Origin of the sequence: Methylobacter sp., assembly GCF_023227905.1 — a bacterium.
Lineage (GTDB): Bacteria > Pseudomonadota > Gammaproteobacteria > Methylococcales > Methylomonadaceae > Methylobacter_A.
In genome coordinates this window covers 1-56,769 of sequence record NZ_JALOCF010000009.1, presented here as the reverse complement: position 1 = coordinate 56,769, position 56,769 = coordinate 1, and the positions used below count along the sequence as shown (strand labels likewise).

58 protein-coding genes and 1 pseudogene (1 of these 59 only partly in view) are annotated in these 56,769 nt (G+C 49.2%); 26 read left to right on the top strand and 33 right to left on the bottom strand.

From position 1 onward, the window contains the following. The 3 genes from M0R47_RS05785 to M0R47_RS05775 all read left to right on the top strand — a co-directional run. A protein-coding gene (locus M0R47_RS05785; RefSeq protein ID WP_292551644.1) for a multicopper oxidase domain-containing protein crosses the window boundary here: on the top strand, positions 1-539 show its 3' end. The gene continues 2,020 nt to the left of window position 1, outside the view; only the last 539 of its 2,559 coding nucleotides appear in the window; its start codon lies beyond the left edge, outside the window; its stop codon occupies positions 537-539. Positions 540-560: 21 nt separating this feature from the next. Then, positions 561-1,508, top strand: a complete 948-nt coding sequence (locus M0R47_RS05780) for an SCO family protein (RefSeq protein ID WP_292551641.1) — start codon at positions 561-563, stop codon at positions 1,506-1,508. Between the two features lie 427 nt (positions 1,509-1,935). Continuing rightward, positions 1,936-2,592, top strand: coding sequence for a response regulator transcription factor (locus tag M0R47_RS05775; protein WP_292551638.1), 657 nt, complete (start codon positions 1,936-1,938; stop codon positions 2,590-2,592). A gap of 44 nt (positions 2,593-2,636) precedes the next feature. Here M0R47_RS05775 and M0R47_RS05770 read toward each other — a convergent pair whose 3' ends face one another. From M0R47_RS05770 to M0R47_RS05740, 7 genes are all read right to left on the bottom strand, one after another. After that, positions 2,637-2,828 (bottom strand): hypothetical protein, encoded by a 192-nt coding sequence (locus M0R47_RS05770; RefSeq protein ID WP_292551635.1) that lies wholly within the window; start codon positions 2,826-2,828, stop codon positions 2,637-2,639. Positions 2,829-3,121: 293 nt separating this feature from the next. Continuing rightward, the gene (locus tag M0R47_RS05765) at positions 3,122-8,353 is read right to left on the bottom strand and encodes a hypothetical protein (protein ID WP_292551632.1); all 5,232 of its coding nucleotides are present in this window, start codon (positions 8,351-8,353) and stop codon (positions 3,122-3,124) included. 774 nt (positions 8,354-9,127) lie between these two features. Then, positions 9,128-10,207, bottom strand: coding sequence for an ACR3 family arsenite efflux transporter (gene arsB / locus M0R47_RS05760; protein WP_292551629.1), 1,080 nt, complete (start codon positions 10,205-10,207; stop codon positions 9,128-9,130). Positions 10,208-10,226: 19 nt separating this feature from the next. Continuing rightward, a complete protein-coding gene (locus M0R47_RS05755; RefSeq protein ID WP_292551626.1) occupies positions 10,227-10,706 on the bottom strand; it encodes an arsenate reductase ArsC in 480 nt (159 codons plus the stop codon). A gap of 56 nt (positions 10,707-10,762) precedes the next feature. Beyond that, on the bottom strand, positions 10,763-11,116 hold the full coding sequence (locus M0R47_RS05750; RefSeq protein WP_292551623.1) for a metalloregulator ArsR/SmtB family transcription factor: 354 nt from the start codon (positions 11,114-11,116) through the stop codon (positions 10,763-10,765). A 25-nt stretch (positions 11,117-11,141) separates the two neighbouring features. Next, positions 11,142-11,489 (bottom strand): FUN14 domain-containing protein, encoded by a 348-nt coding sequence (locus M0R47_RS05745; RefSeq protein ID WP_292551620.1) that lies wholly within the window; start codon positions 11,487-11,489, stop codon positions 11,142-11,144. A gap of 440 nt (positions 11,490-11,929) precedes the next feature. Next, positions 11,930-13,396, bottom strand: coding sequence for a helicase HerA-like domain-containing protein (locus M0R47_RS05740; RefSeq protein WP_292551617.1), 1,467 nt, complete (start codon positions 13,394-13,396; stop codon positions 11,930-11,932). A 191-nt stretch (positions 13,397-13,587) separates the two neighbouring features. Here M0R47_RS05740 and M0R47_RS05735 point away from each other — a divergent pair, with 191 nt between their 5' ends. Further along, positions 13,588-13,719 carry a hypothetical protein gene (locus M0R47_RS05735; RefSeq protein WP_292551614.1) on the top strand — a complete coding sequence of 44 codons (132 nt, stop codon included), beginning with the start codon at positions 13,588-13,590 and terminating at the stop codon, positions 13,717-13,719. 253 nt (positions 13,720-13,972) lie between these two features. Here the strand turns inward: M0R47_RS05735 and purM are convergent, their stop codons facing one another. Continuing rightward, positions 13,973-14,992 (bottom strand): phosphoribosylformylglycinamidine cyclo-ligase, encoded by a 1,020-nt coding sequence (gene purM / locus M0R47_RS05730; protein ID WP_292551611.1) that lies wholly within the window; start codon positions 14,990-14,992, stop codon positions 13,973-13,975. Between the two features lie 317 nt (positions 14,993-15,309). Between purM and M0R47_RS05725 the strand changes: the two genes are divergently transcribed. Further along, the gene (locus M0R47_RS05725; RefSeq protein ID WP_292551608.1) at positions 15,310-15,714 is read left to right on the top strand and encodes a hypothetical protein; all 405 of its coding nucleotides are present in this window, start codon (positions 15,310-15,312) and stop codon (positions 15,712-15,714) included. 102 nt (positions 15,715-15,816) lie between these two features. On the opposite strand, the gene M0R47_RS05720 is transcribed toward M0R47_RS05725, so the two are convergent. From M0R47_RS05720 to ubiA, 5 genes are all read right to left on the bottom strand, one after another. Further along, complete coding sequence (locus tag M0R47_RS05720; protein WP_292551605.1) at positions 15,817-16,284, bottom strand: nucleoside deaminase; 468 nt, start codon at positions 16,282-16,284, stop codon at positions 15,817-15,819. Continuing rightward, complete coding sequence (locus M0R47_RS05715) at positions 16,285-17,349, bottom strand: homoserine O-succinyltransferase (protein WP_292551602.1); 1,065 nt, start codon at positions 17,347-17,349, stop codon at positions 16,285-16,287. A gap of 18 nt (positions 17,350-17,367) precedes the next feature. Then, complete coding sequence (locus tag M0R47_RS05710) at positions 17,368-18,213, bottom strand: ATPase (RefSeq protein WP_292551600.1); 846 nt, start codon at positions 18,211-18,213, stop codon at positions 17,368-17,370. Positions 18,214-18,229: 16 nt separating this feature from the next. Beyond that, positions 18,230-18,529 carry a DUF6763 family protein gene (locus tag M0R47_RS05705; protein WP_292551597.1) on the bottom strand — a complete coding sequence of 100 codons (300 nt, stop codon included), beginning with the start codon at positions 18,527-18,529 and terminating at the stop codon, positions 18,230-18,232. A gap of 288 nt (positions 18,530-18,817) precedes the next feature. Then, positions 18,818-19,696, bottom strand: coding sequence for a 4-hydroxybenzoate octaprenyltransferase (ubiA, locus tag M0R47_RS05700; RefSeq protein ID WP_292551594.1), 879 nt, complete (start codon positions 19,694-19,696; stop codon positions 18,818-18,820). Positions 19,697-19,773: 77 nt separating this feature from the next. Here ubiA and arsC point away from each other — a divergent pair, with 77 nt between their 5' ends. From arsC to M0R47_RS05675, 5 genes are read left to right on the top strand one after another with little or no spacing between them, the layout of a single operon-like run. Beyond that, positions 19,774-20,121 (top strand): arsenate reductase (glutaredoxin), encoded by a 348-nt coding sequence (arsC, locus tag M0R47_RS05695; protein ID WP_292551591.1) that lies wholly within the window; start codon positions 19,774-19,776, stop codon positions 20,119-20,121. A gap of 11 nt (positions 20,122-20,132) precedes the next feature. Beyond that, positions 20,133-20,726: an NAD(P)H:quinone oxidoreductase gene (wrbA, locus tag M0R47_RS05690; RefSeq protein ID WP_292551588.1), complete on the top strand. Its 594-nt coding sequence runs from the start codon at positions 20,133-20,135 to the stop codon at positions 20,724-20,726. Continuing rightward, entirely contained in the window at positions 20,723-21,076 is a 354-nt protein-coding gene (locus M0R47_RS05685) for a DUF2069 domain-containing protein (protein ID WP_292551585.1), read from the top strand. Before wrbA ends, M0R47_RS05685 begins: the two co-directional genes overlap by 4 nt. 2 nt (positions 21,077-21,078) lie before the next feature. Continuing rightward, positions 21,079-21,783, top strand: coding sequence for a DnaA regulatory inactivator Hda (hda, locus tag M0R47_RS05680; protein WP_292551582.1), 705 nt, complete (start codon positions 21,079-21,081; stop codon positions 21,781-21,783). After that, positions 21,764-22,705 carry a 2-dehydropantoate 2-reductase gene (locus M0R47_RS05675; protein WP_292551579.1) on the top strand — a complete coding sequence of 314 codons (942 nt, stop codon included), beginning with the start codon at positions 21,764-21,766 and terminating at the stop codon, positions 22,703-22,705. The genes hda and M0R47_RS05675 overlap by 20 nt, the downstream gene beginning before the upstream one ends. Here the strand turns inward: M0R47_RS05675 and M0R47_RS05670 are convergent. The 3 genes from M0R47_RS05670 to sodB all read right to left on the bottom strand — a co-directional run bounded on the left by M0R47_RS05670 (position 22,693) and on the right by sodB (position 24,540). Then, positions 22,693-23,193, bottom strand: a complete 501-nt coding sequence (locus M0R47_RS05670; RefSeq protein WP_292551576.1) for a DUF3455 domain-containing protein — start codon at positions 23,191-23,193, stop codon at positions 22,693-22,695. The two genes, M0R47_RS05675 and M0R47_RS05670, sit on opposite strands and share 13 nt — an antisense overlap. Positions 23,194-23,198: 5 nt before the next feature. Beyond that, positions 23,199-23,891 (bottom strand): SDR family oxidoreductase, encoded by a 693-nt coding sequence (locus M0R47_RS05665; protein WP_292551573.1) that lies wholly within the window; start codon positions 23,889-23,891, stop codon positions 23,199-23,201. A 67-nt stretch (positions 23,892-23,958) separates the two neighbouring features. Further along, positions 23,959-24,540, bottom strand: a complete 582-nt coding sequence (gene sodB / locus M0R47_RS05660; RefSeq protein WP_292551570.1) for a superoxide dismutase [Fe] — start codon at positions 24,538-24,540, stop codon at positions 23,959-23,961. A 346-nt stretch (positions 24,541-24,886) separates the two neighbouring features. Between sodB and M0R47_RS05655 the strand changes: the two genes are divergently transcribed. Then, a complete protein-coding gene (locus M0R47_RS05655) occupies positions 24,887-25,777 on the top strand; it encodes a phosphate-starvation-inducible PsiE family protein (RefSeq protein WP_292551568.1) in 891 nt (296 codons plus the stop codon). Between the two features lie 87 nt (positions 25,778-25,864). Here the strand turns inward: M0R47_RS05655 and M0R47_RS05650 are convergent, their stop codons facing one another. From M0R47_RS05650 to M0R47_RS05625, 6 genes are all read right to left on the bottom strand, one after another. Then, the gene (locus M0R47_RS05650) at positions 25,865-26,548 is read right to left on the bottom strand and encodes a protein-methionine-sulfoxide reductase heme-binding subunit MsrQ (protein ID WP_292551565.1); all 684 of its coding nucleotides are present in this window, start codon (positions 26,546-26,548) and stop codon (positions 25,865-25,867) included. Further along, entirely contained in the window at positions 26,548-27,507 is a 960-nt protein-coding gene (gene msrP / locus M0R47_RS05645; protein ID WP_292551562.1) for a protein-methionine-sulfoxide reductase catalytic subunit MsrP, read from the bottom strand. The genes M0R47_RS05650 and msrP overlap by 1 nt, the downstream gene beginning before the upstream one ends. Before the next feature lie 47 nt (positions 27,508-27,554). Beyond that, positions 27,555-28,385 (bottom strand): sterol desaturase family protein, encoded by an 831-nt coding sequence (locus M0R47_RS05640; RefSeq protein WP_292551559.1) that lies wholly within the window; start codon positions 28,383-28,385, stop codon positions 27,555-27,557. 28 nt (positions 28,386-28,413) lie between these two features. Further along, a complete protein-coding gene (locus M0R47_RS05635) occupies positions 28,414-28,869 on the bottom strand; it encodes a PAS domain-containing protein (RefSeq protein ID WP_292551556.1) in 456 nt (151 codons plus the stop codon). 41 nt (positions 28,870-28,910) lie between these two features. Continuing rightward, positions 28,911-29,393, bottom strand: a complete 483-nt coding sequence (locus M0R47_RS05630; protein ID WP_292551553.1) for an SRPBCC family protein — start codon at positions 29,391-29,393, stop codon at positions 28,911-28,913. Positions 29,394-29,595: 202 nt separating this feature from the next. Next, entirely contained in the window at positions 29,596-32,487 is a 2,892-nt protein-coding gene (locus M0R47_RS05625; RefSeq protein WP_292551547.1) for a response regulator, read from the bottom strand. A gap of 219 nt (positions 32,488-32,706) precedes the next feature. On the opposite strand from M0R47_RS05625, the gene M0R47_RS05620 reads away from it, so the two are divergent. The 3 genes and pseudogenes from M0R47_RS05620 to M0R47_RS05615 all read left to right on the top strand — a co-directional run bounded on the left by M0R47_RS05620 (position 32,707) and on the right by M0R47_RS05615 (position 34,223). Beyond that, on the top strand, positions 32,707-33,006 hold the full coding sequence (locus M0R47_RS05620; RefSeq protein ID WP_292551544.1) for a hypothetical protein: 300 nt from the start codon (positions 32,707-32,709) through the stop codon (positions 33,004-33,006). 205 nt (positions 33,007-33,211) lie between these two features. Beyond that, positions 33,212-33,475: pseudogene (locus M0R47_RS21870) on the top strand (hypothetical protein); the annotation flags it as partial. Positions 33,476-33,716: 241 nt separating this feature from the next. Next, the gene (locus M0R47_RS05615; protein ID WP_292551541.1) at positions 33,717-34,223 is read left to right on the top strand and encodes a DNA-deoxyinosine glycosylase; all 507 of its coding nucleotides are present in this window, start codon (positions 33,717-33,719) and stop codon (positions 34,221-34,223) included. Positions 34,224-34,259: 36 nt separating this feature from the next. Here the strand turns inward: M0R47_RS05615 and M0R47_RS05610 are convergent, their stop codons facing one another. Next, a complete protein-coding gene (locus tag M0R47_RS05610) occupies positions 34,260-34,490 on the bottom strand; it encodes a sulfurtransferase TusA family protein (RefSeq protein ID WP_292551538.1) in 231 nt (76 codons plus the stop codon). 80 nt (positions 34,491-34,570) lie between these two features. On the opposite strand from M0R47_RS05610, the gene cysG reads away from it, so the two are divergent. After that, the gene (gene cysG, locus M0R47_RS05605; RefSeq protein WP_292551535.1) at positions 34,571-35,965 is read left to right on the top strand and encodes a siroheme synthase CysG; all 1,395 of its coding nucleotides are present in this window, start codon (positions 34,571-34,573) and stop codon (positions 35,963-35,965) included. 216 nt (positions 35,966-36,181) lie between these two features. Beyond that, positions 36,182-36,520, top strand: coding sequence for a cytochrome c (locus tag M0R47_RS05600; protein WP_292551532.1), 339 nt, complete (start codon positions 36,182-36,184; stop codon positions 36,518-36,520). Positions 36,521-36,597: 77 nt separating this feature from the next. Here M0R47_RS05600 and M0R47_RS05595 read toward each other — a convergent pair whose 3' ends face one another. The 3 genes from M0R47_RS05595 to mobA all read right to left on the bottom strand — a co-directional run bounded on the left by M0R47_RS05595 (position 36,598) and on the right by mobA (position 39,365). Further along, a complete protein-coding gene (locus tag M0R47_RS05595; protein WP_292551529.1) occupies positions 36,598-37,209 on the bottom strand; it encodes a hypothetical protein in 612 nt (203 codons plus the stop codon). Between the two features lie 225 nt (positions 37,210-37,434). Continuing rightward, on the bottom strand, positions 37,435-38,649 hold the full coding sequence (locus M0R47_RS05590) for an argininosuccinate synthase (protein WP_292551526.1): 1,215 nt from the start codon (positions 38,647-38,649) through the stop codon (positions 37,435-37,437). Between the two features lie 116 nt (positions 38,650-38,765). Further along, positions 38,766-39,365, bottom strand: coding sequence for a molybdenum cofactor guanylyltransferase MobA (mobA, locus tag M0R47_RS05585; RefSeq protein ID WP_292551522.1), 600 nt, complete (start codon positions 39,363-39,365; stop codon positions 38,766-38,768). A 115-nt stretch (positions 39,366-39,480) separates the two neighbouring features. On the opposite strand from mobA, the gene M0R47_RS05580 reads away from it, so the two are divergent. The 6 genes from M0R47_RS05580 (at position 39,481) to M0R47_RS05555 (ending at position 46,242) form a co-directional block, all read left to right on the top strand. Further along, a complete protein-coding gene (locus M0R47_RS05580; RefSeq protein WP_292551519.1) occupies positions 39,481-39,879 on the top strand; it encodes a hypothetical protein in 399 nt (132 codons plus the stop codon). Between the two features lie 350 nt (positions 39,880-40,229). Continuing rightward, positions 40,230-40,706 carry a formate dehydrogenase subunit gamma gene (locus M0R47_RS05575; protein WP_292551516.1) on the top strand — a complete coding sequence of 159 codons (477 nt, stop codon included), beginning with the start codon at positions 40,230-40,232 and terminating at the stop codon, positions 40,704-40,706. Continuing rightward, on the top strand, positions 40,703-42,256 hold the full coding sequence (locus M0R47_RS05570; protein WP_292551513.1) for an NADH-quinone oxidoreductase subunit NuoF: 1,554 nt from the start codon (positions 40,703-40,705) through the stop codon (positions 42,254-42,256). The genes M0R47_RS05575 and M0R47_RS05570 overlap by 4 nt, the downstream gene beginning before the upstream one ends. Before the next feature lie 21 nt (positions 42,257-42,277). Continuing rightward, entirely contained in the window at positions 42,278-45,127 is a 2,850-nt protein-coding gene (gene fdhF, locus M0R47_RS05565; RefSeq protein WP_292551510.1) for a formate dehydrogenase subunit alpha, read from the top strand. A 47-nt stretch (positions 45,128-45,174) separates the two neighbouring features. After that, on the top strand, positions 45,175-46,023 hold the full coding sequence (gene fdhD, locus M0R47_RS05560; RefSeq protein WP_292551507.1) for a formate dehydrogenase accessory sulfurtransferase FdhD: 849 nt from the start codon (positions 45,175-45,177) through the stop codon (positions 46,021-46,023). Positions 46,024-46,029: 6 nt separating this feature from the next. Then, positions 46,030-46,242, top strand: a complete 213-nt coding sequence (locus M0R47_RS05555) for a formate dehydrogenase subunit delta (RefSeq protein ID WP_292551506.1) — start codon at positions 46,030-46,032, stop codon at positions 46,240-46,242. Positions 46,243-46,400: 158 nt separating this feature from the next. Here the strand turns inward: M0R47_RS05555 and M0R47_RS05550 are convergent, their stop codons facing one another. Then, positions 46,401-46,886, bottom strand: a complete 486-nt coding sequence (locus M0R47_RS05550; protein ID WP_292551503.1) for a C40 family peptidase — start codon at positions 46,884-46,886, stop codon at positions 46,401-46,403. A 236-nt stretch (positions 46,887-47,122) separates the two neighbouring features. Here M0R47_RS05550 and M0R47_RS05545 point away from each other — a divergent pair, with 236 nt between their 5' ends. The 4 genes from M0R47_RS05545 (at position 47,123) to M0R47_RS05530 (ending at position 49,983) form a co-directional block, all read left to right on the top strand. Further along, a complete protein-coding gene (locus M0R47_RS05545) occupies positions 47,123-48,079 on the top strand; it encodes an ABC transporter substrate-binding protein (protein WP_292551501.1) in 957 nt (318 codons plus the stop codon). Position 48,080: 1 nt separating this feature from the next. Continuing rightward, on the top strand, positions 48,081-48,827 hold the full coding sequence (locus tag M0R47_RS05540; protein WP_292551498.1) for an ABC transporter permease: 747 nt from the start codon (positions 48,081-48,083) through the stop codon (positions 48,825-48,827). Continuing rightward, positions 48,824-49,552 carry an ABC transporter ATP-binding protein gene (locus tag M0R47_RS05535; protein WP_292551495.1) on the top strand — a complete coding sequence of 243 codons (729 nt, stop codon included), beginning with the start codon at positions 48,824-48,826 and terminating at the stop codon, positions 49,550-49,552. Before M0R47_RS05540 ends, M0R47_RS05535 begins: the two co-directional genes overlap by 4 nt. A gap of 188 nt (positions 49,553-49,740) precedes the next feature. After that, positions 49,741-49,983 carry a hypothetical protein gene (locus M0R47_RS05530; protein ID WP_292551493.1) on the top strand — a complete coding sequence of 81 codons (243 nt, stop codon included), beginning with the start codon at positions 49,741-49,743 and terminating at the stop codon, positions 49,981-49,983. Positions 49,984-50,081: 98 nt separating this feature from the next. On the opposite strand, the gene flgL is transcribed toward M0R47_RS05530, so the two are convergent. The 6 genes from flgL to flgG all read right to left on the bottom strand — a co-directional run. After that, positions 50,082-51,365 carry a flagellar hook-associated protein FlgL gene (gene flgL, locus M0R47_RS05525; RefSeq protein WP_292551490.1) on the bottom strand — a complete coding sequence of 428 codons (1,284 nt, stop codon included), beginning with the start codon at positions 51,363-51,365 and terminating at the stop codon, positions 50,082-50,084. 11 nt (positions 51,366-51,376) lie between these two features. Next, entirely contained in the window at positions 51,377-53,176 is a 1,800-nt protein-coding gene (gene flgK / locus M0R47_RS05520; RefSeq protein WP_292551487.1) for a flagellar hook-associated protein FlgK, read from the bottom strand. A 43-nt stretch (positions 53,177-53,219) separates the two neighbouring features. Continuing rightward, positions 53,220-54,263 (bottom strand): flagellar assembly peptidoglycan hydrolase FlgJ, encoded by a 1,044-nt coding sequence (gene flgJ / locus M0R47_RS05515; RefSeq protein WP_292551484.1) that lies wholly within the window; start codon positions 54,261-54,263, stop codon positions 53,220-53,222. 57 nt (positions 54,264-54,320) lie between these two features. Next, complete coding sequence (locus tag M0R47_RS05510) at positions 54,321-55,424, bottom strand: flagellar basal body P-ring protein FlgI (RefSeq protein WP_292551481.1); 1,104 nt, start codon at positions 55,422-55,424, stop codon at positions 54,321-54,323. A gap of 17 nt (positions 55,425-55,441) precedes the next feature. After that, positions 55,442-56,110, bottom strand: a complete 669-nt coding sequence (flgH, locus tag M0R47_RS05505) for a flagellar basal body L-ring protein FlgH (RefSeq protein ID WP_292551757.1) — start codon at positions 56,108-56,110, stop codon at positions 55,442-55,444. Positions 56,111-56,161: 51 nt separating this feature from the next. After that, on the bottom strand, positions 56,162-56,769 hold a 608-nt coding region (gene flgG / locus M0R47_RS05500), incomplete at its 5' end, for a flagellar basal-body rod protein FlgG (protein WP_292551478.1).

Genomic DNA, 56,769 nt, shown 5'->3' with positions numbered 1-56,769 from the left:
TGCAAAGAACCTTCGTATTCGGCAGGTCCAATGGCACGGATCTAGTGCCATGGACCATCAAAACCGATGGCGGCGACGGCTTAGCTGCGGATCCGCACCGGGTTTCAGCGGCTCCCGGCACCGGCAAAACCGAGATATGGCATATCAAGCTTAATAATCAAGGTTCGAGCCATCCGGTGCATATTCACTTTGAAGAAGGGCAAATTCTTTACCGTGGCGGCAAGGCGCCGCCGCCTTGGGAAAAATATGCGCGTAAAGATGTGTACCGGATCGGGGGACTGCCGGACAGTACCGCCAGTGTTGATGTTGCTATCCGCTTCAGGGAGTTTGCCGGAACTTATGTCGAACATTGCCACAATACCCAGCATGAGGATAAGGCGATGTTGTTGCGGTGGGATGTTCAGAATCCCGGTCAAACGTTAGCCATACCTACACCCATGCCGGACTGGGATGGTGTTCAATACGATCCCAGCGTTTATTTACCGACCGCTAAAACCGGTGATCTGGATGCAAAGAAATCGTTTGTTTTACCTCAATAGTCAGGGCACAGGAGGACAACGATGACAACGCATAGCGCCCTTGGTTATTTGAAGAGGCTTGTATTCATAGTCGCTATGCTAACGCTTGGAGGCAGCCCGGTTTGGGCCGCTCCCAAGGGGGCCCCTTGGGGAGAAAAATATTTTCCTAATGTCGAATTAGTCAATCAAGATGGCAAAACGGTGCGCTTTTATGATGACATGATCAAAGATAAAGTCGTCGCCATTAACTTTATTTATACGCACTGTGGCGATACTTGCCCGACCGAGACGGCTAGTTTGCGCCAAGTGTACAAGCTGTTGGCTGATCGTATGGGAAAAGATATTTTCTTTTACTCGATCAGTATTGATCCGGAGCACGATACGCCCAAAGTACTTAAAGAATATGCCGAAAGGTTCAAGATTGGTTCCGGTTCCGGCTGGAGCTTTCTGACGGGACCCAAAGCGGATACCACTCTTTTGCGAAAAAAATTGGGCTTATTCAGAGACGGTATCGAAGCCAATAAACTCGGCGAACATAACACCAGTTTTCTCGTAGGCAATGAAAGCACGGGGCAATGGATAAAACGCTCTCCTTTCGACGAACCCAAGGTTTTGGCTTGGCTATTGGGCCGGTCTTTGAGTCATGCCAAGGCGGATCAAAAAGCAGAACTCGCCGGTTATGCACAGGCACAAAAAATACCTAGGATCAGCAAGGGCGAAGACCTGTTCCGCTCCCGCTGCGATTCCTGCCACAGTCTGGGTGCAGCCGATGGCTTGGGGCCTGGGCTGCAAGGGGTGACCCAGCGGCGTGATAGAGCATGGCTGGCTCGCTGGCTAAAAATGCCGGATCGAATGCTGGAGGAAAAAGACCCTGTCGCCACCGAACTTTTTAATCGCTACCGGAAGCTTTCGATGCCGAACCTTAGATTAACCGACGCCGAAATAGAAGCGCTGATCAATTATATGGAAGCCTATGTCCAGACGAACTGACCCATCCAAACGGTCGATGCCGGTTTATCGGCAGCTGTAAGTACAACATTCCAAAAGGATGAGCTATCTGAACCTGCTCGGAGACACTTCGAGCAGGTTTTTTTGCTTGAATAAGCCGGTAAATCACCTCGTCATCATAGCGTTTCGATACCACCCTAGTACTGGTACTTATTTCTTTGACACACGCCCAACGCTACCATAGAACCAGCAGGGTAACTGCCGCCATATAGCTTGTAACTGTCGTAGAACCTATATTGTAGCCGTTTATGACATGGACAAATTTTAGTCCGCCTTGCCTTAAATAACTCTTAATTCCGAACATGGTCATCTTCCCGGCGCACAATTTTGATCAACCAAAATTTGTGTTTTAAAAAGCGCGAGGGCAGCAGCCCGTTAAAAACATTAAGTGATATTTTGGAGGATCAATATGTACAAGATTGCGATAATCGAGAGCGAACCCATTATCAGGGAGGGGCTCTGTATCCTATTATCCAAAGAACCCGGTTTTACTGTCGTTTTTCAAGCTTCCGCCCCTGCCGCGCTTTTTCATCAGGTTTGGCAAACCCCGCCAAAGCTGGTTTTATTGGACATGATGATGCCGAAAAGATACGGCGTAGAAGTCATACAAGAAATAAAAAGGCGCTGGCAGACAACTAAAATCCTGATCTTTACGCTCAAAGATACCGAAGAAAATATTTACGCTGCATTTCGCGCCGGTGCCGACGGTTATATACTCAAAGGCACAACATTGCCGCAATTGGTTGAAGCCATAAAAAATATCGTAGCAGGCCAGTATTACGTTTGCGCGGACATCCTGCCAAAGATTATCCATAGCTATGTTGAAGCGGAAAAAGAACCTATCGACAACAGATTAAGCTGTAACCTGACTTACAGGGAAGCACAGTTGCTGAAACTGATAGCCGCAGGTTACAAGAATAAGGAAATCGCCAATAGTCTTTGTATCAGTATAAAGACAGTAGAAACGCATCGCGCCACATTAATGAAGAAATTTAATGCGCATAATGTAGCGACATTGCTATCGGTTGCGGGTCAGGCAGGCTCCGGATTTTCCCCGCAGACCTGAAAGGATCTTTAAATCCCTCAGCATTGATAGGGCCGTAAAGCGTCTTAGACTGTGAAAGTATTCTGTTTAAGAGACTCAACACGGAGAACACAGACGACTTGCATGGACAGATTTTTGCTCCAGGCAAAATCTGCATTGACCTCCAGGGAGGGAGGAAATGCCGCAAGATTGCCTGGAGCAATCGCGGCCACCACATCCCTGTGGTTTAGCCCGGTAGGGTACGCATTGCGTACCATTTTCAACATTTTCCGCTGAATTAAATTCCAAAAAGGTACGCGATGCGTACCCTACGGTGCTGTTTAAGAGATTAACCACGGAGGACACAGAGAACACGGAGTTTTATATTGCATTAACTCTGTGTTCTCCGTGTTCTTTGTGGTGAATAATTCTTTCAGCCTGATTTGGATAATACTTTCACAGTCTCGTCTGTTACGTATCCCTCAGATCGCCACAGGCCATACCAATGCCCCAGTTCTTTTTAACGGCGAGCCAGCGCATTAACCGGACTTCATCGGCAATGCGCTAGCTTCTACTTTTCTACCCGGAATATCCCCCACAGGCCATTGTCAAACTGGAACGATGCCTGATCCCGGTACAAATAATCGCCCGGCGTGCCGTAATAACCGCCCGCGCCGTTGGTCAACAGCAAATTAAGATGGCTGCCGGCACCTATGCCCGCTTCGCTCCCCTTCCATTCCGACCAGTTATTGACAGCCATCACCGTTGAACCGTTGGCGTAGGGTTCTTCCTGCCAGCCGTGCCCATGTAGCTGAAATACATGGTTGCGCGCGTGACCGCCCGGTTGCAAAACCCGCAAACGAACACTATCGCCGACTTTGGACTTGAAGATCGGGGTTTCCGAAACGCCTTGCAGCGCGTTGCTAAAGTCTTCGTTGCGGGTCAGCTCCAGAGCTGTTTCCGGAGCAAAGCCCATCCTGGTCCACAGCGGTTCGGTTTTGTAGTTGAATGCTTTCTGTCCCGAATCTTCGGGATCTTCAGACTGTGCGGTGTTTGGTACCGGCATTCCATTCTGCTGGAGATTCAGGTCGTCCTGAAAGATCAGCACATGTTCCCTGAATTGAGTGGCTCCGTCAGCCAGCGTCACCGTCGCCGAGGCGCGCGAATCGATGTCTTCGATCCAGGTCGACCCCAACGGCTCAATGATCATCGCGGCGATGGCGCCCTTGCCGGTTTGCTTGATCCGGTCCGACGGCATCAGGTTGATGGCGCCATATTCCACCGGTTCGGCAAACCGGCGTAGCGGGTCCGATGTGGCAGTCGGATCGGTTTTGACAGTCGCCCTGCCGGCATACCATTTGTATTTGACGGTCTGCCCGGGCGCTGCGACAGAAGGTGTTGTTGTCCATAACGACGGGTTAAGTCCGACATTCAGTCCGCCGTTGGTCAGCGCATCAAACTCCAGCAATTGCGGCGTCAGTCCTGTATAGCTGGACGGCAGAATATGGTTGTTGTTGAAGCCTTCCACGATCATCGGCAACGTGCTGTAGCCGTCGGCTTGGGTGCTGCTTAGATCCGCCGGAAGGTGATTGACCAGATCCAGGGTAATGCAGTCCCCCGCCCTGGCGCGAAGAATCAAAGGTTCTACGGGAACGCCCCGTTTCAACCGGTTGGTTTTTTTGTCGAAATCCGTATCGCGAACATACAGGATAGCCCCCGGATCTTCCAGGCCGGCGCTGTAGTTATAAACCAGCGGACCGCCCAGCACATCACGCGCCAGAAAAGCATGCACCTTGAAGCCAACCTGGGGCGCATTGCTCGGGCAGACGCCGCTCATGCTTACGCAATTGGGATCGCTATTTTTGCCTCCGGAGCAAGTCATCGCCGGCAGCGCTGTCCCTTTCGGGTTGCTGGACAATTTAGCCAGGGTCGGCGCCGGGTATTGGCTGGTGAAGGTTCCTTTGCCGTTATAAGCCCGTATGAGTCCCCACAGACCGTTCCAGACATCGTCTGTAGCGGCTCCCGGAAAGTAGGCAAAATCGGCCCAGGGGGTATCTCCTTTGACGGCGTTCACAGCGGGCACTTCAAACTCGAAATGCTCGGAAATGCCCAGCATTTGCGAATTTTTATAGCCGGAGTCTTTCAAGGACGGCTCGAACAGCCACTTGATACCGTGGGCACTGAAGTTATGCCCTTCTTCATGCGCGCCCATCAGAACCCTGATCTGGACCTTATCGCCGGTATACGCTTTCAATAACGGGGTGAACGGATCGCCGGGCATTACATTCTTGGTTAACGGCCAGGAAAAAAACGCCGGCTGAGTGTTCAACTCGTTAATAGCCCGGTCCGTCCGTGATTCGAAGGCGAACGAAAGATCCCCCGGCTTGCCGGTTGTTTGCCCGTTTGTGCCGTTATTGATGCGTTGGGCTATTGGCTCGTTGCGGTAGTTTACCGTCATGGTCCCTGGGTCTTCCGCGGAAATGGCTTCAGGACAGGGCCTTGCGCCGCCGCCCGGACAGGTCGGTGCGACAGCCAGCAGATTATGTAGCCCGTCTTCCATTTTTCCGGGCGGGTTAACCGGTGTGCCATCCGGCCGGTAGGCGAGCGAAAAATCGCCCATTTCCAGCATGAACTCGCGGTAAGGTTTTTCGCCGTTGCCGGGCTCGATGATGGCCTGCCAGCTGGTCGGACCGCCATCATTTCTTCCGCCCAAGACCGCCCCGGTTTCATTATGCTTCCATATCGAACCCGCCGGTTCAATAACCAGACCGGCATAAAGCCCCGGATGCTGGTGTGTTGACGGGCCGAAATGGTCGTGGGTGAAGACCGTGCGCAACGTCCGGTCTTCACCGACATTATTGGTCACATCATCGGCGTACCAACGCTGCACCGTGGTTTGCACGCAGTTGCCCTTGCCTTTTTCAAATCCATCCAATGTACATACGGAGGGTTTGACGGCATTGGCGTCGTCAGGGTCCAGCCATTGCCCTTCGGGAGCGTTCAGCGCAACTTGGCGCTCGTGGATTTCTTCAGGGCTGAAGGTGCCGTCTTCGTAGTTCCAACCGTTGCCGGAACCGTCGGACGAGGTGGCATCGAATTTAACCAGGTGGATATGCTGGCCGATAATGTCGGTCGGCGTCTCGACCTGGAAATCATCCTTTTTATACACATTAGGAACCAGGTTGGTGTGTTCAAAGGTGATGCACTCGCCGCTGTTGGCTCTAAAAAAGAACGGTTCAGGCGGCCTTTTGCCGTCAATCGTATCAGCCACGTCGTCCCATAAGGCCAGAATACGCTGCTGCGGAAAATGCCAGCCAGCCTTGTTCATTTTGACATCCAGTTGGATGGCCGCGGCATGGTAAAAACGGTTGTTGCCGGTCGCGGGCTGCTGGGCATCGTTAACACACGGGTCGGCATAAGGCGCACCGGCAACAGCAGGCAGGCCGTTGACCTTGAATGAACCGGTGCCGCTGCCATCCGGTTTCGGCGTGTCGTACTGATTCGGCCCCTTTGTGTCGCCGTCGCCGCCATGGAATAACATCGCCTGCCTTTCCCACGGCGTTCCGGATTCCGGCAGCTTTTTCGCGACCAGCGTATTCAATATCTTGTTGAAATTATCCCGCTCTTGATAGCCGGTCGCCGTACCGGCGGTGACTATATGCCTGGGCAACCCGCCATCGACAAGGGTATCCATCGGCGGATGCGGCGGACGGTGTCCGGCAATTCCGGGAATGAAAAACGGATAGCCGGGGTTGCCCGTTGCTACCTCGGGCAATTTGACCTGGCCCGTCGGCGCCCCTGCCTTGTATTCGATCTCCACCTTGGCGCCGGGCAACGGCGCCATCGCCATGGTCGGCATCGGTACCAATGCCGGTATCGGTGTGCCCGCCTTGATTTCATTATCCGGCAATGCCCTGGAACCTTGCGCCGGCCTGCCGTCCGTGGCCATGACGGTGCCGGTTTCCAGGACATCATGAACCCGCCATAACTCCCACATACCCTGGGCAAAATGGGTGTAAAAATGGCAATGGAATATCGAATCGCCCGGCGTCCGGTTGCGGTTGCCGCTGCCGTGGTGGGCGATTTCATAGGTATAACCGCTGCCCGGCCCGATGCTTTGGCTGTCCAGATACGCGGAGTTGTCGCTATCGGGAGTGTGCAGCCATTGGTGGGCGTGCAGGTGGAAGATGTGATGTTCCTTGGGACCTGCATGCAGATTCCTGAATTTCACCCGGTCATTGAGATAGCTGTGGTGAACATTGGACGGGTCGTCAGGAAAGTAGGCTTTGGTCGCGAACCGTGGGTTGTCAACCACGCCCTTGCCTTTGGCATTAACGCTTGCCGGCATGTCGACCACCATTGCCGGATCACCCAGTACCCAAGAGGTTAAAAAGAATTCTTCATATTTGCACTCGACGCAGTCTTTCATCGGGCCGAGTTTTAACCGGTTGGCGATGATTTCCGAGCCGATGCCGCCTGATCCGTAATTGATCGCGAAACCGTCCCTGACGCCGTGCAAGGTGTGCATAAAGGCCGGGTCGTTGTACCAGGCTGGAAATGCCTGAACCGCCTTGATTTCGTCATGATAGATCACGGTAAATTCGCGGAACGGGTCGGTGCGGCCGGGATAAATCGCGTTGTTAGGTTCCTGCTTGCTTGCAAACGCTCCCAGACCGGGTCCGGTGATGATCGCGTTCAGGTCGGAATGAACGATCTCGCTGCCATTCAGCATGTTCATTATCGGCGTTCCGGCAAAAGGATGGGGAGCTGTTCCTTCGATTTTCCAGGTATAGGGCGGTATTTCGCTGTTAAAGGCTTCCGCTATCGTTACCTTGGCCGAGCCATCGGCAAAAACTTCTTCGATCTGCGCCTTACCTTTCTCTCCGATCAAGGTTTTACCGGCATCATCGGCAATAAAGCCGGTATTGCTGGTCAGAGCGGTCATGGTCGCCTTGGTAGTGCCGTCCTGAGCGGTGGTCAGGCTGAGCTGCTCGGCCGGTTTACGGGTTTCAATGGCGGGGTAAACGGCCTCATAATCGATGAGCGGATAATATTTTCCGTCAGATTGGGTTGAACCCGTCGCGGCTAATGCCAGATCCTGTTCCGTCACTTGGCTGCGGTACCACTGTGCGCCCTTGTTTTCTACATTGACCGCGCCGAACAGGCCGTGAGCCAGCGATCCGCCGTTGCCTTCGCCGCCTGTGGTCGCCGCCGTACTGTAGGCAAAATAAGTGCCTTCTTTTTGGGCATAAAAGGTGTAAGTTTTGACTTCATCCGGTTTTGCCAGGCTGTCGGCATTATTAGCGACGTACGAGCCATCCGATTCGATGCCTTGCGCCTGCATGCCGAGCACATGAAACGATGCGGTGCGCGTGGCCGGTCCGTCGTCGTTTTTAACCGCCGTCGCATTGGGGTCAAGGCTGCTGGGTGCGATCGGAGCTTGCAAAGAACCTGACAAGGTCGGACTGAGCCAGTTGGTAAAATTGACGGTCAGGCAATCGCCTTCGTTAACGCGCAGCACCAAAGGCCTGGGGCGCTTGCCGGGCCGCAGCATCGCGTTTCCGGCGGATGGGGTCGTTCCGGTGATGGCAACGACATCGCGTTTCAGGGCATAAATCATCCCCGACGGATTCATCGCTCCGAGCCGGTTATAATAGAGAACCTGGTCTAGCGCAACCACATCGGCGGTTATGCACGCCTGAGCCAGGTTTGTTGCCGCCAGCATCAATACTAACAAACACGACTTAGCGGGCGATGGAGTTACGAATTGGATTTTGGTCTGAACATTAGGTTGTAACTTCATAATTACTCTCCTGAATTTGTTCAAGCAAACTATGTTGAGTGGCCCTCAGCTTTTTAAGTGAGGCTCAACAATACAACTTCGGAAAGTAATTAAAAATCAGGTAAAACCCTGAAATACTGCAAAAAATTATATCTCCCTACCGAATTACACAGATGTTGCTTGACTCAACTCTGCGATACTCTGACGCGCGACAATATGCCACATTCCCTTATATAAGTACTTTTACTAGTATATATACAACTCTTGAGATGCAAATTTCCTCCTAGGAATTCAGAGTTTATATCTTTCTCTAATGCGGCTTAACCAGCCGCATTTTTTTTGCCTATAGGGACAGATATTTGCTCCTCGGCAACCGCTCCTGCGTTGCTCTACTACAGGCATCTATGGCCTTATACAATATCTGCATTGACCTCCAAGGATGGAGGAAATGCCGCAAGATTGCCTGGAGCAATCGCGGCCACCACATCCCTGTGGGTCATGTAGGTAAGGAGCGTGAGCACGATTGCATGGACAGATTTTTGCTCCATGCAAAATCTGCATTCCCCACATCCTTGTGGGTTATGCAGGAGGTAGAGCAATGCAGGGAGCGATTGCCGAGGAGCGGAAGCTTTGCCCGCCGTTTCACGTGCTTATAAAAGACGAACGGCCACTCTGTCTGGTGCGCGCGACAATATGTCACACCCTTTCTATATCATTTAATGCTAATATAGCCGCGCTCTTGAAGTTCAATTTCCTCCTCGGAATTCAGAGTTTTATATCCTTTTTAATGCGGCCTTAACCAGCCGCATTTTTTTTGCCCGCCTGAAACAGGCTTTGCCTGAAATAAAGCGCTACTTTGACCAACCCGATCAATACCGGCACTTCCACCAAAGGGCCGATGACTGCCGCAAACGCCTGTCCTGATTCCAGCCCGAAAACCGCTACCGCCACTGCGATAGCCAGTTCGAAATTATTGCCAGCCGCGGTAAACGATAGCGTGGCGCTAACGCGATACCCTGCTCCGGCCTTGGCCGACATATAAAACGTGACCAGGAACATGATCAAAAAGTAGATGATCAGCGGTACGGCGATGCGCGCCACATCCATTGGCAGTTGCACGATATATTCGCCCTTGAGGGAGAACATGACCAGAATCGTAAACAGCAGCGCAATCAACGTAATGGGACTGATTTTGGGCATGAAAGTTTGCTCATACCATTGCAAACCCTTGCGTCGCACCAGGAAAAAACGCGTGAACATACCGCCGAAAAAAGGAATACCCAGATAAATCAATACGCTTTCGGCAACCTGGCCCATGGTAACCTGAACTTCAAGGCCGGAAGCGATGCCCAGCCAATCCGGCAAGACCGTAACGAAAATATAGGCATAGACAGCAAAAAACAGCATCTGGAAGATGGAGTTGAACGCGACCAGACCTGCGCAATATTCGTTATCGCCCTCAGCCAGTTCATTCCAGACCAGCACCATCGCAATGCAGCGGGCCAAGCCGATGATAATCAGGCCGACCATGTATTCAGGATAATCCCGGAGAAAAATAACCGCCAGCGCAAACATCAACACCGGGCCGATGATCCAGTTCTGGATCAGGGACAACAGCAGAATTTTGGTGTCTTTGAAAACCTTGGGTAGCTCCTCGTAGCGCACCTTGGCCAGCGGCGGGTACATCATCAGGATCAGGCCGATAGCGATGGGCATGGAAGTGGTCCCTACCTGGAACCGGGTCAGCCATTGGGTGAAGCTGGGGATGAAGTAGCCCAGTGCGATCCCGCCCGCCATGCTGAGGAATATCCATAAGGTCAGGAACCGCGCTACAAATCCCAAACGCTTCGGAGCGTGGTCTAATTGTGTGTTCATGGTTGTTATTTCCAGTGTGTTAGAGCGTTTCCGCGCCGATCTTGTTCAGCGCCCCGGTCAGTTCCAGCCTGGACATTGTCTCAACCGGCAATGCCAATAGTTGCTGTATCCGCTTTTCCAAAGCCGCGTAGGTTGTCTCGAAAGCCGCTTCAATGTCTTCCTGACTGCCGGCGACATGGGCAGGATCAGGCAAGCCCCAATGCGCCCGAATCACACTATTTAGGTAGACCGGGCAGACTTCCCCGGCCGCGCTGTCGCAAACGGTAATGGCGATATCAATGCCTTTATCATCGAATTCATCCCAGGATTGACTGGAAAAACCTTCGGTTGAAATACCGTGACGCGCTAATGTCGCCAGCGCGTTGGCATTTACCTTGCCGGTCGGATGGCTGCCGGCGGAAAAAGCCTGAAACCGGTCGCCGCCCAGATGATTGATAAGCGCCTCGCCCAGCACGCTTCGGCAAGAATTCCCGGTACACAAAATTAAAACGTTTAGCATGCCTCACTCCTAACATTTATATATTCGAATAAACGAATATTATAAGGCAAAAAAATTCAGCGGCAATCTTTCGCTATCTCAAGACGACTGCCCATCGCCTTCAACCGGTCGCTGTCTTTTTGCTGTTTGCTATGGGTAGCAAATTGTTTGACGGCAATATCCAGAATCTCAAAAGCCCAAGCCGGCAACTCGGGGTTAATCTGATAATACACCCACTGCCCTTCGCGGCTGTCCAGCAGCAGGTTACTTTGCCGTAATTGCGCAAGATGGCGCGAAATTTTGGGTTGCAATAAATCCAGCGCATGGGTTAACTCGCAAACGCAGAGCCTGCCTTCTTTATGCAGCAAAACCACGCAGCGCAAGCGCGTTTCATCGGCCAAGCATTTGAATAGAGTGGTTGGTGTGATCATATTGAGAGTGGCTAAGGACGAATACCTAGCCTAGCTTGAGTCCGACAAAAAAACCGCCCACCCCGCTGACGCCCTTGCTGGTAACTCTGGTCAGACGATCAACCAAAAAACCACCGGAGCTTTTGGCTGCTTCCGTTGCGGCTGTGGCCGCATGTTGCAGCTTTTCATCGGTGATATCGATGATGTCGTAGTATTCCGCGACAAATAGCAGCACGATGACGGCTCCTCCCAGAAACAGCGCCGTGCGTAACATTTTTTTGGCAAAATAGCCGACCGCCAGTCCGATAACAAACGGGGCGCCGACATTGCCGATTAGAAAAGTCGAGGAAAAAGTGTCGGTAGAAGATGCCGTATCGACTGCTTGGGTACTCATGATTACGAATTTCCGCTGTGGTGGTGATTGAGATAATTTTAGTTTGCCATCAGCCAAAATTTTTTGCACCTGCTGCAAAATCTTCCGGGCGATAAAAAGCAATCCGTCATTTTATCATTAAACTCAATCACGCCAGAAAACAAACCTATACAGTGGATTTTTTCTCACAGCAGCCCCAGCGTAGCGATATTAACGCGCTGCCCCTACGGCACTGGATGAAGCAGGCTTTCCAGCCGCACACCTTAAATTGAAAAAGACTGCAAACTGCTTGTCGGGAAATCAAAGAAGATTATGGGGCTTCTCAACAACACAGGTGTAGAAACACCGCAGTAACTGGCGTTCTTGCAGGAAAAAAACTGCGACTTGTACCAAGGCTATATCAAAAGCCCGCCGCTATCGGCTGAAGCGCTTGTTGAGCTGTTGCAGAAGCAGGGCTTGAATTATCGCCGGCCACCCAATAACGAGCCCATAATGCCTCGAATAATCTGCCTGCCTACCGTACTGCCGATGCTACGCGCCGCACTTTTTAGCAGCGCTTCGCCGACGCTTTGCCGGCCACTTGACTGACTGGATGTTGTTTTTGTCGGCTGTTTGATTTGTGGATCTTTTACCGCCTGGCTGTCCTGCAGTTCGGCTTTTCTTTTAAGCAATTCATAGGCTGACTCCCGGTCAATTTCCTGCTCATACCGGCCGCTAAAGGGTGATCGACGCATTATTTCGTCGCGTTGCTGCGGGGATATCGAGCCTAGTTGAGATTCAGGCGGACAAATGAAAATTCGCTCGACCGGTGCTGGACTACCATCTTTATTCAGTACTGAAACCAAGGCTTCGCCTGTCTTCAATTCCTGAATAGCGGCTTCTGTATTTATCTTTGGATTACTACGAAATGTTGCGGCGACGCTTTTGATTACTTGTTGATCTTTCGGCGTGTAAGCTCTTAAGGCATGTTGAATTTTAAGGCCCAGCTGGCCCAAAATATCTTCGGGAACATCCAGCGGACTTTGACTGATAAAATAAACACCTACGCCCTTGGAACGAATCAACCTGACAATTTGTTCGATCTTATCCACCAATACTTTGGGGGCTTGATCAAACAGCAGATGCGCTTCATCGAAAAACAGCACCAGCTTGGGGCGGTCCGAATCGCCGACTTCCGGTAAGTTTTCGAATAAATCGGATAGCAGCCAGAGTAAAAAAGTGGCATATAAACGCGGTGATTTTCTAGTCAGCTCGGTCGCATCAAGAATGCTGATGACGCCATTGCCCGAAAAATCCGTTTTACAAAAATCTTCCAGCTGTATGGCAGGCTCGCCAAAAAACATCTCAGCACCCTGCTCTTCCAGCACCAATAACTGCCTTTGGATGGCGCCAATGCTTGCATCGGAAATATTGCCGTACTCTGTTTGCAGCTCTTTAGACTCATCGCCCATCCAGCGCAACATGGCGCGCAAATCTTTTAAATCCAGCAATAGCAGGCCATTGTCATCGGCGATTTTAAAGCAACTGTAAAGAACCCCGGTTTGCGTATCATTCAACTCCAGCAAATTGCTGAGCAATAACGGCCCCATATCTGAAATAGTGGTGCGCACCGGACATCCGGTTTTGGCAAAAATATCCCAGAAAACAGCTGGATTACCGCGATGCTGATAATTAGCGATGCCAATCTGTTGAACACGCTCGGAAATTTTCTCATGGGGCTGACCGGGAACTGTAATACCGGACAGATCGCCTTTGATATCGGCTAGAAAAACAGGAACACCTATTTTTGAAAAACCTTCAGCGAGAATTTGCAGGGTAATTGTTTTACCCGTACCGGTCGCCCCTGAAATCATGCCATGGCGATTAGCCATTGCAGCGTCCATAATGACTTGAATACCGTTCTGACCGCCAATTAAAATTTCCTGCATAAGAATGTCCTTTCAATGATGACAATTTAAGGCATCCTAGCACAGCGACCGCTTGCAAGAAAGCAACGCTTCTTTCAGAAATGGATTGCAGACAATCTCTCCATAACAGGCATCATCATGATATTGGTAATAAAATACCGAAAATCGAATTCATTCCGACGAGCGTCTGGAATCGTCACTGGCTTTTTACGATGGCTTATCTGAAGCAAATTCCGCTGGATGTGCTAAAAATCGCTAAAAGCTTTATTGATGATATTTCTAACTGGCAAGATGATAGAGAGATTGCCGCCACTATTATTGATGGGGCATATTCTGGGCTTTAAATTACTGGCGGAAGCGTTTGTCCCGTTGTTACGAGATCAAACGCCTGATGTTTTATGCAGTTTTACACAATAGCTTAAGAGAGTTTTACCACGAACGACTGCATGGACAGATTTTTGCTCCATGCAAAATCTGCATCCCCCACATCCTCGTGGGGGAATGCAGGAGCAATTGCCGAGACACGAAGAAAAAGTCAGGATAAAAACTTCTTGTTCTTCGTGTGATATGCCTTAAGTGAGAATAGTTAAAGCCAGTTTAAAGGTATTTAACTTCCGGCTTGCCTTCCGACGCAACCAGTTCGCCGATAGTAACGGCCTGTTCGCCCAATTGGCCAAGCGTTTCAAGCGTTGCCCGCTCATCTTCGGGAGCAACACAAACGATCATGCCGATGCCGCAATTAAAGGTAACCAGCATATCTGCCTGAGAGACATTACCTTTATCCTGCAACCACTTGAAGATGCCCGGAAACTCCCAGGAAGCAAGATCAATGTGGGCGTTGGTGCCTTGCGGAAGCACGCGTGGCAGATTCTCTGTCAGCCCCCCGCCGGTAATATGCGCAAGCGCGTGTACCGACACTTTGTCCAGCAACGCCAACAACGATTTAACGTAGATTCGGGTCGGTTCCAGCAAGGCCGCGCCCAAGGTTTGGCCATTGAAGGTATCGGAAAGTGCTGCATTACTGTGGGCAATGATTTTACGGATTAAGGAATAACCGTTGGAATGCGGACCGGATGATGCGATGCCAATCAGTTTGTCGCCGACGTTGACTTTGCTGCCGTCAAGCACTTTGCTTTTTTCCACGATGCCGACGCAAAAACCCGCCAGATCATACTCGCCGTCCGCATACATGCCTGGCATTTCCGCTGTTTCGCCGCCGACCAGCGCCGCGCCTGCCAATTCACAGCCTTTACCAATGCCGTCTACAACCGCCGCGGCAGTATCGACATCCAGCTTGCCGGTGGCAAAGTAATCCAGAAAAAACAAAGGCTCTGCACCTTGAACGATAATATCGTTAACGCACATCGCAACCAGATCGATGCCGATGGTGTCATGAACTCCCAGCTCATTGGCCAGCTTCAGCTTGGTGCCTACGCCGTCGGTACCGGAAACCAGAACCGGCTGCTGATAACGATCCAACGGCAACTCAAACATGGAGCCAAAACCGCCTAAGCCCGCCATGACACCTGCCGTCCTTGTTCTGGCGGCAATAGGCTTGATGCGTTCAACTAAGGCATTGCCGGCCTCAATATCAACGCCGGCACTTTTATAATTCATGCCGGGCTCTCCTGCCCGGCACCCTGCGGGTAAATGCAAATTCGCTCCCGGCGAATTTGTCATGTTTTCTTGATTTTGTTCGCTCAATGTGGTGTTCTCTTGCTAAAATTTAAACTTCCGATATTGTACAAGACATCATCGGTTTTGTCTGAAGGATATGAATGTGTATTTGATTTATCGGGCGTCCGCGTAGCGTTTGTATAAATGTCGCGGCAAGTTGAATTTATTAGAAGAATAATTAATATGGCTCCCCGTTAAACACAGCGGCTTTACCGGAGTCATCACTGGCGACACAACGCCTTTTTAGAGGAGTGGATATGAAAATAACAAAAATGCTTAGCCCCTTGCTATTTATTGCTGCGGCGTTAGTTGCCGGCACGGCAAGTGCCTATGATCCTGGCAAGACAGATGAAATTTGCAAGAAACCCCAGTTCAGGGATTTTAACCTTCCCGTCTATCAAGAACCCGAGAAAACTGAGGTTCCGCCTGAATCAACGCTTTCTTTCATGATCTCGCCTTGGGCCAAACCAGACTCCATTAAATTGACGGCTAAAAATCAGAACCTTGAGTATACGGTTGAAAGCAACAGCAGCTTTCACCGGGTTAAGGCCAAGCTGCCGGCAACTTTGAATGGCCAATTTGTCAGAATCAATGCCAAAGCCACAGCAGAATTGGGATGTTACGATCAGGCCGGGTGGCTAATTAAGATAGCCGATAAATAATGGAGACGAAAGGCAAAGGGCGAAAGGCGAAAAAACTCCGTCACGTAGGAGCATATAAGTCATAAGCTACATAGGGCCGCTCTCTTCGCCTTTAGCCTGTTTTTAATAAAGCACCTTATCGCTTTTTTCAGCCCAAATATTGAACGGCTGCATCGCATTCGGCAGGTTCAAATGCAGCATGGCAATACTGCGCTCATGCGGCAAAACAGAAATCTCATCGTAAATAAAGCTGTCGTCAAAGTTGGCGGCAGCGGCATCATGCCGGCTACAGGCAAAATAAACTCTTTCAAGCCTCGCCCAGTAAATGGCCCCCAAACACATAGGGCAGGGTTCGCAGCTGGAGTAGAGAATGCAGCCTCGCAACTGGAAATCATGCAGTTTCTGGCAAGCCAGGCGGATAGCCATCACTTCCGCATGAGCGGTAGGGTCAATGGTACTGGTGACTCTGTTGCCGCTGGCGGTAATCACTTGGTTGTCTTTTACGATAATCGCCCCGTAAGGGCCGCCTTGCCCTGACTTGGCATTTTCCACGGCCAGATCAATGGCTTGCTGCAAAAACTCGGTATGCATCTATAAACCCAAGGGGTTGTTTGGATCTACGCCGTCCATAAAAGGCAGGCCCCGCTCCTGATGGGTGAGTTGATAAATCTTTCCCAGCCAGTTGTTGAATACCGCTTTTGCCGTGTCGCTCCAGGTATTGTCAATGTGCTCCAGGATCAGGTTTTCCGGAAATTCTTCCAGCCTCTGCCCGTTTTGTTTGGCCGACCTGACCACTTGTTCATAACGAACCAATATCTGCTGTACGGCATCATTAAAGTAATTTTCGGGAAACGGCGGATAGTCATCCCGTTCGCCGCGATAAAAGCGCAAGACTTCCCGCTTGTATTCTTTTAACAGGCTGATGTCATCATACTCAGGATGTCCCTGGAAAAACACAATGCGAAAACCATCCGGGCTGACCGCAAGATGTACGCCGGCATCCTTGCTGACAGCCAGGGCTTTAATCCCGTGCCGCTCCATATCGTTTTGGAATATTTCATTAAACCGGGAATGAGGGACATCGAAACGGGTGTTGATTTCCGCGACCAGCGGGTGCGTGCGGTTGGTTAGCTTGTGCGAAAACACGCCCCAGCGCTTGGCCGGCAAGCGCGTGCGCTCAATGCCATAGCAGTATTGAATGACCGCATGGGTCGCAAGGCACGAACAAAGTGTCGATGTGACGTTTTCCTTGGCCCAGAAAAAAACTTCGGCCAACGGCTGCCAAAACTCCTCTTCGGGCAAGTGGGGATGGGTAACATTAGCGCCGCTGATAATCAGCGCATCTAATCCATCCCGCTTGATTTTCTCAAAGGGTTCGTAATATTTGGCAATATGGGCTTGCGCTTCCGGGCTTCGACTCAACCCTTCAATGGTAAAAGGATGCACATGAAATTGAACAATTTGATTGCACGCCCCCACCAATCGGAAAAACTGCCGTTCTGTCGCCTCCAATGCCGCATCGGGCATCATATTGAGCAGGCCGATGTGCATTTCCCGTATGTCCTGGTTACTGGCGCGGTCGGGATCTAATATTTCCTCCCCTTCCTCACGAAGGCGCTGGAAAGTGGGTAAATCAGTATGAGCAACTAAGGGCATAAGCGGGCTCCTCCCATATTATTGCTGGGAAGCAAGCGCATCGGCGATAAGGCGGATAAAGTCATCCTCACCTTTAACGGTGGCCACATCATTCGCATCAACCGTATAGCCGTATTGATCGGCAATCGCTTGGTAGCGAGGTAAGCGGGATTTGAATAGCTCCGGAAAAATCCAGGAGACAAAATCATCCGGTTGTATCGCATCGGCGGAAGAGTAATTTCTAAGCTGCATGAATTCAGCCAGTTTTTCATCAAGAAACGCTTCCCGATAATAAAGGGGCTTGGGATCGGATTTTGCGCGGTCAATAATGGTTTGCTCCAGCGCCGACGGTATTTTAATGTAGATAATCAGCGTATTCTGCGCCAATGTTTCCAGCACTTCGGGGCAGTCCAGCTCGCAAACGCTGCCGCCCGCATCATTGACAAAATGCTGATAGCCATAAATGTCTACTGCTTTATCAATAAACTCCGGCACATCATTCATTGCGGCAATTTCGGCCTGATGATGCAGCCTTTGGCGGCGCTTAAATTCGTGCAGCGACAACCCGCCCGACTCAGGATTGCCGAGTTTGCCAAGAAAGCTGGAAACCGGAGCCAGATTATCAACGGTTATTTTATTGCTGATATGGATGGAGTCGGAAAGCAGCAGCTCGCGCAGAAACGGAACGCGCATGGCTTGGCGTTTTATATTGTCCAGGATAGGCTCTTCCAGATATTTTGTGCCTATCCGGTAGTCGCCGGAATAATGAAACCATTTGGCTTTAGGCAATTTATTGGCCAGCGTGGTTTTTCCGGCACCGGACATTGCCAACAGGGTAATGCGTTTTGTTTTCCAGTCCAGGAATTCCTGAGGACTCATTTTCATGTAATGTTCTTCCTAATTAATCCAGGTAATCTTCGATGTCCATGTCTTCGGGATTGGGCCGGTGCTCGTCGGGGTCGGTATAACCCAGATCATCGCTTTCAAGATCGTCAAAGGGCGCACTCCAGTCTTCCGGGTCCTCGATATAATCGAAGGTCGAGTTATACCAGCTTTCATGATCGTATTCGCCAATATCGCCGTTAAGGTACTGGACTTCAATGGAATCATCGCTCTCTTCAACGGCGATGACTTTAAATTTCAGATTGTTTTCTACGTCCTTGTACCAACTGCCGATAATGGGGTCTGCTATGGTTGTCATGATCATTCCTCAATGCTTTAGGATGTTTGGGTAGAAAATGTCTAAAGATGTAAGTGATATTACTAACAATGCTAAAGAAAATACAAAGGTATTTTTTAACAAATTGGATAAATTCAGTTTTTGATCTTTCCTGTTGAAATCACCGTTAAAGCCTGCTACAGCGAGGCTGATGAGCAATCATTGGGATGCCGTATTTATAAAGGAAGCAACGCTATCATGCAAGAAATCAACAAGCTTGACCGCAAAAATAACGGCATGGTCTTTACTCTTGCCAAGCGTCTTTATTCATCAAAGCCAATAATCCGCTACCAAGCCTGAAAATACAGCTATACCAAACCAGTTATTGTTTAAAAACGCCTTAAAACACAGCGTTTTTTCCCGGTGAAAAATCAATTTCTGCTGGTACGCCGACAAACCGGCCGCAATTAAAATCCCGCCATAATAAGGCCAGCCGGCGTTTGCCATTTGCCCGACTATAATTAGCAATCCGAGTATGACCAACTGCAATCCGGCCATGATGTGACGGTCGTAAGCGCCGAACAGGATGGCGGTCGACTTAACGCCTATTTTCAAATCATCGTCCTTGTCCACCATCGCATACATGGTGTCATACACCAGCGCCCATAATATGGTGGCCAAATACATTATCCAACCTACGAGCGGAATGCTGTCTAGCTGCGCGGCAAACGACATCGGAACCGCCCAGCCGAAAGCCATGCCTAAATAAGCCTGGGGCAAATGGGTGTAACGTTTCATAAACGGATAGCTGGCGGCCAAAAATGCACCGATGAACGACAGCATGATGGTGTAGGTGTTCAGCAACAATACCAGCCCGAAAGAGCACAAGCACAGCACGATAAAAACCGTCAGCGCTTCCTTGGGACTTACCTTGCCGGCGGCGATAGGCCGCTGCTTGGTGCGTTCCACGTGCGGGTCGAAGTCGCGGTCTGCGTAATCATTAATCACGCAACCGGCGGCCCGCATCAACACGACACCCAGGCAAATAACGGTCAGCACCAGCAGATCAGGCTTGCCGTCGCTGGCAACCCACAGCGCCCATAGTGCCGGCCACAACAAAATCAGAATGCCGATAGGCTTGTCAAATCGCGCTAATAACCAGTACTGCTTGATTCGATCCCATACTCGATCCATTGCTCTGTCCATCATCGTTATTGCCTTTTCCAACGCGTGAGTTTTGTTAAAAATGCTATTATAGCTTTTTTATTTTAATGAGCAGGTGAAGCATGAGCGTAAAGATTTATCACAATCCACGTTGCGGCAAATCGCGTCAGACCTTGCAGTTATTGAAAGATCAAGGCATCGAACCGGAAGTTATCGAATATCTTAAAACGCCTCCGAGCCCCCAGGAACTGGATGACATTTTGCAAAAGCTGGACATGGAGCCGCGCGAGTTAATGCGCAAAAAAGAAGCCGAATATAAAGCAGCAGGCTTGGACGATGCGTCACTGGATCGACACGCACTGATACAAGGCATGGTGAACAATCCTATTTTAATCGAGCGGCCTATTGTCATTGCAAATGGCAAAGCGGCAGTCGGGCGCCCGCCGGAAACCGTACTCGCTATTTTATAAGACTCAAGCGCATGGCAAAAATCCTGGTCCTGTATTTCTCCCGCAATGGCACCACCGCCGGGATGGCTAATCATATCGCTCGCGGTGTTGAATCTGTTGATGGAGCGGAAGCGCTGCTTAGAACCGTTCCCGATGTTTCAACCGTCTGCGAAAAAACCGCACAGAGCATCCCCGCCCACGGCGCACCATACGCGACGCTTGACGATTTAAAATCCTGCGACGGCTTGGCGCTGGGCAGCCCGACTCATTTCGGCAACATGGCCGCGCCGTTAAAATACTTTATCGACAGCACGACTGAAATCTGGTTTTCAGGCGCATTGGCCGGCAAACCCGCCGGCGTCTTCACCTCAACCGGCAGCATGCACGGCGGCCAGGAAAGCACTTTGTTATCGATGATGTTGCCGCTCTTGCATCACGGCATGCTGATACTGGGCTTGCCCAGCACCGAGCATGCGTTGCGGGAAACTACGTCAGGCGGCACGCCGTACGGCCCCAGCCACGTGTCAACTCATCACACGGGTTTGAGTGATCAGGAAAAAACCTTATGCAAAGCTTTCGGCGCACGACTAGCCAAAACCGCGCTTCAACTGAAACGACCTTCATGAATATAAAACCGATTTATTGCTATATCGTGGCCCTGACTGGCTTTTTCGGGCTGTTCGCGCTGTTGATGCTTTGGAATACCGTACTCGCGCCCTCTACCCGCTTTCCGGTAGCGCTGGTTTTATTGGTCGCAGTTACGCCGTTACTGCTGCCGATGCGCGGCTTGCTGGATCGTAATCCTCGAAGTTGCGCGTGGGCCGCCTACGTCAGCCTGATCTACTTTCTACACGGTACTGCCGAAGCTTATGTCAACGCCGATGAACGGCTGTATGCATCCCTTGAAATCATGCTAAGCCTGATGCTGTTTTTCGGCTCCGCATTTTATGTCCGCTTGGCGGGAAAACAAAACTGACAATGGCCCAGCAGCTTCCCTTACATTTCGAATTCAGGGCCAATCAAACCTTTAACGATTTTTTCCCTGGCGCCAATCAGGAAATCGTCACTCACTTGCAGCAATGCGTCGCAGGCCTGGGCGAACAGCAAATTTTTCTGTGGGGTAAACCGGGCCAGGGCAAAACTCATCTGTTGCAAGCCTGCTGTCATCAAGCGCAGAATCAAAGCCTTGGCTCGTTCTATTTTGATTTAGCGAATGCCGAGCTGCCGGATCCTTCATTGTTAAACGGTCTGGATGAATATGATGTGGTTTGTTTCGACAACATCGAGCGCATAGCCGGCAACAGAGCTTGGGAGCTGGCTTTTTTCAATTTCTTCAACCAGCACCGCGAGCGCGGCCACAAACTGATCATGTCTGCATCGTCTGCACCCAATGATATGGGCATTCAATTACCCGACCTAAAAACCCGCCTTAACTGGGGTCTGACCTTAAAAATACAGCCATTAACCGACAGCGACCGCATCTCGGCACTAATTTTTAAAGCCGATCAAATGGGCTTTGAAATTGCCCCGCAAACAGGGCGCTTCCTGCTGACGCATTACGACAGGGACTTGGCCTCTCTATGGAACTTACTGGAAAAACTGGATAAGGCCTCATTGGCCGCCAAACGTAAATTGACCATCCCTTTTTTAAAGCAAATATTGGATGAAGAAAGCGATGGCTAGCACGGTGCTTGTTATTGGCGCAGGCGCCATCGGCGCGTTTTACGGCTCACTGTTGGCGCAGGCCGGCACCGAGGTGTCGGTAGTTTGCCGCTCCGATTACGAACGAGTCAGGCAGCACGGTTTCATTATCGACAGCCAGCCACTTGGTCGCTGGAGTTTTACCCCGACACAGGTCCTAAAAAATGTTGCCGATTTCAAAGGCTCCCCGGACTATATTTTGCTCTGCACCAAGGTCATCCCGACGCTGGACCGGGTCGCCCTGATTCGTCCTGTTGTCGGTCGAAATACCTCTATAGTCTTTATCCAGAATGGTGTAGAAATCGAGCAGGAAATGCTGGATGCTTTCCCCAACAATGAAATCGTCAGCGGCTTGGCGTTTATTTGCTGCAACCGTGTAGGCCCCGGCGAGATATTGCATCTGGCTTACGGCCGTTTGGCCCTGGGCAATCTGCCGAACGGTGTCAGCGATAAAACGGCACAACTTTGCGAACTGTTTAATCAAACCGGTATCGAGTGCGGAGCAACCGACGACATTGTTACCGGACGCTGGCAGAAATGCGTCTGGAATGCGCCGTTTAATCCGTTATCGGTATTATCGGGCGGCTTGCCGACGCTGGACATCCTGCAAACCCAGGAGTCTTTTGTACGCAGCATCATGCAGGAGATCTGCGACATTGCGGCGGCCGCAGGGCATCCGTTGCCCGACAATATCGTTGATATCAACATCGAACACACCTACGCGATGCCGCCTTATAAAACCAGCATGTTGCTGGATTATGAGTCCGGTCAGCCGATGGAAACCGAAGCCATCCTGGGTAACGCCCTTCGCGCCGCCCAGCGGCTAGGCATACCTTCGCCGCATCTGGAATCGGTCTACGCACTGATGAAGCTCAGGGAATTGAAGCTGGGCTATTTGCCGTAAAAAACGTAATCCGCGGTATAGGGCACGCGTTTTTCAGCGCCCATATGATTAGCGTCGCATCCCGACGAAGGCGACAGACCGCCGTGCGTATTGATCCGGTTAATAAAACTGACATTCGAAAACAGGCCGTCACCCTTATGAGAAACTACCTCGACCAGCAACCAGGAAATGGCTGAATCCGGCGCCATATCGATTTTCTTGACTACCCGTCCGACCACGCGACTGCCCTCTTTATATTCCCAAACAGGCCCCGCCGTATGATTGCCGACTATATTGCCCTGCTCGTCGAACAGTTTGGCATCCGGCGCTTGTGTTTCCCACGAATACTCGCCGTTTTTCAGTGAGCATTGGTAAATCTGGTCACCCTTGGCATGCACGGTTAAAACAGGGCTATAGCCTTCCGGCACTTTAATCTGTTCGGGTATTGAGCCCCCTGCATAAGCTGCGCCTTGCAGCATGGCCCACAAAATCAATGTCTTTTTAATCATAGCATTCACCATGGCATTGGCGTTCCGTCATACTTGATGAAACTGCCTGATTGGTCTAAAGAAAAGCGCTCTATCGAGGTACGCATGCCCGCAACGCTTTGCTCGGCATTAATCAACGCGTCAGGACCGCCCATATCGGTCTTGACCCAGCCGGGGTGAAAAATAAGCACGCCGACAGATTGATCTTTAAGCTCTATCGAAAGGCTTCTCATTGCCGCATTTAGCGCCGCCTTGCTGGACCGGTAAAAAATACTGCCGCCGCTGTCGTTATCGGCAATACTGCCCATCAGACTGCTGATATTAACAATCAGTTTTTTATCGCTCTTTTTAATTTGCGGCAAAAAAGCTTCGGCCATTTTGACCGGTGCCTCGGTATTTGTTAACAGCGACTCAGTCCATGCTTGATAATCGAGCCGGCCAAAACCGTTACTCTTGTTATCTGCATAAATGCCGGCGTTGTTAATCAAAACATCAATCGGCGAATCCGCTAATTTGTGGGATAGCGCATCAATTTGTTTAAATTTTGAAACATCCAGTGCTTCCAGCTGAATATTATGATGACTGGCGAGGTTATTTAAATCAAACGCATCGTCCGGGTTACGCGAGCAGGCGATGACATGCCAGCCCTGCTCGGCATATTGGCGGCAAAACTCCAGACCCAGGCCGCGATTAGCGCCGGTAATTAAAACTGTAGCCATTTTATTTCTCCCATAAAAAAACCTTCTGCATCAACAGACGCAGAAGGTTTCTTATACTACTTAAAAATTAGGCTGAAAAGTTTTTTGCAGCAAAATCCCAGTTAACCAACGCCCAGAATGCTTCCAGATAAGTTGGACGCGCATTGCGATAATCGATGTAATAAGCGTGTTCCCAAACGTCGCAAGTCAACAGAGGCTTTTGACCGGCGGTTAAAGGGCAACCAGCATTGCTGGTGCTGACCAGCGCCAGGCTGCCGTCAGCATTTTGCACTAACCAAGCCCAGCCTGAACCGAAAGTAGTGACTGCACATTTGGTAAATTCTTCTTTAAACTTTGCAAATGAACCAAAAGTTGAGTTGATAGCATCAGCTAAAGCACCGGTAGGTTCGCCGCCCGCATTCGGAGCTATGCTGTTCCAGTAAAAGGTATGGTTCCAGATTTGCGCCGCGTTATTGAAAACACCGCCGGAAGATTTCATGATAATTTCTTCCAGGGATAAACCTTCAAACTCAGTTCCCGGAATCAGATTATTCAGGTTTGTTACATAAGTTTGATGATGCTTGCCATAATGATATTCTAAAGTTTCTTCAGAAATATGGGGCACCAATGCATTTTTAGCATAAGGTAGAGCAGGAAGTTCAAAAGCCATGGGATTCTCCTAAATTAAAGTTATTGTAAGGTACTCTATGCAGTCAGCCGGCAACAAAATAAATACCAAGTGTTTTAATAAACATTTACTTTAGCATTGCTTGCCGATTAAATAAAGTGATTAGCACAAGCAGGAAGAATGCAATCGATAAAACCGCTTAGCGAGGCCTCATACTCATCTGCCAAAAGGCCGGTTTTGGAGCAATAGAGCTATTACCGATATATTGAGAACTACGCGCTCTTTATACTCCATTTAAATAACACTTTCAAAATCTCACAGGCTTAAACTGTTATTCATAAACCGCTAAATAGCTGAAAAAATCAGCAATCACTTACGGAGGGCCGCAATGATCAGACTGACTTACGCCAGCACCGCAATAGCCGACTTTAGTCCGGAAGACCTGTTATCACTGTTAAAAACCTGCCGAACAAATAATGGCGCCAGAAATATAACCGGGATACTCATTTATACCCACGGCACTTTTTTTCAGGTGTTGGAAGGCGACGAGGCCGCCGTGAACGCGACCTTTGAAGCCATAAAAAAAGACAAGCGCCACAAGGACGTCATCCTGCTTGAAAAAGCGCCGATAACTGAGCGGCTATTTCCTTACTGGAGCATGGGCTTTGAGAAGCTGGAAGCCAACGAGTTCAGTGGCGTGGAAGACTTTGACAACTTCCTTGAGAAGGATTTGACACCTGCCGGTTTTGCCTCTCATAAGCACATTATCGGCCCTTTATTAGCTCACCTGCACAGCAAGCTGGTAAAACACGTCACTTTCGCAAGTGTCGAACAACCGCCTACGCAACACGAAGAATTGCCTGTCCAGCACGAAGATCCGTTTATACAACTTTTACACCGAACCATACGTTTGGGACTCAAGTTTCTGGCTTTTCTGATGGTAATCGTTATTTTGTTTGGCATTATTGATGTCGTTTATGTGATTTTTGAAAAACTCACCCAGCCGCCCTTTATGCTGCTGACTATTAACGACATGCTGGAAACATTCGGGGCTTTTCTGGCCGTGCTGATCGCCGTTGAAATTTTTCTGAACATTACCGTATATATCAGAAGCGATGTGATCCCGGTAAACCTGGTCGTAGCGACTGCGCTGATGGCTATTTGCAGAAAGATCATTGTCTTTGACTACAAGGGCTTATCATCCGAATATGTGAGCGCATCGGCCATGGTCGTGATAGCGCTGGGTATTACTTATTGGCTAATCCAAAATAAAGAATAAGCGTTGGTAACCATGCAGGGGATTTAGACTGGGGTATCTGTTCCAAAACTCAGTATATCCAGCAAGTTGAAGGCCTATTATTTAATATTAATGCTTAGTGCTGTTGTGTACCGTTTCAGGCATCTCGCTTTGTTCGTCTGCCAAAGTTATCGTTCGCTGGCCGCTTACAGTTTTTATTTTATTTACTTGACGATTTTTAACCCAGACTAAAATGCGAAAACCCAGCAAGAAGAAAGCTATTATTGAGTAAAAAAAGGGTTCGGCCAGATTGCCTTTGAGCTGCCAAAAATAATGCATAACCGCTGCAATGGCTGCAATATAAATAAGCCGATGAAGCCTTTTCCAGTTTTTCCCCATGAGCTTTTTGGCCCATTTGGACGAGGTCAGCGCCAATAATAAAACAATAATATAAGCTAACAACCCAAGCCAAATATAAGGGCTTTCAATAATATCAATACTAATCATATGCCATATCAGGCCATGATCTATCAGCAAATAAGCCAGCACATGCAAGGTGCCATAAAAAAAAGCGTACAGCCCTAATAGTTGCCGGTAATCTGCCAGGCCGCGCCACTTTGTGACAATTTGAATAGGCGTAACAGCCAGCGTCAAACAAAGGAAGCGTAGTGACCAATCGCCAAGCCGGATATGCAGCGCCTGAACTGGGTTTGCTCCCAAATTATCGAAGGCAATGTCAATCAATAACCATAATAAAGGTATCAGACAAACTGCTATAACTTTCGGCCTCAAATTGTTAATTTGCAAAATCATCAGAAAAAATGCCGTAAATTCATATCGCTATAAAGCGAAGCTACTTGTTCGCCATAGCCGTTAAATAATTCAGTTTTTCGACGCGGGGTAAAAAAACTGCTGCCTAATTGGCGTTCGCTACGTTGACTCCAGCGAGGATGAGCGACAGCCGGGTTTACGTTGGAGTAGAACCCATATTCACTAGGGGCGAACTGGCTCCAGGAGGTTAATGGAGGTTTTCTTAACAACTCGATTTTTACAATCGCTTTAATGCTCTTAAAGCCGTATTTCCAGGGCACAACCAGGCGCAGCGGCGCTCCATTTTGCTTGGGAAGAATATCGCCGTACATGCCAACAGCCAAGATTGCCAATGGATGCATAGCTTCATCGATGCGCAAGCCTTCGACATAAGGCCATTCCAGCATCGCATTATTACGCTGCCTGGGCATTATTTCCGGCTGATAAACTGAGGTAAATTTTACAAAACGGGCAGTTGATAAAGGTTTAACCGTTTTTAATAGATGACCTAGCGAGAAACCAACCCAGGGCACAACCATGGACCAGCCTTCGACGCAACGGAAACGGTAGACATGCTCCTGAAGCGTCTGCTGACGTAAAATATCCTCCAAATAATAATTGCCCGGATTTTCGACTTCGCCACTTATCTCAACAGACCATGGGTCGGTACGCAGATTTTGCGCAAGTTTTGCTGAGTCTTTTTTATTTAATGCAAACTCATAATAGTTTGTGTAGTTTTTAACGCTTTCGGCAGGCGTGGGCGTTAATAGATCAGCAGAAAAATCGCCTTTCGGTAAATTGGCCCAGGCCGAATTATTGTCATCAGCCAAGGCCGGCGAAATGCCCACGGCTCCGGCAGCCATCGTCGCCAGCATAGCCTTAATGATGTTTCGCCGCTCCTTAAAGATTAAAGGATCGGTTATCTCACTAGCAGGAATCTCTTTTTTCGATTTAATTATCATGACCAAAATTACCTATTGATTAATCAATACGAGCAAAGCAAGCCGGATTATCTGTTTTTTTTGCCTTTAGGAATCCAACTCAACAACTTCCGGATTTTAAGCTCCGTAATAAACGCCAGCGAAAACAGCTGTATAAAGTTTTCAGCTTCAATTAAATCCAGGCCGATATTTTCAGGAACCAGCTTTTTTCGAGTTCGAAAAATCCGATCCCAAAGCGACAGAACAATCCCATAGTTACTGTCGTGTTCTGTCCGTAACTTGGAATGATGTGTACGGTGCAGTGATGGAGTAATGAAGACATACGAGATCGCCTCCTCGTAGGGAACGCGAAGGTTGGCATGGTGAAAAAAAATGAAAAACAGCTCGATAATCTCGATAGACAGCACCAGATACGCATTCACGCCGATGACCACAACAAGTATCGACTTATAAACAATTTCCAACAATAAATCGAAAACGTGAAAACGAAAACCTGTAGAAACATTAAAACTTTTATCGCTGTGATGGATTTTATGAAACCGCCATAAAAATTCGTATTTATGACTCGCAACATGCCAGATATAAATCGCCAGATCAAACAGGATAAAAGCCAACAGCCATTTAACCGGGCCGCTCTCTAAGTTGCCTAATAATCCGTAGGAGGAAAACTGTTGCGCGATAAGAAATAATGACGACGCTCTTAACGCTGTCAGGATCAGGTTGTTTACCAAAAATGCCGTGGTATTGGTAACAAACGATTCTTTGTAGATTTTTTGAGGGAAGTTACGATATGGTTTGACTTTTTCCATGACCAGCAACAAAAGAAAAGCCACTATAGCAAGGCTGAAAAGTTCCTCATTAAAAAGCAGGTCACTGTTGGCACCTTTTGTCTCATTCATAAGGCTCCTTTACTTCTAAATAGCAGGGCTATTTGCTCGGCATGGCGCTCAATAAATTGTTCAGTTCTTGAATTTCATTGCTGGCGTTGACTTGATCGGTTATGTCATGCTGCACGCCAAGATAATATATGACACGTTTTTTTTTATCAAACAAAGGCGTTATTTTCAGCCGGTTATAAAATAAGGTGCCGTCTTTTTTATAATTACGCAGTGTTACCTCGATTGGCTGATTATTTTTCATGGCCCCAATAATTTGGTAACGCCCGGCTTGATCCCTATCGTCACCTTGAAGAAAACGGCAATTGCGGCCGATGATCTCTTCCTGGCTGTACCCTGTCAAACGCTCAAAAGCTTTATTGACGTAAACAATTGGAGCATCCTCTAAATCCGGGTCAGCTAAAGTGACACCATTAACACACTCATCCAGGATAGCGGAAAGCACTTGTGGAATAAGGCCGTTATCTTTTTCAACAATAAAAGACATAATAAAACTCCAATCTTTCTGGCAATTACGAATCTGCTCAATTAAGCGCTTTCAAGGGCGATCAGATCTTTAATGTTTTCAACCGTATTTTCTGCGCCATCTTCAATAGCAGAACGTATAAGCTTCTCAAAAGGGCGCATAAAAACTTCAAGCTCTAATAATTCAAAGCGAAAAGTCAAGCGGGTCGGTTGCTTTTGTTCGTTGCTTTCTAAGAAATAACTATGCTTATAAGGCTCAGTCAAGCCTTTAAAAGTAAGTCTTACAATGGGCTGATAGTCTGTAATTTCAAAAATCGATTCGATTTCATCGCCATTGTCTTTACGTATTTGCTTTGCTCTGGCACCGATAAAAACGTCTTTTCCGTCCAAGGGCTCAAACTTAACAACGCCCACAGACCATTTAGGATAGTTATCAAAAAAATGCTCGCCAATATAAGAAAAAACATCCTGAATCGGTTTATTGATCTCAATGCTTGCTTCGCCCGTAATCGGTTTGGATAAATCAAACGGAAACTTAATTTGCATCGTAAAAAACCATCCCTTGCTGAGCCTGTCACTCAACCTTATTGTCAGTTTGTTTTGATCTGCCAGTATAGAAATTAATTACAAACCTTATACACTCTTTCAGACAACTAATACAACAGCACTTTCCAGCCGAGCTACCGGCCCTATCTATTTTCCCCAGCAAGCGCCAAATCATCCAGCAAAGATCCGTTGCACCGTTCAATTAACCGGCGTTACCTCTTGTACTGCATAGATATCCGACTGACTCCAGCACCCTGCTGTGCGCACTCGCAAAGTCAGTTAATAATTCAGGCCCATATTCCCATTGTTTATTAAGCGTCTGTTCCAACGCTTCTATACATACTTTCAATTCCAACATGGCTAGATTAGCCGCCACGCCTTTCATTGCATGGAGAAATCGCAATGCCGAATCAACATCGCCGGCTTGTAAAAAAGCATCCAAGCGAATTTGCGCATCGCTAAAGCCCTCATGAAATTTCAGCAGCAAGTCATACAGCAGCTGCACATTGCCAACAACATTTTTTAAACCCTGCTGCATATCAATACCGGACAATAATTCCGGCAGTACTGCTTCTTTTTGCTGACCTGTCTTCGCCGAACAAGTTGCCGGTGTTTTCCGAAACGCGGGCTTAATAAACTCAATCAAGCTCTCCAATAACTCACCAACATCTATAGGTTTGGTTACATATCCGTTCATGCCTGTCTGCAAACATTTTTCTCTTACATCTTTCATGGCATGAGCTGTCATGGCAATAATCGGCAAATCATCAAACTGCTGTTCGGAACGTATGATTCGGGTTGCCTCATAGCCATCCATATTCGGCATCTCCAAATCCATTAATATTGCATCAAAATAGCTTGCCCGTATTTTTTGCACAGCATCCCGGCCATCGACGGCAATGCTAACCTCAAAGCCCTCCTGTTCCAGAGTTTCTTTCGCAATCTGCTGATTAATAGGATTGTCTTCTACCAACAGCAGCTTTGCGCCCTTGATCTGACGAAGCTTTTCCTTTTCCGCCGTTATATGAGCGACTTGCGAAGAGGTATATTCACTAAAACTATTTTGATTAAAGGCTTCAACAACCGCACTAAACAGCGCCGACGAATGTACCGGCTTAGTAAGAAAGCCCTCCAGATCAAGGTCTTTTACTCGCTGTACAATATCTTCCCTGCTATGCGAAGTGACTATGATAACGTGGGGAATACAGGCAATTTTAAGGTTGTTTTTAATATGCCGCGCAACCGAAATTCCGTCCATTTTAGGTAAATTCCAGTCCATGAGCACAAGCCGGTAAGAATCATCATCGGAGGCGCTTTCCAGTATTTGAATAGCTTGCTCACCGGTGCTAACCGACATCACTTGAAAAAAGAGCGCTTCCAAATGCAGGCATAAAGCATTCTGTGATTCCTTATTACCATCGACCACTAATGCCTTTTCGCCTCGAAAAGTATCATGCGATGTCGATAGTTTTTGATTTATCTCATACGGTTGCCCAAACATGGCGGTAAAAGTAAAAGTACTGCCCTGACCTATTTTGCTTTGTACCTTAATATCGCCGCCCATCATGCCCACTATTCGCTTGCAAATAACCAGCCCCAGTCCTGTTCCGCCATATTTACGGGTGGTGGATTTATCGGCTTGACTAAAGGACTGAAATAGCTCGCCTATTTGCTCTGGCGTCAAGCCTATACCGGTATCCTTAACGGAAAGCTCAAGCATAATTTGATCCGCTGTCTTTGCTTGCTCACCGCTATTAGCTAAAGCAATCTTAATAGTGATATCGCCGCCATAGCTGGTAAATTTTACTGCGTTATTGACTAAATTAAGCAACACCTGGCCCAGCCTTAGCGGATCGCCTATCAGATCGGAAGGCACATCATCATCGATAATAAAACAGATATGCAGGCCTTTTTCTTCCGCTTTGTCACTCACCAAACTGGAAAGATCATTCAGCACGTCATCCAAAGTAAATGGGATAGCTTCCAGCTCCAGTTTTCCGGCTTCGATTTTTGAGAAATCTAAGATATCGTTAATAATCCCGAGCAATGCGCGCGAAGAAACCTGAACCTTTGCCAGGTAATCCTGTTGTTTGGCAGTCAGATCCGTCTGCAAGGCTAGCCGGGTCATACCGATGATTGCGTTCATCGGGGTCCGAATTTCATGGCTCACCGTTGAGAGAAACTCTGATTTGCTTTTATCGGCCGCAACCGCCTGATCTCGCGCCTCTGCCAATTCGGAGGTGCGCTCCATTACTTTTTGCTCTAACGTTCGGCTGTATTCTTCAAGCTTATCGTAAGAAAACTTAAGGTTACGCGCCATTTGAAAAAACGCGGTCGTTAGCGCGCCAATTTCGCCATCCGGATGTTTTTTTTTAGCCTTGGCGCTGACCGCAAAATTGCCTTGAGCCAACTCATCCGCCAGTCGAGTTAAGTGCATCAGCGGCCTGGAAAGGCGCTCAGATACAAACAGTACGATACAAGCGCCTATCAGGATAAAAATGGCCGCGGTTATCAATAGCCTGGCTATCATTTCGTGAATTTGGCGAGTGCTCTCCTCTCTGGAACTGACAATTTCCCGATTAAGAAGATCCAGGGAAAAGCCTAGCCGGAGCACGCCCCATGGCTTTGCACTGACTTGAATAGGCATGATAAATTCCATAAAATGCTTGCCGTTGCTGACGTATTCATTAACCGTTGCCATCTTTTGGCCCGCCGCAAACAAATCCTCTTTTTCAGTTAAAACCCCCATCTCTAACTGTGGCTTTAGCGTGTGGATATACGCCCGCCCTGATGCTTCCATTAATACAATGTAATGGAGTTCCTTATTTTCCCCAACCGCATTCCTTAACTGATCGGCAACCAGAGAAAGGTTAACCGAAGCGATGCCATTCTCAACTTGATCCGATAAATTATCGGATAAAATCTGCCCTCTATCGATCAACCGGCCTTTCATCAGCGCAATGCGTTTGTCCAATTCCTTTTCAAACACATCTTTTTGAAACTCAATCTGGATAAAGGTTAACAGCGTCAACAAGGCGACAATTAGGCCGACCATCGTCACAAGAAGTTTTCTAAAAATACTTCGTTTAACCATATTTGTTTAAACTCAAGATTGTATTTGGGGAATTTATTTGGTTGCTTGCGCTGGTTTCTATCGTCATTATAAATGTAACTTTAACAGTGTCCCGTTTATTAATCATGCCGATTATTTTGTTAGGAAGACAGCTGCACAAGCTATGATCAGCTCATAAAGGATGGGTATCGATATGCAAAATTCAGATAACAGCTTGCTAGACTGCCGATCCGTTTCACAATGAATGATTACATTGCCTTGATCCTGGGCATTATCTGCGCCGAAATCGGCGGCGAATTATTTGTCCGAGGCACCATAGGACTTGCTCATTGGACTCGGGTTTCGCCCGGCATCATCGGCGTGACCATTGCAGCATTTGCCACTTCGAGCCCGGCACTGCCGGTCTCTATCAATGCGGCAATGGCTGGAGAGCCCCAAATCGCCCTCGGCGACGCCCTTGGCAGCAATGTTGTAAATGTTGCACTGGTTCTGGCTATCGCCTTGGCAATTTCCGGAATCCAAAGCCCTGTGACAGCGTAAAACGGGATTTTCCTGTCGCTCTGCTGATTCCGCTCATCACCGGTGCGTTATTTCTGGACGGCGAGCTTTCCAGATTAGACGGCTTATTGATGTTGAGTCTGTTTCTTGTATGGCTTAGCGCGGCGGTTATCGAGGCGCGAAAACAAAGAAGCGCTACGGAGAGACGACCTCCGGTGAACATCATGACAGGACAGCCGTACTCTTTTGCGTTATCGGGCTTGCCTATCTTATTGCTGCCGGGAATCTAATCGTTACCGGGGCAAGGGCCATTGCCGTGGCATTCGGTATAGATGAATTCATTATCGGAACCACTGTTGTAGCCATAGGCGCGTCCACACCCGAGCTTACGACCAAGGTCATTGCAAAGTTCCGCAAGCAAGACGAGGTTGGCTTGGGAGCAATCTCCTCGGCAGCAGTATCTTTAACGGTCTTCTTGTTATCGGCGTGGCCTCCATTATGCATCCGATAGTCGTTGATCAGCGTGAGGTTGCGGTTATATTGGCGTTTGGACTGATTACTTTAGTGCTTACTTACCCCCTCGCGACAGGGCTTCATTGGCAAAAGGCGGGGGATAATACTGTTGCTACTTTATGTCACCTACCTCACTACTATCATCCAGCTCCAAGCGGCCAACAATTCGCTCACCAAGGATGGAAAAAACAGCATTTTATTCTGCTTCCATTGACCGGTTAACTTAACCCCTGGGGACTATGACAAATCCGCTTTTATTATGTTTCGAACCGGTTGCGGATTCGAATTCCGAGATATTGATTTTGGGCAGTATGCCGGGACGGGAGTCTTTGGCAGCTGAACAATACTATGCCCATCGCCGTAACGCGTTCTGGAAGATTATGTCTGATCTGCTCGGGTTTGATCCGGACTCTTCTTATGAGGCTCGCCTACAAGAACTGAAAACCGCCCGTATCGCACTCTGGGATGTATTACAGTCCTGTACGCGAGTCGGCAGCCTGGACTCAAACATTGATGCCGGCTCCATTAGCGTTAATGATTTCCGGAGCTTTTTTCGGACGCACGCCAATATCTATGCGGTATTCTTCAACGGGGCGATGGCCGAGTCGACGTACCGGAAATATGTCTTGCCTACCGTCAGCGCTGTTCCGGTCAGTTACACGCGTCTCCCATCGACCAGCCCGGCGCATGCTTCTCTTTCCTATGAACAAAAACTTCAGGTATGGCGAACAGCGCTGAGCCTGTAGGTAGAAAGCCAGTTTGAGCGGCAGCGGAAGCCGCCACTATTTCTTTTTGAAGTAAAAGACCTGCCTGTTGGATTCTTTTATCAATTGAATGATTTGGTGCCCGGTCTGGTCGGAATAAACGCCAAAATCCAAATGTGCGGCCGGATCGGTTGCAATCACTTTGACAATATCGCCGCTGTCCATACCCATCAGGGCTTTTTTCAGGCGCAACAACGGTAAAGGGCAATTCAAACCGCTGGCATCTATTTCCAGGTTAAATTCGATCATGAGTTTTTAAATTTTTCTCAACTAACTTTAGTGGGCTTATAATACCATTCTCTTTTAAATCAAAGAATCATCTTAACTAAATGGATTATTTCCCTGTATTTTTAAAACTTAAAGACCAGGCTTGCCTGGTTGTCGGTGCAGGCGAAATTGCTGCCCGAAAAATCGAATTGTTGGCCCGAGCCGGCGCAAAAATCACGGTAATTGCCAATGAAATAAGTCCGGCAGTATTAAACTTGCAAACGATTCATAACTTATCGCTACGGCAAAAGTCATTCTCCGCTGCCGACCTTGGCGAATTCAGGCTGGTGGTATCGGCAACCGACAACCCAGAGACCAACCAATTGGTTGCCAAAACAGCGACGGAACGAAACATCCCCGTCAACGTGGTCGATAATCCCGAGCTTTGCAGCTTTATTTTTCCTGCCATTATTGATCGCTCACCGATTATTGCCGCGGTATCCTCCGGCGGCGCAGCACCGGTATTGGCCCGTTTGCTCAGGGCTAAAATAGAAACAGTGATTCCTCCCGCTTATGGCCAACTGGCCGGCTTGGCTGACAAATTCAGGGATAAAGTCAAGCAGCATATTAAAAAGCCGGCTCAACGCAGAGTTTTCTGGGAAAACATTTTGCAGGGTTCTGTCGCGGAGCTGGTCTTCGCAGGCAAGGCGCAGGAAGCCGAACAGCAATTGGAACAAACCCTACTCAAGCAAAAAGAAAACACTCATCTCGGCGAAGTCTATCTGGTCGGCGCCGGTCCCGGCGCACCTGACCTGTTAACTTTTCGGGCATTACGATTAATGCAGCAGGCTGATGTGGTTGTTTATGACCGGCTGGTTTCGCCGGAGATCCTCGACTTGACACGCCGGGACGCGGAAAAAATTTATGTCGGCAAACAACGTCAATATCATGCACTGCCACAAGAATCCATCAATACCCTGCTGGCTGATTTGGCTAAAGCCGGAAAACGGGTGGTACGCTTAAAAGGCGGCGATCCATTCATATTCGGGCGTGGCGGCGAAGAAATTGAAACCTTGATGCAGCAAGGCATTAACTTCCAGGTGGTTCCCGGCATTACTGCGGCTTCCGGCTGCGCAACCTACTCGGGCATTCCGCTAACCCATCGGGATCATGCGCAATCCTGTACATTTGTCACAGGGCATCTAAAAGATAATTCCGTCAATTTAAACTGGACTCAACTTGCAGCCCCTAATCAAACCATCGTTATTTATATGGGACTGGCCGGCCTGGAAAAAGTCTGTGAATCTCTAATTGCGCACGGCAGCCCTAAAGATTTGCCTATTGCCATTGTGCAGCAAGGCACTACGACCCATCAGCGGGTTATTACCGGCACATTAGAAACATTGCCGGGCAAGGTCGCCAGCCAGGACATCAAACCGCCCACCCTAATTATTATAGGTACGGTCGTGTCGCTGCATGACAAGCTGAACTGGTTTCACACAAATCAACCTGACTAACTATCGTTTAATTATGCTGTGTCAACTTAAAGACCAAGCAAACGATTCAGCTATCATTCACAGCCGTTGTTGATAATATTATTCAGGGAAAATAAATAAAACAATTGAATTTTCGCGTCAAATTCCCTATGCTTTCACGGTTTGACTTTTAATTGAACTGTTATTTTTTCAAAATAAACAACAGTTCTTTTTTTACTACCAACAGGAGAGATAAAAATGAAAAAAACATTAGCTACATTAGCTGGTATCGCTTTACTTTCTTTAAGCGGACAAGTATTTGCTGACGAAGCCACTGATATCGGTAAGAAAATTTATGAACGCGCTTTCGGTCGCGGTTGCGGCACTTGCCATGACATCGCTTCAAACCCACAATTACCTGCTTTAATTAAATCAGGCCAACTGGACAGAGCGAAATTTGAAAACGTCCTGAAAGAAGGCAAAGGCGGCATGCCTAAAGCTATTGCTGAGATCATGAAAAATCCAGCCGTTGTTAAAGCTGGATACGGCGAAGACCAAGCTGTTGATGCTTTATACAAATATCTGGGCGGCAACTAATCCCTGATTGGTAACCATAAAAAAGCCGCCCCGGTCTTAGACTGGGGCGGCTTTTTTTATGTTCAAAAAACTGAAATCTAATTCTTACCCAAATAACCTGTTTTGATTTCTTTGTAAGGCAATAGCTTGCGATTCTTAATCCAGATACCAGCGACAGCAGCCAGCATCAACCCGCAAGAAGCGATAGTCAAATAGATCAGACGTTTTAACTGGGACATTTCCTGCATTAGCTGCTCATTAGAAACGACTGCTTTTGCTTTCTTGGCGGGTTCTGAATAGGTGCGGAGAACTTTCAGGTCGTTTTTCAAATCTTCTATGGTGCCTATAGAACTGGCAACAGACCCTACCCGGATACTTTCTTCCAAGGCGTTTAATTTGCTTTCAATTGATCCGCTGACCAATCCGACCAGCTGTCCTTTCAGAGCATTAACTTCTGCTGAAAATACGGGATTCATTTCAGACGCATAGGTTTCGTTAGCCGTGGCGTTTTTATAGCGAGTTAAGAAACTGTCGGTTGGGATCAATAAAAAACCTCCGACCAAAACAACAACCATCAAGGAACAAATTACAGCCAGCAGCAATCTGTTAACTTTCATTAATGCATGATGCGAAGGTATTCTTTGCAGCACCGTAGAAGAGTTGCCAGGCAACACCTCCACCACTGAATTTATCTTATCTATATCGCTCATTAATTACTTCCTCTCGAACCAGGAACCTATGGCAACCAACCATCCCGACCGAACAATTATTATCTTTTATAACAAAACCATGTCGGCAGTAGCGCTACCTAGCTCCCGATTATACAAGTTTAATGCACAGACTCTGCATTTTATTTAAACTCATTCAGCATACAAAAAAGGCGAGATAGTAAGCAAGGCAGCATAAAACCAGCTTCTATGCTGCCTCCTTATAAGTTAGCTTGGTCGCTTGGCCGCGGCTATTCTCATTCTCAAAGCATTTAACTTGATAAAGCCTTCGGCATCCTTTTGATTATATGCGCCGGCATCATCTTCAAACGTCGCAATGCTTTCATCAAACAAGCTGTCGGTGTCGGAAGCGCGGCCGACAACGATGACATTGCCTTTATAAAGCTTGAGCCTGACTTTGCCGTTAACGTGCGCCTGAGATGCATCTATCATGGTTTGCATCATTTTGCGCTCAGGACTCCACCAGTAACCGTTATAGACTAAAGAAGCATAGCGCGGCATCAACTCATCCTTTAAATGCGCCACTTCACGGTCCAGCGTTAACGACTCAATCGCACGATGCGCCTTGAGCATGACAGTACCGGCCGGAGTTTCGTAGCAGCCGCGCGACTTCATGCCGACATAGCGATTTTCTACAATATCCAATCGACCGATGCCATTAGCGCCGGCAATTTTATTTAACCGCTCCATCACGGTCGCAGGCGAGCAAGACTCACCATCGATCTCAACAATATCGCCCTGACGGTAAGTCAGCTCGATATAAGTCGCTTTATCGGGCGCGGCTTCAGGCGAAACCGTCCAGCGCCACATGTCCTCTTCAGGCTCCGCCCAAGGATCTTCCAGAACCCGACCTTCATACGAAATATGCAGTAAATTGGCATCCATTGAATAAGGCGAGGTTTTACCTTTTTTCATTTCTACCGGAATCTTATGTTTTTCGGCATAAGCCAGCAGTGTTTGACGGGAGGTTAAATCCCATTCCCGCCAAGGTGCGATAATTTTTATATCGGGACGCAATGCGTATGCGCCTAGCTCAAACCGCACCTGGTCATTGCCTTTGCCTGTCGCGCCATGGGAAATGGCGTTTGCACCGGTTTCATTGGCGATCTCAATGAGCCGTCTGGCGATTAAAGGACGGGCTATCGATGTACCCAGCAAATATTCGCCTTCGTAGATGGTATTGGCGCGAAACATCGGAAAAACATAATCACGCGCAAAGTCTTCGCGTAAGTCTTCAATGTAAATATCTTTGATGCCCATCGCTTGCGCTTTGGCTCGCGCAGGCTCCACTTCTTCGCCCTGCCCCAAATCAGCTGTAAAGGTGACAACTTCACAATCATAAACATCCTGTAACCACTTGAGAATAACGGAAGTATCGAGACCTCCGGAATAAGCCAATACAACTTTATTGATTTCCGACATAACACCTATACCCTGAGTTAAAAATTATGAAAATTATACCGGAAAATACAAATTTCGGCAGTAACAGGTATGTTTAAAAACATGACCAGTTCAGGACAATGGGCCTTAAATGGGCCCTAATTGAAATGATTGGTTTCCTCCAGCACAGATAACTCAGTCATGGTATTAACGTTACAAAATATTTCCGGCTCGTTACTAAAATCCACCTGAATTAAATTCTGCCGATCCAGCCAAACTGCGACTTTGCGATGACCATTAGCCAGATAATCTTGCAGGCTGGTTTGCAACGAAGTCTTTATCGCCAAGAAAACCGGATGCAACCTTACTCCATCAAAAGCGACAGCAACATCAGCATTATTTTCGGCGCGGGTTAATAACAGCTTCTGCAAATGTTCTGTTTTAATCAGCGGAGAATCGCAGGGAATGACCACCAGGACATCGGCATCCGCATGATCCATTGCTGTTAATATGCCCGCCAACGGACCGTCAAAACTATCGGTTCGATCGCTAATAACCGGCCACCCGAATTGCCGGTATTGATCAATATTGCGATTGGCATTTATCAATAGACAGTCCACAACGGGAGCCAACGCTGCAATGGCATAGCTGACCATCGGACGGCCTTTAAAATTGACCAGGCCTTTATCCTGATTATTCATGCGTCGGGCACGGCCGCCGGCAAGAATCACGCCCGTTACTTTTGTTTGACTATTCATAATGGTAAGCTTTAAATACTATTAAATAACGGACAACCATTCTCGCAAGCCTGCTGTTTATTGCAAGCTGCGCATATTTTTTCACTTTACTGACTGATGGGAATAATAATTACCAATGAAAGTTAAATACACACCCGCCATTTTCGGTCTGGCCTTGGCTGCCGTTATTTCAGGCTGCGCCATGGAACCGGAAAAACCTGTTGAACAAGCCGAGCCTGCACCGTTTGTCAGCGACTACCCTACCCGCGACCGGGTTGAATATGTTTTAAATTGCGTTGCTCAACATGGCGGCCTGACCTATATCACTCAATACGCCTGCGGTTGCAAAATCGACAAAATTGCCGAAAAACTCAACTTCGCCGAATACGAGGCCGCGAAAACTTTCACTTATTTAACTAAAGGCCAGTCCGGCGATGCGGCTTCGGCCATGCGCGATCCCGCTCAATCCAAAGATTTAAGAAAACGGCTTAAAGACGCCGAGCAATATGCTGAAAAAAACTGTTTTGTGAAATAAAGCTTTCCTACAATATTTCAGGGACCGTAACAGGCATCAAGGCATAAAGGGCGGTTTTAATCGCCCTTGTAATCCTCAGTACAGCGCATCAAAAATATCAGCAATATGTTTCTATGCGTGAACAGTGTATTGCTTAAAAGAGATAAATCTTTACTAACCTGCTTGGTTTAAAATATCTATTATAAATAGAGACATAAACAATGTTTTTCAAAACACTTCTGTTTTTGTGCGTTTTATAGCATTTTTACACCCAAAATATCTTGTGCTATGCTATCTGGCACACTTAAATACGCAACAGTCAGGAACAGCCGTTGTTTTAATCAGGATGGATTCTCCATATTGAGATGGTCATGACAGAATCAGGCTCCACGCAATCAATCGCGCAAGAAATCATTGCCGCACTTAAAGACAAGCCCGGCGCACTTTTACCTATTCTGCATGGCATACAAGATGCCATGGGTTATATCCCTGCCGAAAGCGTTCCCGACATAGCAGCGGCCCTTAGCCTGTCTCGTGCTGAAGTTCACGGTGTCATCAGCTTTTACCACTATTTCAGAAACACCCCGCCAGGAAAGCAAACCATTCATCTTTGCCGTGCGGAGTCATGCCAAGCCATGGGCGGAAGACAACTGGAAGAGCATGTCAAAGCCAGGCTGGACATTGATTTTCATGAAACGACTGAGGACGGCAGATTCTCTCTGGAACCTGTGTACTGTCTAGGCAACTGTGCCTGTTCACCGGCCATGCAAATCGGCAAGGAGATTTACGGACGCGTGACCGCAGACAGCTTTGATGCCGTCATCAATGATATAGAGGCAACAGAATGAGTATCACTATTTATGTTCCGTGCGATTCCAGCGCTGTTTCACTGGGCGCTGATCGTGTTGCTGCGGCTATTGCCCAGGAAGCCGCAAAGCGTGGCCTTGATATTAACCTGGTCCGCAACGGCTCAAGAGGCATGTATTGGCTGGAACCGCTGGTTGAAGTCGCGGCCGCTAAAGGACGCATGGCCTACGGCCCTGTTCAGCCCTCCGATGTGTCCGCTTTATTCGATGCCGACTTTACCCAAGGCGGCGCACACGCGCTGGGTTTAGGCCTGACCGAAGAGCTTGACTACTTCAAGAAACAGCAACGCCTGACTTTTGCCCGCATCGGTAAAACCGACCCGGTCAGCTTGACCGATTATATTGCAAATGACGGTTACCGCGGTTTAAAAAATGCGCTTGCCATGGCCCAGGAACAAATCGTCCAAGCGGTAACCGATTCCGGTTTACGCGGCCGAGGCGGCGCAGCTTTTCCGACCGGCATTAAATGGAAGACGGTGCTTAACACCGCATCGCTGCAAAAATATATCATCTGCAATGCCGATGAAGGCGACTCCGGCACATTTTCCGACCGCATGGTCATGGAAGGCGATCCGTTCGTGTTAATAGAAGGTATGACAATTGCGGGTTTAGCGGTTGACGCGACGCAAGGCTATATTTATCTGCGCATAGAATACCCTCACGCTTACGAAGTGCTCAATGCCGCCATTGCCACCGCTTACAAGGAAGGTTATCTGGGCGATAACATTCAAGGCAGCGGCAATACCTTTCACCTGGAAGTCAGGCTGGGCGCAGGCGCTTATGTCTGCGGTGAAGAAACCTCATTGATGGAAAGCCTGGAAGGCAAACGCGGTCTAGTGCGCTTTAAACCGCCCTTACCGGCCATCAGCGGTTTGTTCGGCCAACCCACCGTCGTCAACAACGTTATTTCGCTGGCCTCAGTGCCGGTTATTCTGGACAAAGGCGGCGATTATTACCGCGATTTCGGTATGGGCCGTTCGCGCGGCACCTTGCCGGTACAGTTGGCCGGCAATATCAAACATCCTGGCTTGGTCGAGTTGGGCTTCGGTTTGACCTTACGAGAGTTACTTTACGATTTCGGCGGCGGTTCCGCTTCAGGCCGGCCCATTCGTGCCGTTCAGGTCGGCGGCCCGCTCGGCGCGTATCTGCCCGAATCGCAATTTGACACCCCCTTGGATTATGAAGCCTTTGCCGCCATCTGGGCGGTAGTGGGACATGGCGGCATTGTCGTTTTTGACGACACAGTTAATATGGCTGAAATGGCGCGCTATAGCATGGAATTTTGTAAAGAAGAATCCTGCGGCAAATGCACACCTTGCCGCATCGGCTCCACCCGTGGCGTAGAAGTCATGGACGACATTATCAACGGTCGCAACCTCGACAAAAACATCCCTTTGTTACGTGATCTTTGCGACACCTTACTCAACGGCTCCCTCTGTGCATTAGGCGGTATGACGCCCTACCCTGTACTGAGCGCTTTAAACCATTTTCCCGAAGACTTCGGGATAAATGCAAAAGCTACAGCCGCCTGATAATGATTAGAGGAGTTTAAAATGTCGATGAATAAAGAGAAAGATTTTGGCACACCAGCCAGCACCAATGAAAACATGGTTACGTTGGAAATTGATGGTTTTCAGGTCACGGCTCCGGCAGGCACCTCGGTCATGCGAGCGGCAGCCAGCATAGGTATTGAAATCCCTAAACTGTGCGCAACTGACAGCCTTGAGCCTTTCGGTTCCTGCCGTCTTTGCCTGGTGCAAATAGAAGGCGGCAGAGGCATGCCCGCCTCATGTACTACACCAGTCGCGGAAGGTTTAAAAATCACCACCCAGAATAAAAAACTGGCCGATGTGCGTCGCGGCATCATGGAACTGTACATTTCTGATCACCCGCTGGACTGCTTAACCTGTTCGGCCAATGGCGACTGCGAACTACAGGATATGGCGGGGGCTGTCGGCTTGCGCGAAGTCCGTTACAACCCGGTTGAAACGCACCTGAACGCCGAAAAGGACCACAGCAACCCTTACTTCAGCTTCGACCCCAGCAAATGTATCGTTTGCTCACGTTGCGTCAGGGCCTGTGAAGAAACCCAAGGCACCTTTGCGCTAACCATCGACGGCCGCGGCTTTGATTCCAAAGTATCGCCCAGCCAGAACCAACCGTTCATGGATTCGGAATGCGTGTCCTGCGGCGCGTGCGTGCAAGCCTGCCCAACCGCAACACTGATGGAAAAATCGGTAATTGACAACGGCCAGCCGGAACATGCGATCGTGACCACCTGCGCGTATTGCGGCGTCGGCTGCTCGTTCAGAGCGGAAATGAAAGGCGAGCAAGTGATCCGCATGGTCCCCGCAAAAGACGGCAAGGCCAATCACGGCCATTCCTGCGTCAAGGGCCGTTTTGCGTTTGGTTACGCGACTCACAAAGACCGCATCACCAAGCCGATGATCCGCGCCAGCATTAAAGATGCCTGGAAGGAAGTCAGCTGGGAAGAAGCGATCAATTACGCCGCGTCGGAATTAAAACGCATCCAGACCAAATACGGCAAAGACTCCGTCGGCGGCATCACCTCTTCTCGTTGCACCAACGAAGAAGTCTACATCATGCAAAAACTGATACGCGCAGGCTTCGGCAATAACAATGTCGATACCTGCGCACGGGTTTGCCATTCACCGACCGGTTACGGCCTGAAGCAAACCTTTGGCGAATCATCCGGTACCCAGGATTTCGACTCGGTCATGAAAGCCGACGTGATTTTAGTGATGGGCGCCAACCCTACCGACGGGCATCCCGTATTCGGTTCGCAAATGAAAAAACGCCTGCGTCAGGGCGCCAAACTGATCGTGATCGATCCGCGCGAAATTGATTTGATCAAGTCGCCGCATGTCAAAGCCAGCCATCATTTAAAGCTGCGTCCCAGCACCAATGTGGCTTTGATCAATGCGTTCGGACATGTCGTGGTTACCGAAAACTTGCTTGACGAAGCCTTTGTCAATGAGCGATGCGACGTCGCCTCTTTTACCAAATGGAAAGCCTTTGTCGCGCAGGAACATAATTCGCCGGAAGCTTCCGAGTCCATTACCGGCGTTCCCGCCGCTGAACTCAGAGCTGCGGCACGGCTTTATGCCACCGCAGGCAACGCCGCGATTTACTACGGTTTGGGCGTAACCGAGCATAGCCAGGGTTCCACCACTGTAATCGGCATTGCCAATCTGGCCATGGCAACAGGCAATTTGGGTCACGACGGTGCCGGCGTCAATCCGTTACGCGGGCAAAATAACGTGCAAGGCTCCTGCGACATGGGTTCATTTCCGCATGAGTTCCCAGGCTATCGCCACGTATCGGATCCGGCAACGCACCAATTGTTTGAGAATGCATGGCATACCAAACTCAGCTCGGAACCGGGTTTGCGTATTCCCAACATGTTCGAGGCGGCGTTGGACGGCAGTTTTATGGGGCTGTACTGCGAAGGCGAGGACATTGCCCAATCCGATCCGGACATTAAACATGTTCATGCCGCATTGCGGGCCATGGAATGCGTGATCGTTCAGGACATCTTCCTCAACGAAACCGCTAAATTTGCCCATGTTTTCCTGCCTGGATCATCCTTCCTGGAAAAGAACGGCACCTTTACTAATGCCGAGCGCCGTATTTCCCCGGTCCGTAAAGTCATGTCGCCGTTGGCAGGCTATCAGGATTGGGAAGTTACCCAAATGCTGGCCAATGCATTGGGCTATCCGATGAATTACAGCCATCCGTCAGAAATCATGGATGAAATTGCACAGCTTACACCGAGCTTTGCCGGCGTCAGTTATGAAAAGATTGACCGCCTCGGCAGCGTGCAATGGCCATGTAATGACGAAACGCCGGAAGGCACACCGATCATGCACACCGAGCATTTCCTGCGCGATAACGGCAAGGGCTTGTTCATGCTAACCGAATTTGTGCCGACAACAGAACACGTCAACGCCAAGTTCCCGCTCATCCTGACTACCGGACGTATTTTGTCGCAATACAATGTCGGAGCACAGACACGCCGCACTGAAAATGTCGCCTGGCATGCTGAAGACCGCCTGGAAATTCATCCGCATGATGCCGAAGATCGCGGCGTAAACACCGGTGACTGGGTCGGCATTAAGAGCCGCGCAGGTGAAACGGTATTACGCGCATTGGTGAGTGACCGTGTGCAGCCCGGCGTTGTCTACACCACGTTCCATTTCCCGGAATCGGGCGCCAATGTCATCACGACAGACAACTCCGATTGGGCAACCAACTGTCCGGAATACAAAGTGACTGCCGTGCAAATCACCAAAGTTAGCCAGCCTTCGGAATGGCAACAGCAATACCAGGAGTTTTCAGAAAAACAACTCGATCTGCTGGAGCAGGGAATGAGTCATGACTAACGGCATTGACGCCGACACACGACTGCATAATCGCAGAAGGTAAAGCAATGCAAGGAGCGCAAACCGAGCCTTTATCATTGGAGTTAGGCTGGCCCAGCTATCAACAAAGCACCGTTGATCGCTGGCGGGACGGACAGCATGAACAACGGCAAGACTATATTGCCGAAGAAGTGCCGATTTCTCTGGTCTACAACGGGGTGCCGCATGTCGTCATGCTGGCAACCCCGACCAATCTTGAAGAATTTGCGCTGGGTTTCAGCATTACCGAAGGCATTATTAAAAGTCCGCAAGAGTTGTTATCGGCGCGGGTTTATAACCGTTCAAACGGCATTGAAGTCCAGGTAAAAATTCCGGAACAACGTTTTCAATGCATGTCCGACAAAGGCCGTAATTTAACCGGCCGTACCGGTTGCGGCCTATGCGGTGCCAGCACCCTAAAACAAGCTATCCGCCAACCCTCCCCGGTTAAAGGAGAATTGGTTTTGTCTGCTGCTGAATTGCGTTCCGCTTTAACGGACATCAAACAACACCAAAAATTAAACCAACTAACCGGAGCCGTTCATGCGGCTGCCTGGGTCGTTCCCGGACAGGGCATTTTGGATATCAGGGAAGATGTAGGACGGCATAACGCGCTGGATAAATTGATCGGCTTTTTATTGCGCACCGGTAAAGATTTATCCTCAGGCTTTGTGATCGTCACCAGCCGGGCCAGTTTTGAAATGGTGCAAAAAACCGCATGGGTCGGTATTACGCTGCTTGCGGCCATTTCCGCGCCTACCGGCTTAGCCATACGTTTGGCTGATGAGGCAGGCCTCACCTTAATCGGCTTTGCCCGTGATGATCAACATGTGGTTTATACCCATCCGCAACGCTTAATCCATAGCAACTATCTGTAATTAACAATGAAAATAGAAAGACTTATCAGAATGGCCAATGACATAGGCAATTTCTTTAACTCGGAAAGCGACAAGGAAATCGCAGCAGAAGGCATAAAAAATCACATTTTAAGGTCATGGGATCCCAGAATGCGCAAAGCGATTATTACCTATTGCCAGGAAGACGGCTCTGAATTAAGTGACCTGGTCAAAACAGCTGTGACCAAGCTTGCTGCTTAAAAATATTTTCCTCAAGTTATCAATTTAAAACATATCACTACGAAGACGCGAAGAAAACCAAGCTAACAACTTCGTGCTCTTCGCGTCAGCAGTTGCTCTATATAGCCGTTTGCGGTGAGTCTATCTGTTCCCCCAAAGCTATAACGGCAGCAAGGCCGTTACGGACGACCTGCGCAAATAAAACGCTCTCCCCAGTAGCGATTCTTAAGGCTGGATACCAGCACCTTCCCTGTGCGCTGGCTAGGCGCATGAATAAAATTATCATTACTGACATAAATCCCGACATGGGAAAACGGCTTGCCGTTGGTATTAAAAAAAACCAGGTCGCCGGAATGAAGATCATTTTTAGGGACTTGGTTCAGCGACTGAGCCATTCCCTGAACCGTACGCGGCAACGCTATGCCTTGGTGCCCGTAAACATGTTGAACAAAGCCGCTGCAATCGAAACCTTCCTCGGGTGAACTTTTCCCGTAATGATAAGGCGTACCCTGCAAACTCAGCGCATAGCTGACCATCGGCGAGGAATCTGCAACTACGGACTTGGTTTCCGGAACGCTGGCGCAACCGGAAACCAAAACTATCACAGCGAGTAAAACACCTCGGATAAAGAGACCGTAAAAATTTTGAGCGATGAATGTGTTCACAAATCCATATCCCGTTTGAGACTGAGTAAGAGTTACCTGCAAGGATAAGCCATTACCCGTAAAATGGCTATGATGCACAGGCCTCACTCCACTCAATCCATTGTCAGCTAATTATTATCCTTTAAAACCGGAGTATCATCGTGCCGCTACATAGAATATTACAAACATCTTCTCACCAAGCCTTGCGTAAAGTATAAAATAGGCGACTTTCGCCTTAGCCATTGAGAATAGCTTTCATGAAATTTAATGCCTTTTTTATCAGCCTGTGCCTGTTTGTCTCATGCAGCAGTTATGCTGCGGAAAAAACCGTTATTCGTATCGGCGTTCAGGCTTTCGGCACCGTCGATTGGGAGCTAGCGGCGTTACAGGACAATCCGCAAACTGACTTTCAACTGAAAATACAGCATTTAGCCAACGCGGAAGCCGGCAAGATTGCGCTACAGTCCGGCGCTGTCGATATGATTGTATCTGACTGGATTTGGGTTTCCAGGCTGCGCGCCACCGGTTCCGATTTTACTTTTTATCCTTATTCAAACACCTCGGGCGCCTTGGTGGTGGCGAAAGACAGCCCTATCCATTCGATAAAAGACCTCAAAGGCAAGCGGCTGGGAATTGCCGGGGGCGAACTGGATAAAAACTGGCTGTTGCTACAAGCATTGGCTAAGCAAGAACATCTGGACCTGAATGCGTCGGCGGAAAAAGTCTTCGGCGCGCCGCCGCTGATCACCGAGCAAATCAAGCAAAACCGTGTCGATGCCACCCTCACCTATTGGCATTTTGCCGCCAGGCTTGAAGCTCAGGGCTATCGCCAGATTATCGACGGCAAAGGTATTTTAAAAGGCCTCGGCATTCAGGAGGATGTACCCAGCCTGGGTTATGTGTTCAAGCAAAGCTGGGCAAACGAGCATAAACAGGCCGTCAACAGTTTCTTTAACGCCAGTAAACAAGCAAAGAATCAACTGTGCACATCCGATACCGCTTGGCAAAAAATCGTTCCGTTAACCAAGGAAAACGATGCACCCACACTAGCTAAATTGCGCCAGCGTTATTGCGAAGGCGGCGTTGAACAGTGGGGTCAAGCGGAACAGCTGGCGGCGGGCCACATTTATTCGATGCTCCGCTCTTTAAGCAACAATCAGTTAACAGGCCAATCGGAAAACCTGCAACCCGGCACCTTCTGGTCGATTGAATAATTTGATTAACTTTAAGCATTTTTTATCAACCCTGTCCTTACTGGTTTTTTTAGCCATCTGGCAGGGTTTGGCCGTCTATTTAAACAGCAACACCTTACCGACTCCCGAAGTTGTAGCCCGGGTTTTCTGGCAGGGCTGCATGTCAGGGCAACTGCCCTTTCACCTGGGCGTTACCTTGCTCCGGCTGGTGGTCAGCTTTACCATTGCGATGCTGCTGGGCTGCGCCATCGGCATCGTGCTGGGACGCAGTAAAAAGCTCGACGCCTTCTTCGACAACTGGCTGGTGATTTTCTTGAATATCCCGGCGCTGGTCACCATTATCCTGTGCTATGTCTGGTTCGGGCTGGTCGAATCGGCGGCGATACTCGCCGTGGTCATCAACAAACTGCCCAATGTGATTGTCACGATCCGTGAAGGCACGCGTGCGCTGGATCAGGATTTGCTGGAAATGGCGCGCTGTTACCGTTTCAGCAAGCGCAAGACCCTGGTTCATGTGATCTGGCCGCAACTGCATCCGTTTGTGATGGGCGCAACCCGGTCGGGCCTGGCCCTGATTTGGAAGATCATTCTGGTGGTCGAGCTATTAGGCCGCAGCAACGGCATGGGCTATCAGCTGCATTTATTCTTTCAACTGTTTGATGTCGCCAGCATCCTGGCTTATACGATCGCTTTTGTTGCAGTCATTCAGCTGATAGAACTGCTGGTACTAAAACCGCTGGATAAAAAAGCCCTACGGTGGCGCAGATGACCGACATTCAAATCAATATCAACAACAAAACCTATCCGACAGCAACGAAGCCAAGTATCGCAGACCTTAAGCTGTCGCTGAATTCGAATGAATTCATTTGCCTGGTCGGCCCGTCCGGCTGCGGCAAAACCACGCTGTTGAATATTATTGCCGGCCTGGATAATGATTACGATGGCGGCATACTGGTCGGACAACAGCACACGCATCCCAAGATCGGCTATATTTTCCAGAACCCGCGCCTGCTGCCCTGGCGGACGGTTAGGGAAAATATTGAGCTGGCATTGGACGACAATCAATCGCCCGAGGTCATCGATACCTTGCTTGAGGTCATGCAGTTAACACAAGCGCAACATGTGTATCCCGAACGGTTGTCATTGGGCATGAGCCGCCGCGTCGCCATTATCAGGGCGTTTGCCGTCGATCCTGAGGTGTTGCTGATGGATGAGCCGTTTGTGTCGCTGGATGCGCCGACCGCCAGGCAAGTCAGGGAATTGTTATTGAAATTGTGGCAGCAGCGCCCGCACACGGTTTTATTTGTCACTCATGACCTGCGCGAGGCCATTGCGCTGGCTGACCGGCTGGTATTTTTGTCAGCCTCGCCGATGCGGGTGATTAGTGAAATCGCCGTGCCTATTGCCCGAAGTGAGCGCCACAGCGAGCTTGCCGTTGAATCATTCAGGCAGCAATTGCTGAAAAACCATCCCGAAATAAAACAACTTTTGTGACCGTTTTCCGGCTGGAAAAACAGTTGCGGGTTCGCTAAAAATACCCGATACTCTTTGGCTCCAAGCCTTGTTATAGAGGATTCGCGTCAGGTTATCCTGCCTGACGCCCTTCGGGTTAATGCAAATCGGCTGTCCTGCCGATTTGTCCAGCAGGGCTTGTCGTACCAACTACCCAAGGTTAATATCATATGAAAAAAACAATTATCTTAGGACTGACGACTGCTGTTGTTGCATTAACTTCGCTTACCGCATCTGCCGGGAGCGATGAGCAATACCCCGCTGCAAATTTTCAACCTAAAGTTGTCTATATCGACAAAGAGGCAGTCAAGGCTTCACCAAAATGCCCAGACCAAAAGCCCGCAGAAAAAGCTACCGAGTTCGACCCCAAATACCCGGCTGCCAACTTTACCCCTAAAGTCGTCTATCCATAATCCGGCTTTTTAAAGGTGGGCCTTGAAGCGGGGTTCACCTTTTACCGCCACCTGCCTCCGCTTCAACATCTCAGCCTTGGCTGGTCACTGAACAGTTCTTAGAGATATTTAAACAAGGATAATTCTTTTGTCTTGGTAAAAGTCTGTTGCGCCGCCTGCAACGCGGTGAATTGCAATTGATAGCGGCTAAGTGCATCGGCATAATCAAGGTCTTGAGTTTCAGAAAGCATGCTCTTGGTATCAATTACGTATTTTTCATTTTGGGATTCCTGGTTGTCCAGCGCGTTCAGCCTCGCTCCGACACTGGATCTTGCATCCAGGAAACTGCCCAATGCCGCATCAAGATCGGTTAACACATCGCCAAGTTGAGCCTGAAATGTCTGCGCGCCGACTCCTGCCTTGACCTGACCGGCGGCAAACCCGGCATCTGCTAAAAATGTTCCTGAAGTGTTATTGATTTGGATGCTGGAAGTAGCGCCTGTCGCGACTGAAGCAAACTCGATTTTATTGCCGTTGCTCCGCGCTTGAATAGCCCCGCTAAAACCGCCTGCGGTAAGTTGTGAATTAATCTCGGTAACAACATCTTCGACGCCTGCAAACTGCTGACCGCTCAGATCTATCGGTGCGGTTATGCCGCCGTTGGCAATCAGGTCAAATTGAACTGTCGCAGCCGAATAATCCAAGCCATAACGCAAAAACCGGTCGCCGGTTATTACACCAGCGGTAGCATTAAGCGACGCGCCCAAACCGTCAGACAGTGCCTTTAGGGTATTGAAAACACTGCGTTTGCCATTCTCATCCGCGGCCGGGCTACTCGAATTTATGTGTTCAAAAACATTGAAGCCCAAATCGCCATCAGCAACCTGCCTGGTTGTGCTGATTTGCAAAGCCCGTTGCTGCAGGCCGCCCTGGTAGGCATATTCGCCCGTTGTGGCATTCCGCGCGAAAGCGGGTACCGTAGCAAGATCGCCTGAGAAAATATATTCGCCATTGGCATTTTGGGTATTAGCCACGCCCGCCAATTCTTCAAGCAGCTGATCCACTTCATACTTGATCGCCAGCCTGTCGCTGCTGTTTAAGGTATCGTTTTTGGCCTGGATAGTCAGGTCCTTGGCTTTAAAGATGATGTTATTTGCGGCTTCCAGCGCAGATTCCTCAAGATTCAATCGCCCGCGAGTAGTGGCAATATTGCTTTGGTACTGCTCTGTTTTTGTAATCGATTTATCTAAATCCAATATCCTTGCCGCCGCCTCCGGATCTTCGGCCGGCGCTGATATTTTAAGCCCGGAACTTAGTTGCTGTTGCAGCTTGGCCAACTTAGTTTGCTGACTGCTCATCGCATTAAAGCTCAGCTGTTGCGACCACGCGGTTGAAATTCTCATTGCTATAACTCCTATCTAACTGCGCCTATCAAGGTATCGAATAAAGACCTTGCCACTGAAATGGATTGGGCGGATGCCTGATAAGCCTGCTGAAACTTTATCAGGTTAGCGGCTTCTTCATCCAGGTTTACTCCCGCCAGTCCTTCTCGGGATTCCTTCGCCTGATTTAATAAGGTCTGCTGAGCCGAAGAACTGAGCTCCGAAGCTCGCGTCAAACCTCCGACACTGGAAACGATTTGCCCATAAGCGCCATTAAACGTGGCACTTCCGCCTAACATGCCTAGTTTATTGCCCAGGTTTGCCAATTGCAGCGCATTTCTGTTATCGGTGGGCATCGGGCCTTTGATAATAACGGGATTACCCAATCCGTCCAGCACCGGCAATTTGGTCACGGGATCGACTTCAACATTGGTGGCGGCCGCTATTTTTCTGGGGTCATTGATATTAACGCCAATTTTCTGGGCCGCACTGTAGGCCGGTCTGGCTAAAAACTCATCCCCGACCGATAGGGTTTGTCCCCCACTTAAATCAACAGTGATATCAATGCCCGGCAAAGCGCTTACATCGATATTGGCCGGCTGAGTTGCTGCAAATGACAAAGTGGAAACCCCCGCCACAGTAGTGGCCGTAAGATTAATCACCTGGTTATCGCGAACCCTGGTCAGAGTGTAATCGGTTCCGCCAACATACTTCAATTTAAAATCGCTAAAATCCAGGTTTCCAGCTGCCGACGGGTTGACATTAACATCCTGAAAATTAACCCTGACCGCTGCATTCCCGGTATTAAGCGGACTTTTAATAACCGGAACTTCTTCAGTACCGGAAAAGTTAAATAACGCCGACCCGGCCGTACCGCTCAGATCAAAACCTTTTTCATGAAGCGCATTAACCTCCATCGCCAAGCCGGCGGCAACCCTGCCCAATTGTTGCTGCGCTGGGTCCAGCACCTCATCCCGAAACCGTAACGAGCCGGCCAATGAGCCGCCGCTGATTTGACTGGTTACATTGTTTATGCCGCTAGGAACCTTAAGCCCGATTTCCAGCCGGTTTGGATCATATTCAGACTGAAACGTGGTAAATTCCGCCGCGTCGCCGCTAAGAACCAGCGCCTGTCCATTGCCGATAAAAACGCTGGAGCTGCCGTCCTTTTGCGGAACGACGGAGATATTGACGATTTCGGCTAACTTTGAAAACAGGGCATCCTGTTCATCCAGCAAATCGTTGGGCAACATCGCCCCGCCTGTTCTGCCTACGCCCGAGGTGACCTGCACGTTAATATCGGCTATGGACTTGGCCAGCGAATTAATATCGTTAACCATGGCACCTATATCGTTATTATTCTGCGTGCGTATCTCTTCAAACCTGTCTGTCAAGGTATTGAAGCTTTGTGTCAGGGTTTCTGCCTCAGACAGCAGTACCTGCCTGGAAGGGATCGATGAAGGATCATCCGCCACTTCATTTAAAGCATTAAAAAAGCGATTTATTGCCGGCGCCATTCCGGTACTCGGGTCGGCCATTATATTATCGACGCGAGTAGACAGCTGGCGGTAACGGTCTGCGTCTCCGAACGCTGAAAGACTGGAGTTTAATTGCTTGTTAATAAACTGGTCATAGCTGCGCGTGACATTAGTTACCTGTACGCCCTGACCGACATAGCCATCGCCGGTATATCGCGGCATCCTAGTGCTCTGCTCTACCCGCTGGCGGCTATAGCCCTCGGTATTGACATTGGAAATATTATGCTGAACCGTTTCCAACGAACGCTGAGCGGCCATCAGGCCTGATAATGATGTTGATAATAATCCGCTCATGAGTGCGTCCTGTTCTGAGAATTAGAGACGAAACCTGATGTGTTCATTGATTCATCGCCATTATTACGTCAGGCTCAAATTCGGCCATCGCGTTGCCTTGGTAGATACTCATGACCTTATCGGCATATTTCGGATCGGTTGCATAACCCGCACGCTGTAATTCATGCACGTATTGTTGCGCATTGCCAGCTTTCTTTAAGGCATCGCTATAACGCGGATTACTTTTTATAAAGTCGACATAATCCCTGAAACTGTCCTCGAATGAGTCGTAGGACCTGAATCCGGCATTCACTTTTTTAGCGATACCCTGGTCGAATTCCAGCGTGGCCACTTGCGCCTGCTTACCCTGCCAAGCTTTGTCGGCTTTGATGTTAAACAGGTTGAAACTGTTGCTGCCGTTGCTGTTGTGTATGACCGAGCGTCCCCAGCCGCTTTCCAGCGCCGCTTGCGCCAAAATAACCTTGGGTTCCACGCCCAGTTCTTTGGCGGCCTGGACCGCCAGGGGATGCAGCCGCCTGACGAACTCTTCTGCAGACTGTATCGGCTGCGCGCGGCCGTTCTTTAAGGTGGATTGCGCCGCTTGATTAGTGCCGAACGGAAATTCAGTTATCTCATCCAGCGGATCGCTGCCGTGGATATAAGGAGTAATCTCAGCCAGGCCGTCAGCATTGTCAGCCTTGCCGCCTGCATGCCGGTTAACGGCATGGGCCTGTACCGTGCCGCTACGCGCGATGCCTCCCGACCTATTCAGGTAATCCTCAACATCCTGCTTTTCATGCTTAGGCTTATCGGGGCTTAGTTGCTTGACGATCAAGTCAGCCAAGCCGACGCCGGGAGACCCTGACAAGTGTACGGCTAACTGCTGGTCATACATATCGTTATAGAATTTGCTTTGGTCGTTATCCATCGCGCCGTCTGCCAGCTTGGCTTGGCGCATGCTTTTAAGCACGTTATTCAGGAAAATTGATTCGAATTGCTTGGCAACTTCTTTCAACGCTTCCGGCGACTCTTTTCTGGCCTGGCCTTTTAATTTAGCCAAGCCGTTAAAGTCGGTATAAACATCGGCATTTTGTGGTCCACTTAACATAACAACCTCCGCGTAAGGCGGATTCGCGATAGCAATCCGCCACGGTCAACAACAACTTTAGATAACAATTAATTCGGCATGCAAGGAGCCGGATGACTTCAACGCTTCAAGAATAGCCACCAAATCACTAGGCGCAGCGCCTACATTGTTGACCGCCTTAACAATTTCATCCAGGGACACGCCGGGGTTAAACACAAACATATGGTTCTTCTCTTCTTCGACCTTTATGCTGGATTTCGGGGTAATTGCCGTTTGGCCGTTGGAAAATGCATTCGGCTGGCTGACTTGCGGGTCTTCGCTGATAGTGACCGTCAAGCTGCCATGAGACACTGCCGCAGGCTGCACCCTGACCTTGCCGTTAATCACCACAGTCCCGGTGCGCGAGTTAACAATCACACGCGCCGGTGCGTCATCCGGAATGACCACCATGTTTTCGACTACCGAGGCAAAAGTCACTTTCTGGCCGGGATCGGCCGGCGCACGCACCCTGACCGAAGTCGCATCGAGCGCTTTTGCGGTATTAGCGCCCAATACCTTGTTAATAGATTCCGTCATGCGGTTGGCCGTCGTGAAATCCGCCGTGTGCAGATTAAAAATCAATGCGTCGCCGTCAGCAAAAGATGAGCTAACGGTACGCTCGACGGTTGCGCCGTTGGGAATGCGGCCCACATTGGGATTATTGACGGTAACGCTCGAACCATCCTGGCCTGAAGCGCTCAGGCCGCTGACCACCAGACTGCCTTGGGCGATCGCATAAACCTGTCCGTCAGCCCCTTTCAAAGGACTCATCAACAAGGTTCCGCCCCGTAAACTTTTGGCATCGCCCAACGAGGAAACGGTGACATCAATCGCTTGACCCGGCTTGGCAAAGGGCGGAAGTTCGGCTTGCACAGAAACCGCCGCAATATTTTTGGCTTTAGGATCAATGCCCGGCGGCAAGGTAATGCCGAGACGCGTCAACATATTGCGCAAGGACTGTCCGGTAAAGTTCGTTTTATCGCCGGATTTATCCAGTCCGACCACCAAGCCGTAGCCTACCAGCTGATTGCTGCGTACGCCCTCGATAGAAGCGATATCCTTGATGCGCTCGGCATAAACCGGAGCGCTGAAGGCAATGCCCGTCAAGATTAATAAGATAAGGTGTTTATATAATGTGTTCATATCAAAAAATCCTTATCCTAGAATGGGAACCATGGGCTGTTCAGAATCCTTGCCAGCCAACCCATCTTGCTGGCATCGGCCATGGCGCCCTCGCCTACGTACATAATGGTTACATCGGCGACTTTATCGGAGGTGATAATGTTGGCTGAGTTTATGTCGACTGGCCTGACGATGCCGGACAGCCTGATGAATTCATCGCCCTGATTTAACGTGACTCTTTTCTCGCCCCGCACACTTAAATTGCCGTTCGGCAGCACATCGACAACCGTGACGGAAATATTGCCGCTTAAGCTATTGCTTTGATCGGCCTTAGCCTCCCCGTCAAATTCCCTGTTCGCCCTCAGATTGGCGTTAATGTCGTTACCCGTCAGGACTTTTGCTCCCAGCGTATACATCGAAGGCGCGGTAACTTCCATATTGGTGTCTTTTTTAGTTCTAAGATCGTCAGCTTTTTTCGCCTGCGTTCTCTCCAGCAACGTAATAGTCAGCACATCCCCGATCCTTTTTGCCGTTTGATCTTCAAACAAACGCGTATCGTAACCGGACTGATAGATCGATCCGCTGTTTTGTACCGGCGGCCGTAAATCGGCCGGGGCAACCGGGGCAAATGCCGGATCTCTTGGCGGTATCGGAGTACAAGCTTCCAACAGCGACAGCATGACTGCCAGAAAGGTAAAACGTCGCATGGCGTGCGCCGTGAAAACCGTTTTTTGAACTATCATGCCGTTCACCCTAACTTATAATTGTTGCGTCACAAAGGACAGCATCTGATCGGTTGTCGAAATCGCTTTGGAGTTCATTTCATAAGCCCGTTGCGTTTCGATCATATTGACCAACTCCTCGACAACATTGACGTTGGAGGTTTCCAAGGAGCCTTGAACCAAAGTGCCGTATTCCGCCTCCCCCGGCGTGCCAATGATCGGCGCGCCGCTGGCGGCGGATTCCCGGTAGAGGTTTTCGCCGATCGCTTCCAAGCCGGTAGGATTGATAAAATTAGCGGTCTGGATTTGCCCCAACACGCTCGGTTCGGCAGCGCCCGGCAACTTGGCGGATACCGTACCGTCAGTGCCGATCGTGATGCTTTCGGCATCTTGCGGCACGGTGATTGCCGGATCCAGCGTTAATCCGCCGGACGTAACTATCTGTCCTGTTGCGTCTAATTTAAAAGAGCCGTCACGGGTATAATTGATGTCGCCGTTCGGCATCAAGATTTGCAGGAAGCCCCGGCCATTTATTGCCACATCCAACGAGTTTTCGGTCGGCTGAACATTGCCTTGGGTATGCAGTTTTTCGGTTGCCACCGTCCGTACACCGGTTCCTAACTGCAATCCCGTCGGTAACTGGG

Excerpts from the sequence above, each read along its gene's own strand:
- M0R47_RS05780 (WP_292551641.1), top strand. The coding sequence starts at position 561 with ATGACAACGCATAGCGCCCTTGGTTATTTGAAGAGGCTTGTATTCATA.
- M0R47_RS05775 (WP_292551638.1), top strand. The coding sequence starts at position 1,936 with ATGTACAAGATTGCGATAATCGAGAGCGAACCCATTATCAGGGAGGGG.
- M0R47_RS05770 (WP_292551635.1), bottom strand. The coding sequence starts at position 2,828 with ATGGTACGCAATGCGTACCCTACCGGGCTAAACCACAGGGATGTGGTG.
- M0R47_RS05765 (WP_292551632.1), bottom strand. The coding sequence starts at position 8,353 with ATGAAGTTACAACCTAATGTTCAGACCAAAATCCAATTCGTAACTCCA.
- arsB (WP_292551629.1), bottom strand. The coding sequence starts at position 10,207 with ATGAACACACAATTAGACCACGCTCCGAAGCGTTTGGGATTTGTAGCG.
- M0R47_RS05755 (WP_292551626.1), bottom strand. The coding sequence starts at position 10,706 with ATGCTAAACGTTTTAATTTTGTGTACCGGGAATTCTTGCCGAAGCGTG.
- M0R47_RS05750 (WP_292551623.1), bottom strand. The coding sequence starts at position 11,116 with ATGATCACACCAACCACTCTATTCAAATGCTTGGCCGATGAAACGCGC.
- M0R47_RS05745 (WP_292551620.1), bottom strand. The coding sequence starts at position 11,489 with ATGAGTACCCAAGCAGTCGATACGGCATCTTCTACCGACACTTTTTCC.
- M0R47_RS05740 (WP_292551617.1), bottom strand. The coding sequence starts at position 13,396 with ATGCAGGAAATTTTAATTGGCGGTCAGAACGGTATTCAAGTCATTATG.
- M0R47_RS05735 (WP_292551614.1), top strand. The coding sequence starts at position 13,588 with ATGGCTTATCTGAAGCAAATTCCGCTGGATGTGCTAAAAATCGCTAAA.
- purM (WP_292551611.1), bottom strand. The coding sequence starts at position 14,992 with ATGAATTATAAAAGTGCCGGCGTTGATATTGAGGCCGGCAATGCCTTA.
- M0R47_RS05725 (WP_292551608.1), top strand. The coding sequence starts at position 15,310 with ATGAAAATAACAAAAATGCTTAGCCCCTTGCTATTTATTGCTGCGGCG.
- M0R47_RS05720 (WP_292551605.1), bottom strand. The coding sequence starts at position 16,284 with ATGCATACCGAGTTTTTGCAGCAAGCCATTGATCTGGCCGTGGAAAAT.
- M0R47_RS05715 (WP_292551602.1), bottom strand. The coding sequence starts at position 17,349 with ATGCCCTTAGTTGCTCATACTGATTTACCCACTTTCCAGCGCCTTCGT.
- M0R47_RS05710 (WP_292551600.1), bottom strand. The coding sequence starts at position 18,213 with ATGAAAATGAGTCCTCAGGAATTCCTGGACTGGAAAACAAAACGCATT.
- M0R47_RS05705 (WP_292551597.1), bottom strand. The coding sequence starts at position 18,529 with ATGACAACCATAGCAGACCCCATTATCGGCAGTTGGTACAAGGACGTA.
- ubiA (WP_292551594.1), bottom strand. The coding sequence starts at position 19,696 with ATGATGGACAGAGCAATGGATCGAGTATGGGATCGAATCAAGCAGTAC.
- arsC (WP_292551591.1), top strand. The coding sequence starts at position 19,774 with ATGAGCGTAAAGATTTATCACAATCCACGTTGCGGCAAATCGCGTCAG.
- wrbA (WP_292551588.1), top strand. The coding sequence starts at position 20,133 with ATGGCAAAAATCCTGGTCCTGTATTTCTCCCGCAATGGCACCACCGCC.
- M0R47_RS05685 (WP_292551585.1), top strand. The coding sequence starts at position 20,723 with ATGAATATAAAACCGATTTATTGCTATATCGTGGCCCTGACTGGCTTT.
- hda (WP_292551582.1), top strand. The coding sequence starts at position 21,079 with ATGGCCCAGCAGCTTCCCTTACATTTCGAATTCAGGGCCAATCAAACC.
- M0R47_RS05675 (WP_292551579.1), top strand. The coding sequence starts at position 21,764 with ATGAAGAAAGCGATGGCTAGCACGGTGCTTGTTATTGGCGCAGGCGCC.
- M0R47_RS05670 (WP_292551576.1), bottom strand. The coding sequence starts at position 23,193 with ATGATTAAAAAGACATTGATTTTGTGGGCCATGCTGCAAGGCGCAGCT.
- M0R47_RS05665 (WP_292551573.1), bottom strand. The coding sequence starts at position 23,891 with ATGGCTACAGTTTTAATTACCGGCGCTAATCGCGGCCTGGGTCTGGAG.
- sodB (WP_292551570.1), bottom strand. The coding sequence starts at position 24,540 with ATGGCTTTTGAACTTCCTGCTCTACCTTATGCTAAAAATGCATTGGTG.
- M0R47_RS05655 (WP_292551568.1), top strand. The coding sequence starts at position 24,887 with ATGATCAGACTGACTTACGCCAGCACCGCAATAGCCGACTTTAGTCCG.
- M0R47_RS05650 (WP_292551565.1), bottom strand. The coding sequence starts at position 26,548 with ATGATTTTGCAAATTAACAATTTGAGGCCGAAAGTTATAGCAGTTTGT.
- msrP (WP_292551562.1), bottom strand. The coding sequence starts at position 27,507 with ATGATAATTAAATCGAAAAAAGAGATTCCTGCTAGTGAGATAACCGAT.
- M0R47_RS05640 (WP_292551559.1), bottom strand. The coding sequence starts at position 28,385 with ATGAATGAGACAAAAGGTGCCAACAGTGACCTGCTTTTTAATGAGGAA.
- M0R47_RS05635 (WP_292551556.1), bottom strand. The coding sequence starts at position 28,869 with ATGTCTTTTATTGTTGAAAAAGATAACGGCCTTATTCCACAAGTGCTT.
- M0R47_RS05630 (WP_292551553.1), bottom strand. The coding sequence starts at position 29,393 with ATGCAAATTAAGTTTCCGTTTGATTTATCCAAACCGATTACGGGCGAA.
- M0R47_RS05625 (WP_292551547.1), bottom strand. The coding sequence starts at position 32,487 with ATGGTTAAACGAAGTATTTTTAGAAAACTTCTTGTGACGATGGTCGGC.
- M0R47_RS05620 (WP_292551544.1), top strand. The coding sequence starts at position 32,707 with ATGAATGATTACATTGCCTTGATCCTGGGCATTATCTGCGCCGAAATC.
- M0R47_RS05615 (WP_292551541.1), top strand. The coding sequence starts at position 33,717 with ATGACAAATCCGCTTTTATTATGTTTCGAACCGGTTGCGGATTCGAAT.
- M0R47_RS05610 (WP_292551538.1), bottom strand. The coding sequence starts at position 34,490 with ATGATCGAATTTAACCTGGAAATAGATGCCAGCGGTTTGAATTGCCCT.
- cysG (WP_292551535.1), top strand. The coding sequence starts at position 34,571 with ATGGATTATTTCCCTGTATTTTTAAAACTTAAAGACCAGGCTTGCCTG.
- M0R47_RS05600 (WP_292551532.1), top strand. The coding sequence starts at position 36,182 with ATGAAAAAAACATTAGCTACATTAGCTGGTATCGCTTTACTTTCTTTA.
- M0R47_RS05595 (WP_292551529.1), bottom strand. The coding sequence starts at position 37,209 with ATGAGCGATATAGATAAGATAAATTCAGTGGTGGAGGTGTTGCCTGGC.
- M0R47_RS05590 (WP_292551526.1), bottom strand. The coding sequence starts at position 38,649 with ATGTCGGAAATCAATAAAGTTGTATTGGCTTATTCCGGAGGTCTCGAT.
- mobA (WP_292551522.1), bottom strand. The coding sequence starts at position 39,365 with ATGAATAGTCAAACAAAAGTAACGGGCGTGATTCTTGCCGGCGGCCGT.
- M0R47_RS05580 (WP_292551519.1), top strand. The coding sequence starts at position 39,481 with ATGAAAGTTAAATACACACCCGCCATTTTCGGTCTGGCCTTGGCTGCC.
- M0R47_RS05575 (WP_292551516.1), top strand. The coding sequence starts at position 40,230 with ATGACAGAATCAGGCTCCACGCAATCAATCGCGCAAGAAATCATTGCC.
- M0R47_RS05570 (WP_292551513.1), top strand. The coding sequence starts at position 40,703 with ATGAGTATCACTATTTATGTTCCGTGCGATTCCAGCGCTGTTTCACTG.
- fdhF (WP_292551510.1), top strand. The coding sequence starts at position 42,278 with ATGTCGATGAATAAAGAGAAAGATTTTGGCACACCAGCCAGCACCAAT.
- fdhD (WP_292551507.1), top strand. The coding sequence starts at position 45,175 with ATGCAAGGAGCGCAAACCGAGCCTTTATCATTGGAGTTAGGCTGGCCC.
- M0R47_RS05555 (WP_292551506.1), top strand. The coding sequence starts at position 46,030 with ATGAAAATAGAAAGACTTATCAGAATGGCCAATGACATAGGCAATTTC.
- M0R47_RS05545 (WP_292551501.1), top strand. The coding sequence starts at position 47,123 with ATGAAATTTAATGCCTTTTTTATCAGCCTGTGCCTGTTTGTCTCATGC.
- M0R47_RS05535 (WP_292551495.1), top strand. The coding sequence starts at position 48,824 with ATGACCGACATTCAAATCAATATCAACAACAAAACCTATCCGACAGCA.
- M0R47_RS05530 (WP_292551493.1), top strand. The coding sequence starts at position 49,741 with ATGAAAAAAACAATTATCTTAGGACTGACGACTGCTGTTGTTGCATTA.
- flgL (WP_292551490.1), bottom strand. The coding sequence starts at position 51,365 with ATGAGAATTTCAACCGCGTGGTCGCAACAGCTGAGCTTTAATGCGATG.
- flgK (WP_292551487.1), bottom strand. The coding sequence starts at position 53,176 with ATGAGCGGATTATTATCAACATCATTATCAGGCCTGATGGCCGCTCAG.
- flgJ (WP_292551484.1), bottom strand. The coding sequence starts at position 54,263 with ATGTTAAGTGGACCACAAAATGCCGATGTTTATACCGACTTTAACGGC.
- M0R47_RS05510 (WP_292551481.1), bottom strand. The coding sequence starts at position 55,424 with ATGAACACATTATATAAACACCTTATCTTATTAATCTTGACGGGCATT.
- flgH (WP_292551757.1), bottom strand. The coding sequence starts at position 56,110 with ATGCGACGTTTTACCTTTCTGGCAGTCATGCTGTCGCTGTTGGAAGCT.